Here is a 57,671-nt window from a genome sequence, read left to right on the forward strand (position 1 = left end):
CAGAGCACCGGCTTCCACTTCACCACCAATGACACCTGTGGAAGCGGCCTTGCTCGCGAATACGCAGTGTCAGAGTTCTCATTCGGGTCTGACACTCCGTATTCGCGAGCAAGCCCGCTCCCACATTCAGTCTTCACAGGGCATGACTCAGCGTTGTTTCATGCGGTCGATGACCACGGCCAACAGCAGGATTGAGCCGCGAATAACATATTGATAGAACGTGTCGATATTCTTCAGGTTCATCGCATTCTCGATGATCGCCAAAATCAACACCCCGGCAATCACATGGCGGATCATGCCGATGCCGCCACTCAACGACACCCCGCCCAGTACGCAAGCCGAAATCACCGTCAGCTCAAAGCCCTGGCCAATCATCGGCTGGCCGGAGGTCATGCGCGACGCCAGAATCACTCCAGCCAACGCCCCGATCACGCCATGCACGGCGAAAATCAGGATCTTGGTGCGGTCCACATTCACGCCCGCCAGCAACGCCGCTTCCGGGTTGCCGCCGATGGCCATGGTGTTGCGCCCGTAGGTGGTGTAGTTGAGCAGCCAGCCGAAGAACAGGAAGCACAAAATGGTGATCAGGATCGGCACCGGCACGCCAAACAACTGGCCGTTACCGAAGATAAAGAACTGATCCTGGGACACGCCCACCGCCTTGCCGTTGGCAAAGATATACGCCAGGCCACGCACGATCTGCATGGTCGCCAGCGTGGTGATCAACGCATTGACCCGCAGCTTGGCAATGACGATGCCGTTGATCAGCCCCACCACCAGGCCCATCAGCAGCGCGGCGCCAATGCCAAGCATCACGCTGTCGGTGTCGCGCATCACAATCGCCGCCACCACCCCGGCGCAGGCGATGACCGAGCCCACCGACAGGTCGAAGTGCCCCGACGCCAGGCAGAACAGCATGGTGCACGCAGCAATGCCCACGGTGGAAATCGCCAGGCCCAGCCCGCGCATGTTCAACGGTGAAAGGAAGTTGTCGATCAGCAAGGCGCACAGCAAAAAGATACTCACGGCGGCCAGCAGCATCGCCCAGTTGTCGAGCAGCGCACGCAGGTCAAGCGGCTTGCGCGCGGTGGGCAGCACGTTGTGTTGAGTGGTCATAATCGTCTCTCAGTTCGCCAGGCTGCGCGGCAAGGCCAGTTGCAGCAGGTTGGATTCAGTCGCGTGTTCGCGGGTTTGTTCGCCGCGCAGCGCGCCTTCGCACAGCACCAGGATGCGATCGCTGATGCCCATCACTTCCATGAGGTCGCTGGACACCACGATCACCGCAATGCCCTGAGCAGCGAGGTTATGGATGATCTGGTAGATCTCGGCCTTGGCGCCGATATCGATGCCACGGGTGGGTTCGTCCAACAGCAACACTTTCATCGGCATCGACAGCCACCGGCCGAGAATGGCTTTTTGCTGGTTGCCGCCAGAGAGGTACAGGATCTTTTGCGCGGCGTTGGGCGTCTTGACCTTCATGGCTTTGATCTGCTGGTCGGCGTTGCCCTTCTCCCAGCCGTCGCGCAGCAGCCAGCCAAACGTGGAATGGGCGCCCCGCGCACTGATATTGATGTTCTCGGCGACGCTGGACAGCGGAATGATGCCCTCCTTCTTGCGGTCTTCCGGGCACAACAGCACGCCGGCGGCGATAGCATCCCGTGGTGACTGCAAATGCAGCGGCTCACCACAGAGTTGCAGTTGCCCGGCGCTGGCCCGCTCCAGGCCGCTGAGCAGGCGGAACAGCTCCGTGCGCCCTGCCCCGACCAGCCCGAACAGCCCAAGAATCTCGCCCTTGCGCACGTTGAAACTGATCGGCTCACGCAGGCCAGGCCCCAACAGGCCGTCGACCTTGAGCGCCACCTCGCCGTGCTCACGCGGGCGGTAGTCGTAGATGTCCTGGATATCGCGGCCGACCATGCAGGTCACCAATTGATCATGGGTCAGCGCACTCATGTCGTCGAAGGTGCGCACATAACGGCCGTCCTTGAACACCGTCACCGCGTTGCAGATACGGAACACTTCCTCCATGCGATGCGACACGTAGAGCACCACTTTGCCCTCATCCCGCAGACGCGTGATGATCGCCATCAAGCGGTCGATTTCCCGCGCCGACAAGCTGCTGGTGGGCTCATCAAACGCAATCACATGGGCGCCACGGGACAGCGCCTTGGCGATTTCCACCAATTGGCGCTGGCCCAGGGACAGGCGCCCGAGCTTTTCGGCCGGATCGATTTCATCCGCCAACCCTTTGAGGCAAGCGAGGGCCTGCTTGCGCAGGAGCCCTCGGTTGACCACGCCAAAACGCGCCGGCAAGTGCCCGAGGAACAGGTTCTCGGCCACGCTCATTTCCGGCACCAGGTGCAGTTCCTGATGGATCACCGCCACGCCGCTGGCAATGCTGTCAGCAGCGTTTTTGAAGGCCATGACCTGCTCGCCGATCTGCAGCGTGCCGCTGTTGGGAATGTAGGCGCCGCCGAGGATCTTGAGCAGCGTCGACTTGCCCGCACCGTTCTCGCCCATCAACGCGTGCACCTGCCCAGGGTGGGCGCTGAAGCTGATGCCATCCAGCGCCTTGACCCCCGGAAAGGTTTTGCCGATGCCGTCAAATCGCAAGGCGGCAGCAGTCATTGCCACAGCCCGATCTTGGTCAGCTCGGCCTGGAAGTTTTCACGGGTGATCAGGGTCACTTCGTCCATGGCCGTGTACTTCGGCGGCTCGGTGCCTTTTGTGACCCACTCGTACATCATCAGCGCGGTGTTATAGCCCTCGATGTGCGGGCTCGGCAGCATCGAGCCGAAGAAGCCGCTGCTCGGTTTTTTCAGTTCGCCGATGGCGTCGGTGCCATTGATGCCGATGCCGATCACGTTGGCCGCCTTGAAGCCGGCGCTTTCAGTGGCGCGTACGCCGCCGAGTACGGTGTTGTCGTTCATGCCGCCGATGATCAGGTTTTTCGCGCCGCTGGGGAGTTTCACCAGGGCCGAGTTGGTGGCGTCCATGCTGCCTGGGACATCCAGGGTCTTGGCGGCCGTAAACAAGATGTGATCCTTGGGAATGCCGGCTTCTTCCAGGGATTTGACCGAGCCATCGGTGCGCTTCTTACCGGTGTCGAGCTCGTTGAAGGTGTTGATCACCGCATAGGTGTCCTTCCAGTCCCAGCCGCGTTTTTTCGCTTCGGCGGCCATGGCGGCGCCTTGCTTCTGGCCGACCTCAAAGGCCGCCATCCCCAGGTACGGCACGTCTTCCATGAAGTTGCCCTTGGCGTCGACGAAGCGGTCATCCACTGCGATGACTTTCAAGCCGTTGGCCTTGGCCTTCGCGACGATGGCCGGGCCGAGGGACACATCCGGCGGGCAGATCACAAAGCCTTTGGCACCGTTGGCGGCCAGGCTGTCGATGGCCGAGAGGGTTTTCTCACCGTCGGGCACGGCGATCTTGATCACGGTGAAGCCATGCTCCTTGCCGGCCTTCTCGGCAAAGGCCCACTCGGTCTGGAACCATGGCTCCTCGGCCTGCTTGACCAGGAAACCGATCTTCACTTCTTCAGCGGCCAGCAACAGCCCGCTCAAGCTCATGGCCGAGACCGCCACAGCGGCGCAGCACAGGGAACGCAAACCACGACGACGATTCATACGGGTGACTCCTTGTTGTTGTTTTTAAGTAGTACTGAGGTAGCAAGCTTGGTGTGGCGAGGGAGCTTGCTCCCGCTGGGGTGCGTAGCGCCCCCAAAAATCGGGACTGCTGCGCAGTCCAACGGGAGCAAGCTCCCTCGCCACAAGGAACCCACTCCCATAGGGTTTATCCGGCAAAGCGGTGACAGGGTTTTCCAGGCACATCAACCTCGATGGCCAATACCGCACCATCCAGGGGGTGATCCAAAGGACTGGCGGCACTGGTGATATAGAGGGTGGTGAGATCCGGGCCACCAAACACGCAACTGGTGGGGCGGCTGACGGGCAGTTCGATGATGCGGTCCACTTCGCCGTCGGGCGTGAGGCGCAACAGGCAACTGCCGTCCCAGCGGGCGTTCCAGAGATAGCCTTCGACGTCCATGGCCGAGCCATCCGGCCCGCCACGTTCGTGGGGGCCGAACCAGACTTGCGCGGGACCGAGTTGGCCGTCGGCTTGAATTGCATGCCGGTACAGCGTGCCGTCCAGGCTGTCGCCAAAGTGCACGTGGCGACCGTCGTCGCTCCACAGCAAGGTATTCGGAATGCCCAGGCCACTGAGCAACGGCGTGACCTGCGCATCGGCATCGATACGGAACAGGCCGCCGGAGCGTCGGGTGATGGGCAGGTCTTCGCCCTGCTCGCCGATATTGTTCTGCATGGTGCCCAGCCACAGGCGGCCCTGGGCATCGCAGCGCGCTTCATTGCCACGGTTACCCGGTTGCGGGTCCGCGACGCACAGCAGGGTCAGGGCTTCGGTGGCCAGGTCGAGGCGATACACGCCGCTGCTCAAGGTCACCAGGGCATCGCCGCTTTCACACGGGATGAAGGCCGAGACATGCTCGGGCAACTGCCACACCTGCAACTGCCCGCCCATCAGGCGCAGCGCCTGTTTGCCGGCGATATTCACCCAGTACAGCGCCTGGGTCGGCGCATCCCAGAACGGACCTTCGCCCAACTGCGCACGGTGCGGGGTAACGGCGATACACGACATGATGCCTCCTGGATTCTTGTTGTTCTCAGGTGCGCGTTACAGCGGGTCGCGAGATGGCGTGCCATCCACCAGCCGCTGGATACGCAACGGGTTGGCGTTTTTCAACGCGTCGGGCAGCAGGCTATCAGGGTAATTCTGGAAGCACACGGGGCGCAGGAAACGGTCGATGGCCAAGGTGCCGACCGACGTGCCACGGGCATCCGACGTGGCCGGGTACGGCCCGCCGTGCACCATTGAATCGCAGACCTCCACACCGGTCGGGTAACCGTTGAGCAGGATGCGGCCGACCTTCTGTTCCAGCAGCGGCGTGAGTTCGGCGAACTGTTGCAGGTCAGCCAGCTCGCCAATGATCGTGGCCGTGAGTTGGCCGTGTAGCCCCTGCAAGGCGGCGCTGAGCTGGGCCTGGTCGGCCACTTCGACAAACACCGTGGTCGGGCCGAAGACTTCTTCCTGCAGCACTTCATCGCCGTCAATCAACAGGCTCGCATCAGCCTTGAACAACTGCGGTTGCGCTTGGTTGCCGGCCTGTTGGCGGCCCGCCAGGTGCTGGATGCCCGGATGTGCCAGGAGCTTTTCCAGACCCTTGCCATAGCTGCCCAGGGTGCCGGCGTTGAGCATGGTCTGCGCCGGTTGGTCGCCGATCAATTGCGCGACGTGTTGGGTGAACGCGGTGAACTCAGGCGAAGCAATGCCGATCACCAAACCAGGGTTGGTGCAGAACTGGCCGCAGCCCTGGACCACCGAGGCGGTCAGGTCACGCGCGACGCTTTCAGCACGCGCGTTCAACGCCTGGGGCAGCACGATCACCGGGTTGATGCTCGACATTTCGGCAAACACCGGGATCGGCTGCGGGCGTGCTGCCGCCATGTCGCACAACGCACGACCGCCCTTGAGCGAACCGGTAAAGCCCACCGCCTGGATCGCTGGGTGCTTGACCAGCGCCTCACCGACGCCGCCACCGAAGATCATATTGAACACACCGGCGGGCATCTCGGTGGTTTCGGCCGCGCGGATGATTGCATCGGCAACCCGCTCGGCCGTCGCCATGTGCCCGCTGTGGGCCTTGAACACCACCGGGCAACCTGCCGCCAGCGCGGCGGCGGTGTCGCCGCCCGCCGTGGAGAACGCCAAGGGAAAGTTGCTCGCACCAAACACGGCCACCGGCCCCAGGCCGATGCGGTATTGACGCAGATCCGGACGTGGCAAGGGTTGGCGATCAGGCAGCGCTTTATCAATGCGTGCACCGTAGAAATCACCGCGACGCAATACGCTGGCGAACAGGCGCATCTGGCCGCTGGTACGCCCGCGCTCGCCCTTGATGCGCGCAGCGGGCAGCGCGGTTTCGCGGCAGACCAACTCGACAAAGTCATCCCCCAACGCGTCCAGCTCATCGGCCACTGCATCCAGGAACTGCGCACGGCGCGCCGCACTCAACGCGCGGTAGGCAGGATAAGCCTGCGCGGCAGCCTTGGCGGCGGCATCGACTTCCTGTGGCGTGGCCTGGTAGAACACCTGGGGCAAGGCTTCGCCAGTGGTGGCGTCGACGCTTTGCAAGGTGATGCTGCCGTTGGCGCTGCGTTGGCCGCCGATGTAGTTGTGGCCGAGGAACGAGGTCATAGGGTTCTCCTTTAAAGGGTGATGACGTTGCCGGGTTCGAAGGCCGCATCGCTGCTGCCGACACGGTTGACCAGCGGCGCGCCGAACTCGGCCTGGCTGATCTCGAACACATCGCCCGGCTGGGTGCGGATACCGTCAGCGAATGACAGGGTCGCGGTGCCGAAGAAGTGGACGTGCACATCGCCCGGCTTGAGGAACTGGCGGTACTTGAAGTGGTGGTATTCGAGGTTTTCCAGGCTGTGGCACATGTTGGCTTCGCCGCTGAGGAATTCGTTCTGCCAGATCACTTCGCCCTCGCGCAGAATGCGGCTGGTGCCCGCCAGGTGTTGGGGCAACTCGCCCACGCGCAACTCAGGGCCATAGCTGCAACTGCGCAACTTGGAATGGGCCAGGTACAGGTAGTTCTTGCGTTCCATGACGTGATCGGAGAACTCGTTGCCCACCGCGAAACCAACGCGATAGGGCTTGCTGTCCGGGCCGATGACGTAGAGGCCGCCGATTTCCGGTTCTTCGCCGGCATCTTCCGCGAAGGGAGGCGACGGGAAGGCCGCGCCGGGGCGCACCACAATGCTGCCGTCGCCCTTGTAGAACCACTCTGGTTGTACGCCCGCGTGGCCGGACTCTGGCTTGCCGCCCTCCACGCCCCATTTGAAGATGCGCATGGTGTCGGTCAACGCAGTGTCATCCCCGGCCTGGTGCATCTTGTCCCGCGCCGAGGCGCTGCCCAGGTGGGTCAGGCCAGTGCCGCTGATCAGCATGTGAGCCGGGTCCGGGTGGTCCAGTGGCGGCAGGATTTTCAGGTCGGCCAGCAAGGTGGCGTAGTCGTAGCTGTCGCCCAGGCCCAGGCTGTCCACCTGTTGCGCCAGGCCGACGCCGGCTTCGATAGCGGCCAGGGCTAATTCGCGCACCGTGCGGGCGCTGTTGACCTCACGCACTTTGCTGCCTTCCACCACGCCGACGCGGCGCTCACCGTTACGCAATTCGAACTGAACCAAACGCATGTCATTTCTCCTGAATCAAGTACGTGTAGCGCCACGGGCACTGGCGGCGAATTGGTCCGCAGGCAGCACGTGCTTGCGCTCCAGTTGGCGGTAGACCACACCCGTCAGCAGCAAGCCAAACACCATCACTGCGGACAAGAAGTACAAGCCCGACGCCAGGTTGCCGGTGTATTCCTTGAGCGCGCCGATCACGAACGGGCCGATATAGCCGCCGAGGTTGCCCACCGAGTTGATCAACGCGATGCCCGCCGCCGCACTGGCGCCGGCAAAGAACCGTCCCGGCAAGGTCCAGAACACCGCCGTGCAAGAAAACATCGCGAACGCCGCCAGGCACAGCGCAGCCATTTGCAGCACCGGCACGCTCAGCCAGGCGCTGCAGAACAGGCCGATGGCGCCCAGCACGTAAAGCACGGCGAGATGGCCGTAGCGGTCATTCAAACGGTCGGAACTGCGCGGGATGATCAGCAGGCCGATGATGCCGAAGATGTACGGCACGGCAGAGATGAAACCGGTGGTGAGGTCACTGCCGCCGAATTGCTTGATCAAGGTCGGCAGCCACAGGCCCAGGCCATAAATGCTCAGGGTCACCGGCAGGTAGAACAGCGCCAGCAGCAGCACGCGCTTGTCTTTCAAGGCATGCAGCGGGTTGCCGTGACGGGTTTGGCCGTAGGCTTGCAGGTCTTTGGCGAGTTCGCCGGTCAGCCAGGCTTTTTCATCCTCACTCATCCAGTTGACCTGCTTGGGGCCGTCCGGCAGGTAGCGCAGCACCGGCCAGGTCAGCAGGATCGCCGGGGTGCCGATGACGATGAACAGCCACTGCCAGCCATGCAGGCCAAGGATGCCGTCCATGCCCAGCAAACCGCCGGACACCGGGCCGGTGATCATCATCGCGATAGGTTGGGACAGGATAAACAGCCCGAGGATCTTGCCGCGATGACGCACCGGGAACCACTGCGTGATGTAGTAGAGAACGCCCGGAAAGAACCCCGCCTCCGCCGCCCCGAGAAGGAAGCGCATCACGTAAAAGCTGTGCGGCCCCTGCACGAAGGCCATGCCGATGGTGATGGCGCCCCAGGTGATCATGATCCGCGCAAACCAGCGGCGCGCGCCGAAGCGATCAAGCATCAGGTTGCTGGGGATCTCGAAGAGGAAGTAGCCAATGAAGAACAACCCTGCGCCCAAACCGTAGGCGGCGTCGCCAATGCCGACGTCGGCGCCCATGTGCAACTTGGCGAAGCCCACGGCGGAGCGGTCCACGTAGGCGATCAGGTACAGCAGGATCAGGAAGGGAATCAGTTTCAGCGTGATGCGCCGAATAAGCCGCAGTTCCTGGCTCATGGGGTCGATCTCCGATTGTTGTTTTTATAGAAGCTCGGGGGACGCCTCTCGCGAAAATCCGCCAGGGTCATACCTCAGTTGAAGCCGACTATATAGTATGACTATTTGCAAAACAACTCTTCCAAAGCTGCGTTTTTGCGCTTATGTTTAAGCACGCATAGAACATATAGTCATACAATAAGAGAATCGATCATGTCTGATAAAAAGCCCGGCCTACGCTCCGCCCAGTGGTTTGGTACTGCCGACAAGAACGGCTTTATGTACCGCAGCTGGATGAAGAATCAGGGCATTGCCGACCATCAGTTCCATGGCAAACCGATCATCGGCATTTGCAACACCTGGTCGGAGCTGACCCCGTGCAACGCGCATTTCCGCCAGATCGCCGAGCACGTCAAACGCGGCGTGATCGAGGCCGGTGGTTTCCCGGTGGAGTTTCCGGTGTTCTCCAATGGCGAATCGAACCTGCGCCCCACCGCCATGCTCACGCGCAACCTGGCGAGCATGGACGTGGAAGAAGCGATTCGCGGCAACCCGATTGACGGCGTGGTGCTGCTGACCGGCTGCGACAAGACCACCCCCGCCCTGCTGATGGGCGCCGCCAGTTGCGACGTGCCGGCCATCGTGGTCACCGGCGGGCCGATGCTCAACGGCAAGCACAAGGGCCAGGACATCGGATCGGGCACCGTGGTGTGGCAGCTCAGCGAACAGGTGAAAGCTGGCACCATTACCCTGGATGATTTCCTGGCGGCCGAAGGCGGCATGTCGCGCTCGGCGGGCACCTGCAACACCATGGGCACCGCGTCGACCATGGCCTGCATGGCCGAAGCACTGGGCACCTCGCTGCCGCACAACGCGGCGATTCCAGCGGTGGATGCACGGCGTTATGTGCTGGCGCATATGTCCGGCATGCGCGCGGTGGAGATGGTGCGCGAAGATTTGAAGCTGTCGAAGATCCTCACTAAAGAAGCGTTTGAAAACGCAATCCGCGTGAATGCCGCCATTGGTGGCTCGACCAACGCGGTGATCCATCTCAAGGCCATCGCCGGGCGTATCGGCGTCGAACTCGATCTGGACGATTGGACCCGCATGGGCCGTGGCATGCCGACCATCGTCGATTTGCAGCCGTCGGGCCGCTTTCTGATGGAAGAGTTCTACTACGCCGGCGGCCTGCCGGCCGTGTTGCGTCGCCTCGGTGAAGCCAACCTGATTCCCCATCCGAACGCCCTGACCGTGAACGGCAAGTCCCTCGGCGAGAACACGAAGGACTCGCCGATCTACGGCCAGGACGAAGTGATCCGCACCCTCGACAACCCGATCCGCGCCGACGGCGGCATCTGCGTGTTGCGCGGCAACCTGGCACCGCTCGGTGCAGTGCTCAAGCCCTCTGCTGCCAGCCCGGCACTGATGCAACACCGAGGCCGCGCCGTGGTGTTCGAAAACTTCGACATGTACAAGGCGCGCATCAACGACCCGGAACTGGATGTGGACGCCAACTCGATCCTGGTCATGAAAAACTGCGGGCCCAAGGGTTACCCAGGCATGGCCGAAGTCGGCAACATGGGCTTGCCCGCCAAGCTATTGGCCCAAGGCGTGACCGACATGGTGCGGATCTCCGACGCGCGCATGAGCGGCACGGCCTACGGCACGGTGGTGTTGCACGTGGCGCCGGAAGCGGCGGCCGGCGGTCCGTTGGCCACAGTGAAGGAAGGTGACTGGATCGAACTCGACTGCGCCAACGGCCGTCTGCACCTGGACATCCCCGACGCAGAGCTGGCGGCACGCATGGCCGACCTGGCGCCACCCGAGAAGCTGATCGTCGGTGGCTATCGCCAGCTGTACATCGACCATGTGCTACAGGCCGACCAGGGCTGCGACTTTGACTTCCTGGTGGGTTGCCGTGGGGCGGAAGTCCCAAGGCATTCCCACTAATTGGGATGCTATGATGCGGCGAATTCAAGCCAGAGCCTCCCTGTAGACATGGATCACCAGCCGTCCAAGCCGCGCAAGAGCCAGCATGCCCAGATCGTCCAGGATTTGGGCATGCACATCGTTTCCGGTCGCTTCAAGCCCGAAGAACGCTTGCCCATGGAGGCCACGCTCTGCGAGGAGTACAAGGTCAGCCGCTCGGTGTTGCGTGAAGCGACCCGCGTGCTCAGCGCCAAGGGCCTGGTGTATTCCAAGCCCCGGGTGGGCGCGGTGGTGCGGCCACGCTTGAAATGGCACCTGCTCGACCCGGACGTGCTGTCCTGGTTGATGCAATCCACGCCCCACAGCGAGTTCTTCAACACCTTGGCCGGCGTGCGGCGCATCCTCGAACCGGAAATCGCCGCCATGGCCGCGACCACCGCCACCGACGAAGACATCGCCACCATCGAGCAAGCCTACCTGGGCATGGAAACCGCGCAGACCCACGAACAGCTGTTGCAGGCTGACCTGGATTTCCACCGCGCGATTGCCGACGCCACCCGCAACGACCTGCTGGCCTATATGTGCAACATGCTGTCGCTGCCGTTGCGCGAGTCGATCAACATCACCAACCGCCGCCCGGATATCCAGGGCCTGAGCCTGCCCCGGCACAAGGCGATCCTCACTGCCATTCAGAACCGCGATGCCCTGGGCGCGCGGCATGCGTCGCTGGTGCAGCTGGATGACACGCGGGTGGCGTTGGATACGGTGATGAATGTGCTCACGCCGCTGTAGTGTGGGAGCTGGCAGCCAAGCTCTATCAGGTGTAAATCAATCCAAATGTGGGAGCGGGCTTGCTCGCGAATGCGCAGTGCCAGTCAACAGATTCAGTGACTGACACTCAGCATTCGCGAGCAAGCCCGCTCCCACAAGGGTTATGCGGTGTGCCTGCCCATCCTGCTATTGGTTTACAGGGTGTAGGCAATCCCCACCTGCACCGTGCGCGGTTCACCCGGATACGCATACACGTTGCCGAACGCGCCTTCTTCATAGTCGCGGTTGAACAGGTTCTTCACGTCCAGGTTCAGACGGATTTTATCATTGACCTTGTAGTAGCTGAGCAGGTCGACCACGGTGTAGGCGTCCATCGAGAATGCAGTGTTGGACGTCTGCCCCGCGCGCTCATCCACGTATTTGCCGCCCGCCCCCAGGCCCAGGCCCTTGAGGGCGCCGTCCTGGAATTCGTAGACGTTGAGCAGGCTGAAGCTGTTGCGCGGAATGTTCAGCAAGCGGGTGCCGGTGTGCAGGGTGTTGTCCTTGGTGACTTCGGCGTCCACGTAGGCATAGCCGCCAATCACGCGCCATTGCGGGGTGATGTTGCCGGCGACGTTGAGGTCCAAACCTCGGCTGCGCACCTGGCCGGCCGCGACACTGAAGGTTGAGTCGAGCGGGTCGGTGGTGAGCACGTTTTTCTTCTCGATCTGGTAGATCGCCGCGTCGACACTCAGTTGGCGATCCAGGGCTTCCCACTTGATGCCCATCTCATAGGACTTGCCTTTCTCCGGCTCAAAACCACCCCCCTGACGGCTGGCACCGGTGTTGGGCTTGAACGAACGGGCTGCGTCCGCGTACACCGCGACGGTGTCGGTGAGGTCGTAGATCACGCCCATGCGCGGGGTGACCGCGTTATCGCTGGCTTCCCAGCTTTTACCGCCTGGCACATAGGTGTGGTAGTCATGTTCGAAACGCTCGAAGCGGGCGCCGGCCAGCACTTTGAGGCGCTCGGTCAGGGCGACCTGGTCCTGGACGAAGGCGGCGTAGGTCTTGAGGTTTTCCTTGTCGTGGGTCGGCGTGCGTGTGAGCGCCGGGCGCGGCTGGCCGTAGACCGGGTTGAAGATATCGATGGGGTAGGCACCCACTGCGCCGCTGGAACGCTGGATGATCGACTTGTAGTCGTAGTCTTCGAACTCGACGCCGCTCAGCAGCGTGTGGTCGAAACCGCCGGTGGAGAAATGCCCGGTGAGGTTGAGTTGGGTGTCCTTGTCGGTCCACTCCAGCTTGCGGTAGTTGAAGTTGCGGCCCAGGGTGCGCCCGTCAGCGGCCAGGCCGTTGGCTTCGATGGCGTTGCCTTGCAAGGTGCCGTCGAGCCACTGAAAACCGCCGCCCAGGGTCCAGTTTTCGTTGAGCAGGTGCTCGAAACGCAATTGCGCCATGCTGTTGTCGTTGTGCAGTTTGCCGGCGTCTTTTTCACCCCAGAAGGTGTCGCGCGAAGGCGTGCCTTTTTGATTGGGGTAACGCGTCAAGCCACGGTCCAACGGGTGATTGTTGCGCATGAAGTCACCTTCGAAGATCACCTTGGTGTCATCGGTGGCCTGCCAGGTGATCACCGGGGTCACGCCGTAGCGCTCGGTTTCCACGTGATCACGGAAGGTGTCGCCGCCCTCACCCACCACGTTCAAGCGATAGGCCAGGCGACCGTCTGCATCCAACGGGCCGGACGCGTCAAGGGTGGCGCGCTGCATGCCCTGGTCATCCAGTTGGCTGCCGAGGGTCACCGTCGGCTCGGCCAGCGGTTGCTTGGAGACCACGTTGAAGGTGCCACCGGGATCGCCACGGCCGTAGAGCATGGTCGCCGGGCCGCGCAGCACCTCCAGGCGCTCGATGGTGTTGGCGTCGGGCATGTTCGGGTAGCCGCGATTGATCGGGAAACCATTGCGGTAGAACTCGCCGGTGGTAAAGCCGCGCACGGTGAAGGTGGTGAGGCCCTGCCCGCCGAAGTTGTTGGCGCGGCCGACGCCGCCGGCGTAGTCCAGCGCGTCCTGCAGGCGGGTGGCGCCGATGTCCTCGACCACCGCCCTGGACACCACGCTGATGGACTGCGGGGTTTCGTGGATCGAGGTATCAGTGCGCGTCGCACTTGCCGAGCGGGTGGCATGGTAGCCCTGCACCGGACCCTGGGCGGTTTCGTAGTCGGCCGCGCCCGTAATGCTGGTGGTCTGCAGCTCGATCGCGGCTTTTTCAAGCGGTTCGACCTCCGCCCAGCTCAACGGGGAAAACGCCTGAAGCACACACACGGAAAGCAGGGTACGACGCATGAAGGATAAACCTAGTGAAAGAGCCAGATGGGGCGGCATATCTGCCAATTATTCTGCGCGGCATGATATGTCAAATCATTACCGTTTGGCATTTATTCTCATTAACGACTTATCGAGTAACCGCTTTGTATCAACGCACGGCAAAAACCGCGCAAAAAAAAGCCACTCTCACGAGTGGCTTCTGTCACGCCCTTACCGCCTCAGCGATAACGTTCCAACCAATGCGCATAAGGTGCAGGCAAGGTCCACGACGACTTCTCGACGCCCAGCTCCTTGGCCGCAAAGTACGCCCAATGCGGGTCAGCCAAGTGCGCACGCCCCACCGAAACCAGGTCCAGATGCCCGGCTTGCAAGGCGCCTTCCGCCAGTTGCGGCGTGCCGAAGCCCCAGGCCGAGGTCACCGGAATGCCGGCTTCACGACGCACGCGCTCAGCGATCGGGCCCATGAACGCCGGACCCCATGGAATATTGGTGTCGGGAATGGTGAAGCCGACGCTGACACTCAGCAGGTCCAGGCCACCGGCCTTGAAACGACGGGCCAGTTCGATAGATTCGGTGAGGGTCTGCTCGTCGCGACCGTCGTATTCGATCACACCGAAACGCGCGGTGAGCGGCAGGTTTTCCGGCCACACTTCGCGCACGGCGGCCAGGGTTTCCAGGAGGAAACGGCTGCGGTTGTCGAAGCTGCCGCCGTAGGCGTCGGTGCGTTGGTTGGAGTGCTCGGAGAAGAAGCTCTGGCCCAGGTAGCCGTGGGCGAAGTGCAGTTCGATCCACTCGAAACCGGCGTCGCGGGCGCGGCGGGCGGCGTCGACGAAGTCCTGACGCACACGGGCGATGTCGTCCAGGGTCATGGCGCGCGGCACTTGCGGCAGGTTGGCACCGAAGGCGATGGCCGACGGTGCGATGGTTTCCCAGCGGCGCGCATCGGATGTGGCCATATGGTCGTCACCTTCCCACGGGCGGTTGGCGCTGGCCTTGCGGCCGGCATGGCCAATCTGGATGCCCGGCACCGAACCGGCAGCCTTGATGGCCTGCACCATCGGCACGAAGGCCTCGGCGTGGGCGTCGCTCCAGAGCCCGGCGCAGCCTGGGGTGATACGGCCTTCCGGCGCGACGGCGGTGGCTTCGACCACTACCAGGCCAGCCCCGCCACGGGCCATGCTGGCCAGGTGCACAAGGTGCCAATCGTTGACGATGCCATCATCGGCCATGTACTGACACATCGGCGGAATGGCAATGCGATTGCGCAGGGTGACGTCTTTGAGTGTGAACGGTTCGAACAATGCGGACATGTTGACTCCAGCCAGTGGTTGATTGATTCGATAGTTCGATGGTAATCGAACTATGGTATTCAACGATAGCCCCCTGTTATGATTCGCTTCATGCGAGCCTTCAAACACCCTCCCCTTCAAGACCTGACCCTCGAACGCGTGCTGTACGCCCTGAGCGATCCGGTGCGCCTGGAAATCGTGCGCTGCCTGGCCGGCGTGCCAGAAGCCACCTGCGGCGAGTTGGACGGCGGGCGGCCCAAATCGAGCATGTCGCATCACTTTCGCGTGTTGCGCGATGCCGGGTTGGTGCAGACCCGCAGCGTGGGCACCACTCATCTGAATGCGTTGCGTGCGGAGGATCTGGAGGGCCGCTTTCCCGGCTTGCTTGCGAGCATTCTGGCCCAGCGTTAAGAAACGATTCAGCTAACGCAATCATTGGCACCGAACCTTTCCCCCGAACCCACGTCCGAGCTTAAGCACTGTTGCTTACCGCTCGCCGCGAGGTCTTCGTTTGAAAGCTGCCATCCTCAAAAAGTACCGCCTGATCATCAAGACCATGGGCTACGTGGGCTGGGCGTTGTTCTGGCTATTGCTGTGGGACGTCGCCGTCACCGTAGACTTCATGCTGTTTCTCACCGCCAAGATCAATTTACCGCTGATGCCCCTGACCCTGCTGGGTTCGGCGCTGGTGGTGCTGATCAGTTTCCGTAACAGCAGCGCCTACAATCGGTGGTGGGAAGCCCGCACGCTATGGGGCGCGATGGTCAATAACTCGCGCAGCTTTGCGCGCCAGGTCTTGACCTTGCTGGACGACCCCGACGGCGAAGTGAACCCGGTCAAGGCCACCCTGTTGCGCCGTCATGTAGCGTACGTGAACTGCCTGGCCGCCCATCTCAAGGGCCAGCCATGCCCTGAAGAAGTCCGCGCCTTCATCCCCAGCGAAGAGTTCGCGCGCAATGGCGCCACCAACAACTTCGCCAATGACATCCTCACCGGCTCGGCCGCACTGCTCGCCAAAGAATATAAAGCCGGTCATCTGGACAGCATCCGCCTGGCGCGACTGGAGTCGACCCTGGTGGACTTGTCCAACGCCCAGGGCGGCATGGAACGGATTGCCAACACCCCGCTGCCCTACCCCTACGTGTATTTCCCGCGCCTGTTCATCTCGTTGTTCTGCCTGATCGTACCGGTGGGCCTGGTGGAATCCCTGGGTTGGTTCACCCCGCTGGCCTCGACGGTGGTGGGTTTCATGCTGCTGGCCATCGAGCGCATCGGCACCGACCTGCAAAGCCCGTTCAACTCCAGCGAACACCAGATCCAGATGGAAACCATCTGCGAAACCATCGAGAAAAACCTGCAGTCGATGCAGCGTGATGCGCTGGGTGGCGAGCGCATCGGTTAAACCCTCCTTTGGCCCTCAAGTGCGTGCTCCCGCAGTCGATACACAGGGAGTACGCATGGGCCACACCTCCCTCAAAACAACACATGCGACGCTCGACGCCACTGTTTTCTCCTTGCCAAAAATTATAAATACCCGCGGGTGAAGTCATGAATATCAAGCAAAAGCTGACCTGGGCGTTTGCCGCCATCGCGTGCGTCCCGGTTATTTTGGTCGCGGTACTGGTTGTGCTGAATCTGCGCGAGGGGGCCCAGGCCAATTTCCTCGACAGCAGCGGCCGTGAGATTCGCCAGATCGACAATGGCATGAAGCAGTTCTTCGACGGCATCAGCCAGAACGTCGACTATGTGGCCAAGGACCCGCGCGTTGTCGCGGCCAAGGACCTCAAGAGCTACGCGGGCGCCGACGCCGCACAAATCCCCCTCACCCCCACCAATAAAGAACTGCTGGAGATTTTCGACCAGTTCGCCAAGAGCCATCCGAGCACCGCTTACCTGTCCCTGGGCTTGAAAGACGGCGGCTACGCCAGTTGGCCCGACGACACCAAACTCAACAATTACGACCCGCGCGTACGCCCCTGGTACCAGGCGGCCATCGCCGCACCGGGCAAAACCGTGCGCACCGGCGCCTACTATTGGGCGCCGGACGATGTGACGCTGATCGGCACCGTGCATACCGTGGCCGACGCCAGCGGCAATATCCTTGGCGTGGTCGGCCTGGACGTGTCGCTCAAGCAACTCACCGAACTGGTGCGCAACATCAAGCTCGGTGACAGCGGCTACCTGATGCTGGTGGAAGGCAACGGCAACGTGCTGGTGGACCCCAGCGATGCCAAGCACAACTTCAAGCCCCTGGCCGACCTGGGCCCGAACTACGCCGAACTGGCCAAGCGCGGCGACGGCGTGACCCAGATCGAGATCGATGGCGTGGCCTACATGGCCAACATGGTCAGTTCCAAAGACCTGGGCTGGCGTTTTATCGGCCTGATCAAGCGCGACGAAGTCATGGCCGGCGCCACCCGCCTGACCTGGTTGATCGCCGCCATTGCCGCGGTATTGGCGTTGGTGTTCGCGGTGGTCGGCGCCAGCTTTGCCAGCGTGATCGTGCGGCCGATTCGCGGCGTGGCCGACGGCCTGCAAGAGATCGCCGAAGGTGAAGGCGACCTGACCCGTCAGCTCAAGGTGCAAGGCAAGGACGAAACCGCCAGCCTGGCCGGCTGGTTCAACCAGTTCCTGAGCATGATCGCCCAGTTGGTGCAGCGAATCGGCAACGCCTCGTCGGACCTGCAGACCGCCGCCGCCGACACCAGCCAAGTCGCCAACAACATGAACCAGGCCGCCGGCCGCCAGCGCGAAGCCGTGGAACTGGTGAGCACGGCGTTCAACGAAATGGTCGCCACCGCCAACGAAGTCGCGCGCTCCTGCAGCGCCGCCGCCACCAGTGCCGACGAAGGCTACCGTGATGTGCACGACGGCCAGCACCACATCGGCGAGGCCACCGGCAGCGTGCTCAAGCTCAGCGAAGACCTGCAGAAATCGACCCAGACCATGCAGTTGCTGGAGCAGGACAGCAAGAACATCAACACCATCCTCGACACCATCCGTTCGATTGCCGAGCAGACCAACCTGTTGGCGCTGAACGCGGCCATCGAGGCTGCCCGTGCCGGGGATCAAGGCCGAGGTTTCGCGGTGGTCGCCGACGAGGTCCGCGCCCTCGCCCGCCGCACCGCCGACTCCACCGGCGAGATCGACAGCCTGCTCGGCAACCTCGCCCGTCGCACCCAGGAAGTGACGCAACAGATGCAAGGCAGCCTGCTGGTGTCCCACACCAGCGTGGAACGTATCCAGCAGGCCCGCGACAGCTTCGACAAGATCCGTGGTTCGGTGGACTCGATCCGCGACCAGAACACCCAGATCGCCACCGCCGCCGAAGAGCAGCACCAAGTGGCCGAAGAGATCAACCGGCACATCGCGCAGATCCATGCCGACGCGCAGTTGGTCGAAGGCTTCGCCCACTCGGCGCAGACCGGGTCAGGTCGGTTGACGGATATTTCGGGTCAGCTCAAGGGGTTGGTGGGTCGGTTCAAGTTCTAGATCCGGCTTGGGGCTCTCGGCTTCGCCGTCGAGGGCCTTGCGCATTTTCACCACGTCCAATGCCCCCACCCACTTGGCAATGGCCAGGGTGCCCACGCCGTTGCCGATGGTGTTGGTGATTGCCCGCGCCTCCGACATAAAGCGGTCCACCCCCAATAACAACACCATGCCCGCCACCGGAATCGTGCCCAGCGACGACAACGTCGCCGCCAGGATAATGAAGCCAGAACCGGTCACCCCCGCCGAGCCCTTGGACGTGAACATCAATACCGCCAGCACGATCAACTGATCGGTGAGGGTCAAGGGTGTGTTGGTGGCCTGGGCGATAAAGATCGCGGCGATGGTGTAGTAGATCGCCTGCCCGTCCGGGTTGAAGGTCAGGCCGGACGGGATGATCATCCCGGCCACCGGCTTGGACACACCAGCCTTCTCCATCTTGGCGATCATCTGCGGCAGTACCGACTCCGACGAACTGGTGCCGAGCACGGTGAACAGCTCTTCCTTGATGACCTTCAGGAACTTCCACAGGCTGAACCCACTGTAGCGGCAGATCGGCCCCAGCACGAAGATCACGAACACGGCGCAGGTCAGGTAGACACAGGCCATCAGCTTGCCGAGGGAAAACAGCGAGCCAAAACCGTATTTGCCGATGGTGAAGGCAATCGCGCCAAACGCGCCGATGGGCGCCAGGCGCATCACCATGTTGACGATGCGAAACATGCCTTGCATCAGGCTGTCGAGCGTGTCGACGAAGGGTTTGCCACGTGGCCCCACCGCCGCCAGCGCGACGCCAAGCAGGATGGAAAACAGCAGGATCTGCAACACGTTGCCCTTGGCAAAGGCATCCACCAGGGTGTCGGGAATGATGTTCATGATGAAGTCCATGAACGACGCATGTTTGACCGCCGTGGTGTAGGTGGCCAGGCTCGACGTGTCGAGGGTCGCCACATCGATGTTCATGCCGGCGCCGGGCTTGAACACATCCACCACCACCAGCCCGACCACCAGGGCCAAGGTAGACACCACTTCAAAGTAGATCAACGCGCGAAAGCCCACGCGCCCCAGTTCTTTCATGTTCTCCATCTTCGCGATGCCGGTGACCACCGTGAGAAAGATCACCGGCGCCAGGAGCATTTTGATCAGCTTGATGAAGGCATCACCCAAGGGCTTGAGCGCGGCACCGGTCTCAGGGACACAGACCCCGACAATCGCGCCGAGGATCACCGCGAGCAGTACTTGTACGTAGAGTTTGCCAAAGATTCTTTTCATGACAGGGCCCTGATTCTTATTGTTGTCAGGGAGTGCCAAGGGGCTGGCGTGCAACCCCTCGGCGTGGTGCCGCCGTACTTCAGTGAATCAGCGGTTGATCAGCGCGATAACCGCATCGGTGATCTGGCGGGTGGTCGCCGTGCCACCCAGGTCCGGCGTGTGCAGGCCGCTTTCGGTGACGGCTTCGATCGCCGACATCAGTTGCCGGGCCGCGGCCGGTTCGCCCAGGTGTTCAAGCATCATCGCGGCGGTCCAGAAGGTGGCGACGGGGTTGGCGACGCCCTTGCCGGTGATGTCGAACGCCGAACCGTGGATAGGCTCGAACATCGACGGGAACTGGCGCGACGGGTTGAGGTTGGCCGTGGGCGCTATGCCCAGGCTGCCGGACAGCGCGGCGGCGAGGTCGGAGAGGATGTCGGCGTGCAGGTTGGTGGCGACAATCACGTCCAATGTCGCGGGCTTGAGCACCATGCGCGTGGTTACGGCATCCACCAGTTCCTTGTCGACCTTCACGTCGGGGAAGTCCTTGGCCACTTCATAGAAGATTTCGTCCCACAGCACCATGCCGTGGCGCTGGGCGTTGGACTTGGTGACCAGGGTCAAATGCTTGCGCGGACGGCTGCGCGCCAGTTCGAAGGCAAAGCGGTGGATGCGCTCCACACCGGCGCGGGTGAACACCGAGACTTCCGTCGCCACCTCTTCCGGCAGGCCGCGATGCACTCGGCCGCCGTTGCCGGAATATTCACCTTCGGAGTTCTCGCGCACCACCACCCAGTCAATCTGCTCGCCGTTGTGCAACGGGCTTTTCACCCCTGGCAATACCCGCGCCGGGCGCACGTTGGCGTATTGGTCGAAGCCTTGGCAGATCGGCAGGCGCAGGCCCCACAGCGAGATGTGGTCCGGCACATTCAGCGCGCCCACGGCGCCAAAGAAAATCGCATCGAAGGTTTTCAATTCGGCCAGGCCGCCTTCGGGGATGTAGTAGCCATTCTTCAGGTAATTGTCTGAGTTCCAGTCAAAATGCTTGAAGTGCAAGGCGAAACCGGCTTTTTGCGCCAGGCTTTGCAGCACTTCCACACCCGCCGCGATTACTTCCACACCAATGCCGTCACCCGGGATTGCTGCAATCTTGTATGCGCTCATCGATTACTCCACTTCGTCACGTTGTTGTTTTTGCCGTTGGACCAGGCTGTCCAAACGGGGTGTGATCGGAGTATATGTAGCGATCCAAGCCGCATGATCGACTCGAAATCACTACATAATTAACTTTGAGTTATGAATGAGCCAGACCCTGGATTTGTCGTTTTTCTACCTGCTGGCCAATAAAGGCAGCCTGGTCGCCACCGCCCGCGAATTAGGCGTGACCCCGCCGGCGGTGAGCAAACGCCTGACGGCGCTGGAGGCACGCCTGGGCATCCGGCTGGTCAACCGCACCACCCGCTCCATGAGCCTGACCACCGAGGGCGAGCTGTACTTCAGCCAGGCGGCGCGCATCCTCACCCAGATCGACGAACTGGAGCAGCAGCTCAGCAGCAGCCGCGCCACGCCCAAGGGCCTGATCCGCGTGAATGCGTCCCTGGGCTTTGGTCGCCGGCATATCGGCCCGGCCCTTGCCGCGTTTTTCACGCAGTACCCGGAAGTGGAGATCCAGCTGGAAATCAGCGACCACCCGCTGGACCTGACCACCCACGGCTTCGACCTGGGCATTCGCTTCGGCAGCCTGCCGGATGCGACCTTCCATGCACGCAAGATCGCCTCCAACCGCCGCTTGCTGTGCGCATCGCCGCTGTACCTGGACAAATACGGCACGCCGCAGAAGCTTGCCGACCTGCACCAGCACAACTGCATTTTCATCCGCCAGAACGAATCGCCCTATGGCGTGTGGTCGTTCACCCACGGCGGTCACACCGAGAACATCAAGGTGCAAGGCGCGCTGGGCTGCAACGACGGCGAAGTGGCGCTGAACTGGGCGCTGGAGGGCTACGGGATTTTGCTGCGCGCCGAATGGGACATCGCCCGCTACGTGCGCAGCGGACGCCTGCGCCTGGTGCTGGAAGACCAGACGCCGACCCGCGCCGATGTGTATGCGGTGTACCCGCAGCAATTGCACCTGTCGGCGCGGGTGCGCAGCCTGATCGACTTTCTGATCGAGCGTTTCAAGCACCTGGATAAGGTGGATGACGCGCTGATGCCTGACTGAGGTGCGTCAGCCCACGGAGGCATCCACCTTGAGTTCCGTCGAACGCCCGGTGGCCTTGAAAAACACCAGCACGGCAATCCCCAGCGCAATCCAGCACGTGCCGCCGACCTTGGCATAGCTGTCGGAGTTGACCAGCACGTAGCTGATGATCACAAAGCCGATCAGTGGCACCAGCCCGTGCACCAGCCGGCGACCGGCGCTGCGGTAGTGCCAGGCCACGGCCACATGGAGTAGCAAAAACGCGGTCAGCGCACCAAAGTTGCACATCGACGCCAGCAGGTTGATCTGCCCCACGAAGAACAGGCCGAGCACCAGGCTCAGGCCCGCAACCAGCAATGTCGCGCGCTGCGGCACGCCGGTGACCGGGTGCACCTGGCTGAGAAACTGCGGTAACTGGCGGTCCCGCGCCATGGCGAATAACAGGCGCGAGGTGGCAGCCTGGGCCACCAAAGAGTTGGCGATCGCTGCGCCGATGGCCACGGCCAGGGCAATCACCACTTGCAACCAGGGCCCGGCCACCAGGCGGCCGATTTCATAGAAGGCGTTGTTCGACGCATCGGCATCCGGGTACTGCACCAGGTTGGGCTGCAGCAGCGCGGCCAGCCAGGTCTGCACCATGAATAACGCCGCCACCAACGCCAGTGCCCACAGCGTCGCACGCCCCACCGCGCGGCTGCCGCCACGGGTTTCTTCCGACAAGGTGGAAATCGCATCGAAGCCCAGGAACGACAGCACCGCCACCGACAACGCGCTGAAGATCAGCGGCAGGGAAAACTCCTCCGGGTTGTACAGCGGCTTCATGGTCCAACTGGCGCCATTCACGCCGTTGCTGATCGCGATACTCGCCAGCACCACGAACACCACCAGCACCACCAACTGCCCGTAGAGGAACAAGCGGTTGGCGCGAGCGGTGGTCTGGATACCGCGCAGGTTGACCAGGGTGTTGAGCACCACGAAAAACACGATCCACAGCGGCTGAGGCACGGCGGGGATCACGTTGGCCATGGCGTTGGCGCCGATCACGTAGAGCAAGGTGGGCACCAGCAGGTAGTCGAGCAGGATCGCCCAGCCCGCCAGGAACCCCAACTGGCTGTTCAGCCCACGCCCGACGTAGGCATACACCGAACCCGCCACCGGGAACGCATGGGACATCTGCTGGTAACTGATGGCGGTGAAGAGCATGGCGACAAAGCCGATCAGGTAGGTCAGCGGGACCATGCCGTGGCTGGCGTCGAACACCCCACCAAAGATCGAGAACGGCGCCAGCGGCACCATGAACACCATGCCGTAGATCAGCAGGTCACCCAGGCTGAGCTGGCGCTTGAGTTGTTGGGTATATCCGAAACGCGCCAGCTGCGCGCTGTCACCGGGGGTGGAAGGATCTATCATGATGACGCTCCGCAAGGGTTGAACAGAAGCCTCACTCTAGGGCGGTACAGGCTGGCAGCTCTATCCTGAAAAATACTAGGTTTTGGCCTTGGCAGACTGTTTGCTTGAAAAACCGCGCAACCCCACGCCCGGAGGCGCCATGCACACCGACCTGATGCGATTCAGCGAGCAACTCGCCCACACCACGACGCTGGATGCGTGCCTGGCCGAGGTTCAGGCCGCCACTAACTCACTGGGTTTCAAGACGCTGATCTACGACTATGCCCCCGTGCCAGTCAGCCATGAAGGCGCGCTGATCACGCCGTCAGTGTTCAAGACGCTGAATGCCCCGACGGACATGCACGCCCTGTGGTGCGAGCGTGGCTATTACCAGATTGATCCGGTGCAGCAATACGCAGCACGCCGCACCACGCCATTTGTCTGGTCATTTGGCACGGACACGCACTGGAACGGCGCCCTCACCGAGGCCCATCGTCCAGTGGCTCACTACATTCGCGACTACGGCCTGAGCACCGGCTTGACCGTGCCGCTGCACTTGCCCGATGGCGGTTTCGCCACGCTGACGGCGATTGTCGACGGCACGCCCAACGGCGCCGAGCAGCAAGCCCAGCACAACCTTGGCGAGATGCTGGTGCTGGCCCACGCCTTCCAGGCCAGGGCCAGCGAGTTGCTGGCGCCGGCCGAGCGCTGCTGCACGCACATCCACCTCACCCGCCGCGAACGCGAGTGCCTGCAACATTCGGCCAAGGGGCTGACAGCCAAAGGCATTGCCGCCACCCTCAACCGCTCCCAGGCCACGGTCAACCTGCACCTGGTCGGCGCCGCGCGCAAACTGGGCGCGCGCAACCGTGTGGAAGCGGTCGTGCGCGGCCTGCATTACCGGCTGGTGGAAGTCTGAGAACCTAGCATTTTTGCCAGTGCCGCTGACGGCACGCATTGGCTAGCCTGTACCTCATTGATCCCCAAGGAGGTACACAGCATGCAGGTTCGCGAAGGTTATGCCGATTTCCGTGGCCACCGGACATGGTTCCGAGTCACTGGCGATCTGGACTCGGGGCGCCTGCCCCTGATCGTCGCCCATGGCGGCCCCGGCTGCACCCACGACTACGTCGACAGTTTCAAGGATTTGGCGGCCACCGGGCGGGCGGTGGTGCACTACGACCAGATCGGCAATGGCCGCTCGACTCATCTGCCGGATGCTCCCAGCGAATACTGGGCGGTCGACCTGTTCCTCGCTGAACTGAACAACCTGATCGCCCACTTGGGCATTCGCGATTACGCCCTGCTCGGCCAATCCTGGGGCGGTATCCTCGGCGCCGAGCATGCCGTCCGCCAACCGGCTGGCCTTAAAGCGTTGATCATTGCCAACTCACCCGCGTCCATGGCGTTGTGGTCAGAGGCCGCGAATGAACTGCGCCAGGCGCTGCCCGCCGAGGTGCAGGCCACGTTGCAACGGCATGAAGACGCAGGCACCACTGACAGCGCCGAATACCGCGCAGCCTCGGACGTGTTCTACGCGCGCCATGTATGCCGTGTCCAACCGATGCCCGCCGAAGTCGCGCGCACTTTCGCCGCCATCGACGCCGACCCCACGGTGTATCACGCCATGAACGGCCCCACCGAATTCCATGTGATCGGCAGCATGCGTGACTGGACGATCATCGATCGCCTGTCACGCATCCAAGTGCCGACGCTGTTGATTTCCGGCCGCTACGATGAGGCCACGCCCGCGACGGTGCAGCCGTTCGCCGACGGTATTGCGGATGTGCTATGGCAGATTTTCGAGCAATCCAGCCACATGCCCCACGTGGAAGAGCGTGACGCGTGCATGGCGTGTGTAGCGCGGTTTCTGGAACAGCGACTGAGCTAGCAGGCCGGTTCAAGCCGTGGGCCGTCGGTGCTTTCAACCGCGTCGGCGGCTGACCTGCCAACTCGCCAACTGATAAAGCCCGAGCAAACCGCCGGCCAGCAGCAGGGTCCATTGCACGCTCAGCGCCGCCGCCAATAGACCGGCGAGTAACCCGCCGATGGCTTCAAAGCCGAAACGCATGGCGATGTAGAACGCGATCACCCTACCCCGCAAGGCTTCGGGCGCGGCGCTTTGCAGCGTCATGTTGCTGCTGACATTGCTCACCGTGATACCAAAACCCAACCCGGCCAGCGCAACCAAGGTAAACCACAACGGCGGGTTGGCCGCCACCGCACACAACGACACCGCACACACCACCGCGCCCATGGCGATGATGCGGCTCAACCGCGAGGTGCTGCCCGCGAACGCAAGAAAGATCGTGGCCACAAAAGCCCCCGCGCCCGCAGCGCCCCAGAGCCAGCCCAGGGTCTGTGCATCGCCGCTGAACGTGTGCTTGGCCAGGATCGGCAGCAGCACCGTGTAGCAGGAGGCAAGCAGGTTCACCATCACCACACTGATCAGCAAGCGGCGGATAGACAATGTGCCCCACAGGTAGCGCAGGCCTTCGCGGAAGATCTCCCCGGTAGAGCCCTTGGCGCGAACTTGTGCGCGACTCTTCACCTGGCCCAGACCGATCAGCAACATGCCGAATGCGATGGCGGTGAGCAGGAAGCAACCGGCCTCGCCGCTCCAGTTGATCAGCAAGCCGGCCAGCGGCGGGCCGATAAAGCGCGCGGCGTTGATGAGCATCGCATTGAGTACGAGGGCATTGGGCAGGTCGTTGGGGTCATCGACGAAACTGGCGATCAAGGCTTGGCGTAGGGGCGTCTCCAGGGCATTGAGCAAGCCCAGCAGCAGCGCCATGGCGATGATGACCTCGCGGCCCATCCACTGCTGCCAGGTGAGCACGGCGAGCGCCACCGATTGCACCGCCAGTATCGCCTGCACCGCCATCAGCAGGCGGCGCTTGTCGTGGCGGTCGGACCAGGCGCCCGCCAGCGGCCCGACCAACAGCTGCGGCAACAGCGTCAGAAACGCAATCGCGCCCAACAGAACGGCCGAGCCGGTCAGGTGGTAGGCCAGCCACGACAACGCGACCTGTTGCACCCACTTGCCCAGGGTGGAGAGGCCCTGCCCAACAAAGTAGATCTGGAAATTACGATGGCGCAACGCGCGGATGGGCGCGGGCCATCGGGGGGTAGACGCAGGATTCAAATAAACTCGCAGCCCTTTTGTGTCAGGGATTTAAGGACCCAGGAACGGTCGTTTTCGCCCAGTGCAATCTGTTCCAGCTGCTTCTGTTCGGCGGCATGTTTGGCATAGGCGCGATCATACACCTCGCCGACCTGCTCGAACGGCACGCAGAGCAAACCGTCCTCATCCCCGATCACCAGGTCGCCCGGTTCGATCACCATGCCGGCCAGGGCAATCGGCACATTCACTTCGCCAGGGCCGTCCTTGTAAGGGCCGCGATGGGTAATACCGGCGGCGAACACCGGGAACTCCCCGGCGCCGATGCTGGCCGCGTCGCGAATCGCGCCATTGATCACAATACCCGCCACGCCCTTCTTGATCGCGTAGGCCACCATCATCTCGCCAATCAGCGCGTTGCTCAGGTCACCGCCAGCATCCACCACGATCACGTCGCCAGGCTCGGCGATGTCCAGCGCGTGATGCAGCATCAGGTTGTCCCCCGGCCGTGCCTTCACGGTCAGCGCCGGCCCGACCAATACGCCCGTACGGTGCATCGGTTGCAGGTTGGCACCGCCGGCGGTCATGCGGTGCATGGAGTCGCTGATGTTGGCGACGGGCACGGTGCGGTAACGCTCGACCCACTCGGCAGCGACCTTGCGTTGCTGCTTGAGCACTCTGAATCCGATGGACATGGGGTATTCCTCTGATGATTTTTGTTTGTTTTGAAACGTTGTTTCGAAATTAACATCACAAATTCAAATCAACAAGACTCAAACCCGAGCCATCCGCCAAATGACGAGCGGCAAAGCCTCGTATAAACGATCTAAACACTTGATAAAACAAGGCCAAACCACGAATTCCGCTCGATTTTAAGTAATCACTGAAAATTTATTTATTGCAACGGCGTTTCATTATGCTAATTTCCAGCCACTACCGCACACCGACAAAAACACCAAGGTGCACAGAAATGACCCGAACCCTCCTGCTGACCGGCCCGGAATTGACCGCCGACGCCATGGCCCACGCTGCCTCCCACGGCGTGCGCATCATCCCCACCACGCCCTACGCACCGGCCGATGAACTCATCGCGATCATTGACCGCGAACAACCGGACGCGATCATCGTGCGCCAGGGCCAACTGACCCGCGAGATGATCAACGCCTCCGCCGCACTGAAAATCATCGCCAAGCACGGCGTGGGCTACGACACCATCGACATCGCCGCCGCCGCCGAGCGCCAGATCCCGGTGACCATCGCCCTGGGCGCTAACGCGCAATCGGTGGCCGAACACGCCTTGGCATTGATGTTCAGCGTGGCGCGCCAGACCGCCCTGCTCGACGCGCGGATGCGTGATGGGCATTGGGACAAGGCCACTTCGGTGGGTATCGAACTGTCCGGCAAGACCCTGGGCCTGGTGGGCCTGGGCGCCATCGGACGGATCCTGATGGAACTGGTGGCGCCACTGCGCATGACCATCAAAGTGTTTGACCCCTACCTGGCCGACCTGCCGAACGTGGAGCGCGTTGACACCATTGATGACCTGCTGGCGAGCTGCGATATCATCAGCCTGCATTGCCCCCTGACTGAACAGAACCGCAACCTGTTTGGCGCCGCGCAGTTCAAGCGCATGCGCCCCGGCAGCATTCTGATCAACACGGCACGCGGGGAGCTGATCGATACCGAAGCCTTGGTCCACGCCCTGAGCACCGGGCAGATTGCCGGCGCCGGGCTCGACACCTTCAACCCCGAACCGCCACCTGCCGACTCGGCGCTGTGGGGCCTGCCGACCCTGGTGGCTACTCCGCATGTGGGCGCCAATACCGCCGAAGCACGGGACCGCGTGGGCCTGCTGGCCTTGCAACACATCATCGATTTCTGGGACGGCGTCGCGCCGCCGCCGCGTGCGGTGGTCAACCGCCATCTCTACGCACACTGACATCTCCCGCCGATTACGCGCGGGCTCATCACGCTTCTCCAAAAAAAACAACACGGGAGAGAGTCATGCCTATCAGTTCTACCGACATCAGCGCCCTTGAGCGCTCAACCATGCGCAAGGTGGCGTGGCGACTGCTGCCATTCCTGATCCTGTGCTACCTGCTGGCGATCATCGACCGTGGCAACATCGGCATGGCCTCGCTGCAAATGAACCAGGACCTGGGGCTGACCCCGGCAATCTTCGGCTTTGCCAGCAGCCTGTTCTTTGTCTCGTACTTCCTGGTGGAAGTGCCGAGCAACCTGGCCCTGCAGCGCTTCGGCGCACGGGTGTGGATTGCGCGGATCATGATCACCTGGGGCCTGATTTCCGCCGGCACCGCGTTTGTCACCGGCGCCAACTCGCTGTATGTGATGCGCTTCCTGTTGGGTGCGGCCGAGGCCGGCTTCTTTCCGGGCGTGCTGTTGTACCTCACCTACTGGCTGCCAGCGGCGTACCGTGGGCGCATGGTCGCTATTTTCATGGTGGCAATTCCCGGTGCCAACTTCATCGGCTCGCCGCTGTCCGGCTTGTTGTTGAGCCTGGACGGCTGGTTCGGCATGCGCGGTTGGCACTGGCTGTTCATCATCGAAGGCATTCCGGCGGTACTGCTGGGCATTGCCTGCCTGTTTGTGCTGACCGATCGCCCGGAGCAAGCCAAATGGCTGAGCCACGAGCAACGCCACTGGCTCACCAGTCGACTCGACGAAGAACGCAGCCGCAAGACCGCTATCGGGCATATCTCATTGTGGAAACTGCTGCGCCACAAACACATCTGGGTGCTGGCACTGATCTACTCCGGCGCCTCGGCGGCCGGCAGCACCATGAGCGTGTGGGCGCCGCAATTGCTTAAGACCTTTGGCTTGAACAACCTGGAAATCGGCCTGGTCAACGCGATCCCCTACGGGCTGGCATCGATCCTGATGATCATGTGGGGCCGAAGCTCGGATAAAACCGGCGAACGCCGCTGGCACACCGCGACCACCTTGTTGCTGATCACGGGCGGCCTGCTCTTGGCACTGGTCACCTCATCCCTGGTGGCGACGGTGATCATGCTGTCGATGGTGCTGATCGGTGCTTACTCCATGAAAGGACCGTTCTGGGCATTGGTCTCCACCTGGCTCTCCTCCTCCACCGCTGCTGCTGGCTTGGCGGCTGTGGGTGCAATGGCCAACCTGATTGGCGGCGGGATCATGGTTAACGTGTACGGCACGATTCATCATGCTACGGGCAGTTACGCGATTGCGCTGCTGCCATTGGCGGCGCTGTGTGCGGCAGGTGCGGTGATGGTGTTGTTGATGGGACGCAAGCAGATGAAGGAAACCGTGGAGTTCAATAAAGCCGCCAACGCCAACTGAAATCCTAATGACACCCACCTGTGGCGAGGGAGCTTGCTCCCGTTGGGTCGCGAAGCGGCCCCAGACACTGGGACTGCTACGCAGTCCAACGGGAGCAAGCTCCCTCGCCACAGGTACAGTGCTCAGTCAAGATTGCCCCCATCCGCCAATACCAGTATTTTGCAGCCTCCCCCCAACAAGGAGCACCCCATGGTAAAAACCCGCCCACGCCCCGCAGTCACCGGGGTGGCCTCGGCCGATCGGGTGCTCACCGTGCTCACTGCCTTCCGCATGGGGGATACCGCCCTGGAACTGGCCGAACTCGCCGCCCGCACCGGGCTGATCAAAAGCACCATCATGCGCTTGATGGTCTCGCTCGAAGACCACGGCCTGATCACCCGCCTGGCCGACGGTCGCTATCAGTTGGCCACCGAGATCATGCGCTTGAACACCGTGTATCAGGACGGCCTCGACCTTGAACGCCACATCACCCCACTGCTGCACCGCCTGACTCAAGAAACCGGCGAAACCGCGTCCTTCTATGTACGCCACGGTGCTTATCGGATGTGCCTGTACCGTGTGAACTCCCCCCACCACCTGCGCCTGCACCTGCAACCCGGTGACACCCGCCCCATGGACGGTGCCGCCGGGGCCGAGGCGTTGCGCACGCCCTATTCGCTGGCCGCGAAGATGATCAAGCCGATTTTCTCCCACGGCGCCACCGACCCCCACGCCTCGTCCATGGCCCTGCCCATCTTCGGCCCAGGGGAAAACCTGATCGGCGCGCTGGTACTCTCCGGCCCCGCCAGCCGCCTGACCACCGAGCAAGCACAGACGCTGCACCCGCTGTTCCAGCAAGCCGCCGTCGAACTAACCCGTAGCCTGGGTGGCGACGCACTGGCCGACACCGACGCCCCGCAGAAAAAGCTGCGCGGCAAAAAAGCCGACTAAACTCATCACGGATGCGCAGAACAGCAGGGTGCCAGACGAATCGCACCCTGAGCGACATTCCACCACATGCCATCTTCGCAGCACCTGTAATAGTCTATTGCAGGACTCTAATGTACTAACCAGTTACTTATCTTGCTAAAATCGCGTCTTTGCCCTCTCACATTCGAGTCCTGTCGACATGAAACGAGCATCGCGCGCCGCTGGCGCCTCTAGATTCTTACTGCTGGGCCTGGGCGTGATCATCGCCCTGCTCGGCCTCGCGCTGGCCATTGGCGGCGTCAAACTGGTCAGCCTGGGAGGCTCCTGGTACTTCCTGATCGGCGGCGCAGTCATGACGATTGCCGGGTTGCTGATCGCCGGCCGCAAGCCGGCCGGTGCCTGGTTGTTCGCCGCCTTTTTGATCGGCACGGCCATCTGGGCCGTTGCGGACGTGGGCCTGGTGTTCTGGCCGTTGTTCTCCCGCGTGTTCATGTTCGCAGCCATCGGCATGGTGGTGGCGCTGGTGTACCCGTTGCTCGTCAACCGGCCTGCACGTGGCGCCTATGCGGTGGCTGGCGTACTGGCGTTGGGCGTGGCAGTCGCGGCGGGCAACATGTTCGTCGCCCACCCGAGCGTGGCGCCGACCGGTGCCGGCCCAGGTATCACCCCTGTGGCTGCGGCCGACGCGCAGAAAGACTGGGCGCATTACGGCAACACCGAAGGCGGCAGCCGCTTCGCTGCGCTGGACCAGATCAACCGCGAGACGGTCAATAAGCTCAAAGTGGCCTGGACCTATCACACCGGCGACGTCGCGATCAGCGACGGCAACGGTGCCGAAGACCAGCTGACGCCCCTGCAGATCGGCAACAAGGTGTTCATCTGCACGCCGCACAACAACCTGATCGCCCTGGACGCCGACACCGGCAAAGAGCTGTGGAAGAACGAGGTCAACGCCAAATCGGCGGTGTGGCAGCGTTGCCGTGGCATGGCGTATTTCGACGCCACCGCGCCGATTGCCCAGCCGACCCAGCCGAATAGTTCACCGATCATTGCCGCCAGTGTTCCGGCCGGTGCGCAATGCCAGCGTCGCCTGCTGACCAACACCATCGACGCGCGCCTGATCGCCGTAGATGCCGACACCGGCAAATTCTGCGAAGACTTCGGCACCCACGGCCAGGTGGATTTGAAAGCCGGCCTGGGTAACGTGCCGGACAGCTACTACCAACTGTCTTCCGCACCCTTGATCGCTGGCACCACTGTGGTAGTCGGCGGCCGCGTGGCCGACAACGTGCAGACCGACATGCCCGGCGGCGTGATCCGTGGCTTCGACGTGATCAGCGGCCAGATGCGCTGGGCCTTCGACCCCGGCAACCCGGAAGACAAAAAAGCCCCGGCTGACGGCAGCACCTACGTGCGCAGTACGCCGAACAGCTGGGCGCCAATGTCCTATGACCCGCTGATGAACACGGTTTTCCTGCCGATGGGCAGCTCGTCCACCGACATCTACGGCGTGGAACGCACCCAACTCAACCACAAATACGGCGCTTCGGTGCTGGCGCTGGACGCGTCCACCGGTGCGGAAAAGTGGGTGTACCAGACCGTCCACAATGACCTGTGGGACTTCGACCTGCCGATGCAGCCAAGCCTGATCGACTTCACGCCACCGGGCGGCGACAAAGCCGTGCCTGCGGTCGTGATCGGCACCAAGGCCGGGCAGATCTACGTGCTCGACCGCACCACCGGCAAACCGCTGACCGACGTTAAGGAAGTCCCGGTCAAGGCCGCCAACATCCCCAACGAACCCTACTCCCCGACACAGCCGAAATCCGTCGGCATGCCGCAGATCGGCGCGCAAACCCTGACCGAATCGGACATGTGGGGCGCCACTCCCTACGATCAGCTGCTGTGCCGTATCGACTTCAAGGGCATGCGCTACGACGGCCTGTACACCGCGCCGGGCACCGATAAATCCCTGAGTTTCCCAGGCTCCCTGGGTGGCATGAACTGGGGCAGCATTTCCACCGATCCAGTACACGGTTTTATCTTCGTCAATGACATGCGCCTGGGCCTGTGGATCCAGATGGTGCCGTCGCAGAACAAGGCCCAGGCCGCGTCCGGTGGCGAAGCGCTGAACACCGGCATGGGCGCCGTGCCGCTCAAGGGCACGCCGTATGCCGTGAACAAGAACCGCTTCCTGTCGGTGGCCGGCATTCCGTGCCAGGCGCCGCCGTTCGGCACCCTGACCGCCATCGACATGAAGACGCAAAAGGTCGCCTGGCAAGTACCGGTAGGCACCGTGGAAGACACCGGTCCGCTGGGCATTCGCATGCACCTGCCGATCAAGATCGGCCTGCCAACCCTCGGCGGCACCCTGTCGACCCAGGGCGGGCTGATCTTTATCGCCGGCACCCAGGATTTCTACCTGCGCGCCTTCAACAGCGGCAACGGTGATGAAGTCTGGAAAGCCCGCCTGCCCGTGGGCAGCCAAGGTGGCCCGATGACTTACGTGTCGCCGAAAACCGGTAAGCAATACATCGTGATCACTGCCGGTGGCGCACGCCAGTCCACCGACCGTGGCGACTACGTGATCGCCTACGCCCTGCCATAACCCCTGTTCGCGCGGCGCCTCCCCCCGGCGCCGCGTCTTCTGCCTGGAAAAACCCGCATGACCCCCACTTCTCATATTCCCCTTGGGCGCCTGTTGCTGGGCCTCGCCCTGGGTGCCGCCCTGCCCGTGCAAGCCGGTGACACCACCCTGACCGGCGACTGGGGCGGCCTGCGCCGCGAACTCGACGCGCAAGGCATCCGCTTTACCGGCGACTATAGCGGCGAAACCGCCTACAACGCCCGCGGCGGCCAGCACCGCTCGGCGCGCTACTCGCAGAACCTCAAGCTGGGCGTGCAGTTCGACCTGGGCAAGCTCTACGGTTTCAATAATGGCGATCGCATCCAAGTCACTATTAACGACCGTCGCGGCAACAGCGCTTCCGAGGATTTGGTGGGCAACCGCCTGCCGATCCAGGAAAACTACGGTGGCCTCTACACGCGCCTGACCGAGTTGAGCTACGAGCGCACGCTGTTCACGCCGGCCCTCAACGTCAAGCTTGGCTACATGGCCATGGGCAATGACCTCGGCGGCCTGGACAGTGGCATTCTGTGCAACTTCATGAACGCCGGCTTCTGCGGGCACCCGCTGAACATGTCCGGCGGCAGCGGCTGGACCAACTACCCGAATGCGCGCCTGGGTGCGCGGGTGAAATACGACTTTGCGCCCAACTGGCAACTGCGCGTCGCCGCGCTCAACGTGGACCCAGAGAGCAACGGCAATTCCAGCCGCGCCTGGAAACTGGGACCCAAACACACCACCGGCACCGTGGTGCCGATCGAGCTGGTGTACAAACACGCGGGCAACCTGCCGGGTGAATACAAGCTGGGCTATTACTACGACAGCTCCGACGTGAAACGCATCGGCAGCAGCAAGGAAGTCAGCGGTCGCGGCGGCCACTACCTACTGATCGACCAGGCTGTTTGGGCCTCCGACTCCTCCGCCGGCCGCGTGCTGCACGCCTTCGGCCAATACTCTGCCGCCAGTGAAGCGGCCTCGCCGTTCAGCAAGTGGTATGGCGCGGGCGTGGTGCTGTACAAGCCGTTCGAAGGCCGGCCGCGCGACACCCTGGCCCTGGGTTACGGCCGCGCCGTGCCCAACCCGCGCAGCCGCGAGGTGCAGGAACTGGCAGCCTTCAACGCGGGCAACGACTACCCCAACCTGAGCAATGCCGAACAGCTGATCGAACTCAGCTACGGCTACCAGGCCACGCCCTGGCTGACCCTGCGCCCGGATGTGCAATACATCATCGAGCCGGGTGCGTTTTCCGGTGACAACATCGACAACGCCTTGGTGCTGGGCCTGCAGGTCAAGGCGGTGTTCTGAAACGGCTCAGTCGTCTGACGGCAACGCCCTGTTCGCCTGTTCGAGCGCAGTGATGCGCTCGACTTTCTTGCCGGAGCGCTCCGCTTCGAACTCCGATTCCAGAAACACTTTGACGATGCTCTTGGCCAGCTCGGGCCCGATCACCCGCGCACCGATGGACAGGATCTGCGCATCGTTGCTCTTGCGCGCACGCTCGGCCGAATACGTGTCGTGAGCCTGTGCAGCCCGCACGCCTTTGATCTTATTGGCAGAGATCGCCATGCCAATACCCGTGCCGCAAATCAACACGCCCAGGCGCTGCTCACCCGCGCCCACCGCCATGGCCACCGCCGCCGCGATATCGGGATACAGCACCGGGCTGGACGAATGACAGCCAAAATCCTCGACCCCATAGCCCAGGCCTTCGATAAAGCGCTTGAGCAATTCCTTGAGCTCGAAGCCCGCCTCGTCGCATCCGATGGCCACCGAAAACGTCGTTTGTGCACCCATTACTGTTTCTCCATCAGACCGATCAAATGATCACTCACTGAAATTATGCACAATCATTAGCGGGCGATGAGCAGGTCGCTGTCAAGGCTTATTTAAAGACCCAAACACTAAATAACGCTAAAACCTCGGCGAGAGCCGTGGGCAAAGGATTGACAAAACCGCCTTAAGCAGTTTAAACATATGATCACTATCCGATCATATGATCAGGCTGTTGGTTAAGCCTACCTAATAAGAAAATCAGCAAGAGGACACACCGATGGCCACGCCATTACTGCTCCAGGCTGAACAAGTTTCCAAGGCCTACGCCGGGGTCCCCGCCCTGCGCGACGGGCGTCTCTCCCTGCGGGCCGGCAGCGTGCACGCACTGTGCGGCGGCAATGGCGCCGGCAAATCGACCTTCCTCAGTATCCTCATGGGCATCACCCAACGTGACGCCGGCACCATCCTGCTCAACGGCCAACCGGTGCAGTTCGACCGCCCCAGTGCGGCGCTCGCCGCCGGGGTGGCGATGATCACCCAGGAGCTGGAACCCATTCCCTATATGACCGTGGCCGAGAACATCTGGCTGGGTCGCGAGCCGCGCCGCGCTGGCTGCATCGTCGACAGCAAGGAACTGAACCGGCGGACTCGCGAATTGCTGCACAGCCTGGAATTCGACGTTGACGCCACCAGCCCCATGCATCGCCTGAGCGTGGCGCAGATTCAGCTGGTGGAGATCGCCAAGGCGTTCAGCCATGACTGCCAGGTGATGATCATGGACGAGCCCACTTCAGCCATCGGCGAGCGCGAAGCCGAAACCCTGTTCAAGGCGATCCGCCGCCTGACGGCACGGGGTGCCGGCATCATCTACGTGTCCCACCGCCTCAGCGAACTGGCGCAGATCGCCGACGACTACAGCATCTTTCGCGACGGCGCCTTTGTGGAAAGCGGGCGCATGGCGGATATCGACCGCGCCCACCTGGTGCGCGGCATCGTCGGCCAGGAGCTGCAACGCATCGACCACAAGGTCGGCCGCGAATGCGCCGCCAACACCTGCCTGGACGTCAGCGGCCTGAGCCGCGATGGCGAGTTCCAGGACATCAGCCTGCAACTGCGCCAGGGTGAAATCCTCGGCATCTATGGCCTGATGGGCTCGGGGCGCAGCGAATTCCTCAACTGCCTGTACGGCCTGACCCTGCCAGACGCCGGCAGCGCTACCCTGCAAGGCCAGCCGTTGCCGACCGGCACGCCAGCCGCGACGATTCGTGCCGGTATGTCCCTGGTTACCGAAGACCGCAAAGACAGCGGCCTGGTGCTCAGCGGCAGCATCCTCGCCAACATTGCGTTGTCGGCCTACAAGCAGCTGTCGAGTTGGTCGGTGATCAATGCGCGCAAGGAAAACGCCCTGGCCCAGAGCATGGTCAAGCGCCTGCAGATCAAGGTTTCGTCCCTGGACCTGCCGGTGGAGTCCATGAGCGGCGGCAACCAACAGAAAGTGGTGCTCGCCAAATGCCTGTCGACGCAGCCGATCTGCCTGCTCTGCGACGAACCCACGCGCGGCATCGACGAAGGCGCCAAGCAGGAGATCTATCACCTGCTGGACGAATTCGTGCGCGCCGGTGGCGCGGCCATCGTGGTTTCGTCCGAAGCCCCGGAACTGCTGCACCTGAGTGATCGCATCGCCGTGTTCAAGGGCGGCCGGCTGGTGACCGTCAGCACCGACACCGCCCTTTCCCAGGAAGCCTTGTTGAGTCTTGCCTCATGAATAGCAAAGTCCTCGCCGCCCCCATTACCGCCGCGCCGCGCAACCGCCTGCGCCTGTCCCTCGACCGTTTTGGCCTGCCGCTGGTGTTTATCCTGCTGTGCCTGGTAATGGCGTTTTCCAGCGAATACTTCATGACCTGGCGCAATTGGATGGACATCCTGCGCCAGACCTCCATCAACGGCATTCTCGCCGTGGGCATGACCTACGTGATCCTGACCAAGGGCATCGACCTGTCGGTGGGGTCGATCCTGGCGTTTGCCGGTTTGTGCAGCGCCTTGGTCGCGACCCAGGGCTACGGCCTGCTCGCGGCGGTGAGTGCCGGCATGTTTGCCGGGGCCATGCTGGGCGTGGTCAACGGTTTCATGGTCGCCAACCTGAGTATTCCGCCGTTTGTCGCCACCCTCGGCATGCTCAGCGTGGCGCGGGGCATGACCTTTATCCTCAACGATGGCAGCCCGGTCACCGACCTGCCGGACAGTTTCCTGGCCATGGGCATCGGCAAGCTCGGCCCCATCGGCGTGCCGATCATTATCTTTGCAGTGGTCGCGCTGATCTTCTGGATGGTGCTGCGCTACACCACTTACGGGCGCTACGTGTACGCCGTGGGCGGCAATGAAAAAAGCGCGCGTACGTCCGGCATTGGCGTGCGCAAGGTGACGTTTTCGGTGTATGTGATTTCGGGCCTGCTGGCGGGACTCGCGGGCGTGGTGCTGGCGGCGCGGACCACCTCGGCCCTGCCCCAGGCCGGCGTGTCGTATGAGCTGGACGCGATTGCCGCCGTGGTGATCGGCGGCACCAGCCTGTCCGGCGGCACCGGCAGCATCGTCGGCACCTTGTTTGGCGCGCTGCTGATCGGTGTGATCAACAACGGCTTGAACCTGCTCGGGGTGTCGTCGTATTACCAACAAGTGGCCAAGGGGTTGATCATCGTACTTGCGGTGCTGATCGACGTCTGGCGCAAGAAAAAACGCTAAGTGGAGTGTGTGCAATGTCCAATTTCTGGAACCAGGCGTTCGACCTCACCGGCCGTTGCGCCGTGATCACCGGGGGCGCCGCCGGGATCGGCCTGGCCTGCGCGAGTTTGTTGGTGGAGCGCGGTGCCAGGGTGGCCCTGCTGGATCGTGACCCCGCAGTGGTCGAAGTGGCCGCCAGCCTCGGCACGGGGCATTTGGGCCTGGTGGCTGATTTGCGCCAGCTCGATTCGGTACAGGCTGCGATTGATGAGGCCCTCGCCGGACTCGGGCGCATTGATTACCTGGTCAACAGCGCGGGGGTCGCGCTGTTGGACAAGGCCCTGGACGTCAGCGAAAACGCCTGGGACACCACCCTGGACATCAACCTCAAAGCCAGCTTCTTCGTGGCCCAGGCCTGTGCCCGGCATATGATCGAACAAGGCGGCGGGCGCATCGTCAACCTGGCCTCCCAAGCGGCGGTGATTGGCCTTGATCGCCATGTGGCCTACTGCGCGAGCAAGGCAGCAGTGGTCGGCATGACCAAAGTGCTGGCCATGGAGTGGGCACCCCACGGCATCAACGTCAACGCCGTTTCGCCGACCATTGTCGAGACCGCCCTGGGTAAGAAGGCGTGGGCCGGCGAACTGGGCGAGAAGGCCAAATTGCAGATCCCGGTGGGGCGCTTCGCCCAGCCGGAAGAGATCGCCGGGCTGGTGCTTTATCTGGTCAGCGATGCGGCCAAGATGATCACCGGCGAAAACGTGGTGATCGACGGCGGCTACAGCATTCAGTAATCCGATTCCAGACAGATAAGAACAAGGAAACACCCTATGAATCGAGTCATCAACGATCCGGACCTGGTGGTCGAGGACATGCTCGCGGGCATCCTCCTGGCGCACCCGGAACTGGCGCAGTACGAGAGCAATCCACGGGTCATCGGTAAGCGTAAGACTTCCCCAGCCGGCCAGGTGGGCATTGTCACGGGTGGCGGTTCGGGGCATGAGCCGGCGTTTCTGGGTTATGTCGGGCCAGGGCTGGTGGATGCGGTGGCCGTCGGCGAGATTTTCTCCTCGCCCACCGCCAAGAGTTTCTTTGATGCGTTCCGCGCCGCTGACCAGGGCGCGGGCGTGGCGTGCCTGTACGGCAATTACGCCGGCGACAACATGAACGTAAAGCTGGCGATGAAAATGGCCGCCAGCAAAGACATGAACATTCGCACCGTGGTCGCCAATGACGACGTAGCCTCTGCCCCACCTGCCGACATCGCCAAGCGTCGCGGCGTGGCCGGTGAGATTTTCATGTGGAAAATCGGCGGGGCCGCCGCCGCCCAGGGCTACGACCTCGACGGCGTGATCCGTGTGGCGCAGAAAGCCGTGGATCATTGCCGTTCCATCGGCGTGGGCCTCACGCCCTGCACCATCCCGGCAGTGGGCAAGCCGAACTTCCAGATTGCCGATGGCCTGATGGAACTGGGCATCGGCCATCACGGCGAGCCCGGTATTGAAGTGGTGCCGGTGGAGTCCGCCGCCGCAATGGCCGAACGCATGCTCGCGCCGATCCTGGCCGACCGCGACTTCACCCAAGATGAGAGCGTGGTGGTGCTGGTCTCCGGCCTGGGCGCTACGCCGGTGATGGAACTGTATATTTTCTACGCCGAGGTCGAGCGCCACTTGCGCGCCAAGGGCCTGCGCATTCACCGCTGCTATGTGGGCAACTATTTCACGTCGCTGGAAATGATGGGCGTGACCCTCACCCTGCTCGGCCTCGACGCCGAACTGAGCAGCCTGATCGACCAACCCTGCCGCTCCATCGGCATGACCCAGTCGGAGTAGAGCATGAGCGAGCATTTCCCCAGCAACACCGGTAGCGCCATCGTCACCAACCTGGTGTCGATCATCGTCGCCAACCGCGAATACCTCAGCGAAGTGGACGGCGCCATCGGCGACGGCGACCACGGCATCAACATGGCCAAGGGGTTCTCACGCTGCGGCAAGACCCTCGAAGGCCGCGAGCTGTCTTTGGCCGAGGCACTGGACGAACTGACCCTGGCGCTGATGGAAGGCATCGGCGGCTCGATGGGCCCACTCTACGGCAGCCTGTTCATCGGCATGGCCGACGAAGTGCGCGGCCGCGACAGCATCGACGCGGCGACTTTCGCCAAGCTGCTGCGCGGTGGTCTCACGTCCTTGCAGGACATCAGCGATGCCGGTGTGGGCGACAAATGCCTGATGGACACGCTGATCCCGGCGGTGGAAGCCTTTGAACAGGCCCAGGCAAGCGGCGCATCGTTCAGTGAGGCCTTGCGCCAGATGAAAAGCGCGGCCTCCCAGGGCCGTGATTCCACCCGCGACCTGGTGGCAAAAATCGGCCGCGCCAGCCGCCTCGGGGAACGTTCCCTCGGCGTACTGGATGCCGGCGCGGTGTCGTGCTGCCTGATCCTCACCGACCTCGCCGAATCGGTGGAGGCGCGGTTGGTTGCTTAGTTGGCAGCAGACTTCCCGTGGTGAGCGGGCTTTCCACAATAGCCCTGCCCACCACAAGAATGTGGTCGTCGTTAGCGGCGCGTCGCATCATCCAGGGCAAGGATCGTGTAGGCATTCGACACGGTCGTCGCCAGGGTGTTGATCACCCCGGAGCGCAACGCGCCGAGGGTGGCCGCTGCCTTGGTGTTCTCGCTGGCAATCGCCACCACATCGGGAATGCGCACCAGCTCCTGCACCGTCAAGCCGATCACCCTGCCCTGCATGGCGTTGACCGCCGGCTGGCCGTGGATGTCGATGAAGTCGTAGCCCATCATGTCGCCCACCGTACCGGACACACGGGCCTGGGCGATTTCCTGGGGTGAAAACCAGCCCATGCGCACCATGTTGCTGTTCTCGCTCATGTCGCCGATGCCGATCAAGGCAATATCGGCGCGGCGTGCGCGATCGAGGGTGGAGCGCACGGTGTCGTTGTTGATCAACACGCTGCGCAGTTCCGGATTGGCCACCAGGGCCGGGGCGTACAGGGTTTCGCTCTCGGCGCCGAAACGCAGGGCCAGGCGTCGGCAGATATGGTCGGGGTTCATGTATTCGCCAGCCTTGAGCGAGCCGCCAATCGCACACACAAACGTGCAGTTGCGCGTCACCGGCAGGAACACATTCTCGGCCACCGCGCCGACGTTGCGGCCCATGCCGACGGCGATGATCATGCCGTCGCTGAGGGTCTTGTTCAGGTAGTTGGCGACCAGGCTGGCCACGGCCGAGCGCTGGGTATCAGGGTCGCCATGGTCCACCGCGATCAACGCGCGGTCCAGCTGGAAACGCTCGACCAGCGCCTGCTCCAGCTCCGTGTTCAACGCCGGATGCTGCAACACCCGCACCTCTACCACCCCTTCATCACGGGCGCGCTTGAGCAGCCGGCTGACCTTGACCCGCGACAGGTCGAAGCGCTTGGCGATGGCTTCCTGGGTGATGTTGTCGAGGTAATAAAGCATGGCCACTTCGGTCATCAGGTCGATGTCGCTGGCGGCACGCTGGGCACTGTCGGTCATGGGAGCTTCCATTTACGCCACAAAAAACCATTCTCCCTAGTCTGTGCGGTGCAAGTCCAGCGGCGAATGGGCCAAGCCTGCAAAGTTTCTAATGGCTCTGCTGGTATTCCCGTGGCGTGCAGCCGAACTCGCGACGGAACACCGTGTGCAGGTACTGCGCGGACTTGAAGCCGCATTGCTGGGCGATATCGGCAATCGCCAGGTGATCATCCTCCAGCCCCTTGGCGGCGCTGGCGAGTTTGAAGCGCAGGATCTCGTCATGCACGCTGCACCCGCGCACCTTGCGAAAATGCGCCTCCAGGGACGAACGGGACACGCCAACATAGGCCGCCACCTGGGCGGTCTTGATGCCCTGGCAGGCGTACTGGCGGATAAACAGCAGCGCCTGCATCACATAAGGATGGCCCAAAGGTTGATGCAAGCTGGACGCCTGCACGTTGATCGCATCCGGCGGCACCAGCACCTGCGTGCCCGCGCAGGGCTTGCCGTGCAACATCTGATGCAACAGCGCAGCGGCGGTGCGGCCCATGGTTTCGGTGCCCTGGATCACCGAACTCAATGGCACTCGCGTGAGGGTACGGGTCAGCGGGTCGTTGTCGATGCCGATCAGCGCCACTTCTTCCGGCACAGCAATGCCGGCAGTGAGACAGGCTTGCAGCAATTGCCGGGCGCGAGCGTCGGTGACGGCGATAATGCCGATGGGTTTGGGCAGGCTTTGCAGCCAGGCAATCTGTTGTTCGACGGCGCTGTCCCACAGCGGCGCGCTGGTGCCGAGGCCACGATAGATCTGCACGGGCAAGCCATCGCGTTGCAGCAAGCGTTTGAACGCCTTTTCACGCTCCTGGGCCCAGCGATTGGCCTGGGCTTCGGGCAGGCTGAAACAGGCAAACTGCGTCAGGCCGGCTTCGATCAAATGCTCATAGGCCAACTTGATCAAGGCGTAGTTGTCCGTGGCCACGTAGGGAATGCCCTTGGGATAGGCCCGCACATCCTCATAGGAACCGCCCACCGCCACGACCGGCACCTTGCTCCCGGCCAGCGCCTCGCCAATCAGCGGGTCGTCGAAGTCGGCAATGATGCCGTCGCCCTGCCAGCGTTCGATGCCTTTGAGGCGGCACAGGAAGTCCTCTTCGAGGAACAAGTCCCAGGACGCGCGGGTGCTGCTCAGGTAATTGCCGATGCCGGCGATGATGCCACGGTCATAGATTTTGCTGCCGTTGAACAGCAAGGCAATGCGGTGCACGGGCGGTAGGGTTTTCATTGTTTTTATCCTGGGACCGGTCGAAACAGACTAGCCCCTGCTACGCAAAATCGCACTCTCCCTTGATGATTTTCATAATCGGCAGGCCCAACGCCGTTGCTAGTATCGAGCCACCGCCAAGAACAATAAGGAAAACGCCATGCCGTACTTCCCCGGTGTCGAGAAGGTTCGCTTCGAAGGCCCCCACAGCGATGCTCCCCTCGCCTTCCGCCACTACGACGCCAACAAGCTCATCCTCGGCAAACCCATGCGCGAACACCTGCGCATGGCCGCCTGTTATTGGCACACCTTCGTCTGGCCGGGGGCGGATATGTTTGGAGTGGGCACCTTCAAGCGGCCGTGGCAGCGCAGTGGCGACCCGATGGAACTGGCCATCGGCAAGGCGGACGCCGCCTTCGAGTTTTTCTCCAAGCTGGGCATCGATTACTACAGCTTTCATGACACGGATGTCGCCCCCGAAGGCAGCTCGCTCAAGGAGTACCGCCACCACTTCGCGCAGATGGTCGATCATCTGGAGCGGCATCAGGAACAGACCGGGATCAAGCTGCTGTGGGGCACCGCCAACTGCTTCAGCAACCCACGCTTTGCCGCCGGCGCCGCCAGCAACCCGGACCCGGAAGTGTTTGCCTACGCCGCCGCCCAGGTGTTCAGCGCGATGAACGCCACCCTGCGCCTCAAAGGCTCCAACTATGTGCTGTGGGGTGGCCGCGAGGGCTATGAAACCCTGCTCAACACCGACCTCAAGCGCGAGCGCGAACAGCTGGGGCGTTTCATGCGCATGGTGGTGGAGCACAAGCACAAGATCGGCTTCAAGGGCGACCTGCTGATCGAGCCCAAGCCCCAGGAGCCGACCAAGCACCAATACGATTACGACAGTGCCACGGTGTTCGGTTTCCTGCATGAGTACGGGCTGGAACAGGAGATCAAGGTGAACATCGAGGCCAACCACGCGACCCTGGCCGGGCACAGCTTTCATCATGAGATTGCCACCGCCGTGTCCCTGGGGATCTTCGGCAGTATCGACGCCAACCGGGGCGACCCGCAGAACGGCTGGGACACCGACCAGTTCCCCAACAGCGTGGAGGAAATGACGCTCGCCACCTATGAAATCCTCAAAGCTGGCGGGTTCAAGAATGGCGGCTATAACTTCGACTCCAAGGTGCGTCGCCAGAGCCTGGATGATGTGGACCTGTTCCACGGTCATGTGGCGGCCATGGATGTGCTTGCCCTGGCACTGGAGCGCGCGGCGGCAATGGTCGAGAACGACCGGCTGCAGCAATTCAAGGACCAGCGTTATGCCGGCTGGCGACAGCCGCTGGGCCACGCGGTGCTGGCGGGGGAATTCAGCCTGGAATCGCTGGCCGAGCATGCCTTCGCTCATGAGTTGAACCCGCAGGCGGTGAGTGGTCGGCAGGAGATGCTGGAAGGCATTGTGAATCGCTTTATCTACCGGTGACATTTGCGCGACAAATCTCTGCACGGAGCGTCGAGAGACGCTCTACAGTCTTACCCGCATCACGCTGTGTCTTTCCAAAAACAATAAAAGGACGCACCACCATGAAGTCATTCAAACGCACCCTCATCGCCACTGCCCTGGCCCTGCTCGCCCTGCCCGTCATGGCCGACTCAGCGCACCCGAAAATCGGTTTTTCCATCGACGACCTGCGCCTGGAACGTTGGTCCCGCGACCGTGACTACTTCGTGGCCGCCGCAGAAAAACTCGACGCCAAGGTCTTCGTGCAATCGGCCGATGCCAACGAGCAGAAGCAGATTTCCCAAATCGAAAACCTGATCTCCCGTGGCGTCGACGTGATCGTCATCGTGCCGTTCAACGCCACCGTCCTCACCAACGCCGTCGCCGAAGCCAAGAAGGCCGGGATCAAGGTGGTGTCCTACGACCGCCTGATTCTGAACGCGGACATCGACGCCTACATCTCCTTCGATAACGAAAAAGTCGGTGAGATGCAGGCCAGCGGCGTGTTGCAAGCGGCGCCCAAGGGCAACTATTTCCTGCTCGGCGGCGCGCCCACCGACAACAATGCCAAGGTGCTGCGCGAAGGCCAGATGAAGGTGTTGCAACCTTCCATCGACAAAGGCGACATCAAGATCGTCGGTCAGCAGTGGGTCAAGGAATGGAACCCCACCGAAGCGCTAAGCATCGTCGAAAACGCCCTGACCCGGAACAACAACAAGATCGACGCCATCGTCGCCTCCAACGACGCCACTGCCGGCGGCGCGATCCAGGCCCTGGCCGCGCAGAAACTGGCGGGCAAGGTGCCGATTTCCGGACAGGACGCCGACCTCGCCGCGATCAAACGTGTGATCGACGGCACCCAGACCATGACCGTGTACAAACCGCTCAAACTGATCGCCACCGAAGCCGCCAAGCTCTCGGTGCAACTGGCGCGCAATGAGAAGCCCACCTACAGCTCGCAGTACGACAACGGCAGTAAAAAGGTCGACACCATCCTGCTGACCCCGACGCCATTGACCAAGGCGAACATCGACCTGTTGGAGAAGGACGGGTTCTATACCAAAGAGCAGATTGCCGGGCAGTGACCGTCATGGCCGACTACCTGTTGCAAATGAACGGCATCGTCAAACGCTTTGGCGGTGTCAACGCGCTGAACGGCATCGATATCCAGGTGCGGCCGGGGGAATGCGTCGGCCTGTGTGGCGAGAACGGCGCGGGCAAGTCCACCTTGATGAAGGTGCTGTCGGCGGTCTATCCCCACGGCACCTGGGAGGGCGAAATCCTCTGGGACGGCCAGCCACTCAAGGCCCACTCCATCAGCGAAACCGAGGCCGCCGGCATCGTAATCATCCACCAGGAACTGACCCTGGTGCCCGACCTGTCGGTGGCTGAAAACATCTTCATGGGTCACGAACTGACCTTGCCCGGCGGGCGCATGAACTACCCGGCCATGTTCCACCGCGCCGAAGCGCTGATGCGTGAACTCATGGTGCCGGACATGAACGTGGCGCTGCCGGTATCGCAGTATGGCGGCGGCTACCAACAACTGGTGGAAATCGCCAAGGCCCTGAACAAGCAGGCGCGGCTGCTGATTCTCGACGAGCCCTCCTCGGCCCTGACCCGCTCGGAAATCGAAGTGCTGCTGGACATCATCCGTGGCCTCAAGGCCAAGGGCGTGGCCTGCGTGTACATCTCGCACAAGCTCGATGAAGTGGCGGCAGTGTGCGACACCATTGCGGTGATCCGCGACGGCAAGCACATCGCGACCACCGCCATGGCCGACATGGACATCGCAAAGATCATCACCCAGATGGTCGGCCGCGAAATGAGCAACCTCTACCCCACCGAACCCCATGCGGTCGGCGAGGTGATGTTCGAAGCGCGCAACGTCACCTGTTATGACGTGGACAACCCCAAGCGCAAGCGCGTGGACGATGTGTCCTTTGTGCTCAAGCGCGGGGAAATCCTCGGCATTGCCGGGCTGGTCGGCGCCGGGCGTACGGAACTGGTGTCGGCGCTGTTCGGCGCCTACCCCGGCCGCTACAGCTGCGAAGTGTGGCTGGACGGCCAGGTGATCGACACGCGCACACCGCTCAAGTCGATCCGCGCCGGGCTGTGCATGGTGCCCGAGGATCGCAAGCGCCAGGGCATCATCCCCGACCTCGGCGTGGGCCAGAACATCACCCTGGCGGTGCTCGACACTTACGCCCACATGACCCGCATCGATGCCGAGGCCGAACTGGGCAGCATCGACCAGCAGATCGCGCGCATGCACCTCAAGACCGCCAGCCCGTTCCTGCCGATCACCAGCCTGTCCGGCGGCAACCAGCAAAAAGCCGTGCTGGCGAAAATGCTGATGGCCAAACCCAAGGTGCTGATCCTCGACGAACCCACACGCGGCGTCGACGTGGGCGCCAAATACGAGATCTACAAGCTGATGGGCGCGCTGGCGGCCGAAGGTGTGGCGATCATCATGGTCTCCTCGGAGCTGGCCGAAGTGCTCGGCGTGTCCGACCGCGTGCTGGTGATCGGCGATGGCCAGTTGCGCGGTGACTTTATCAACCAGGGGCTCACCCAGGAACAGGTGCTCGCCGCCGCGCTCAGCCAACACAACAATAATGATCGGAAGACCGCGTAGATGAATCAGGTCAAACACCTTTTCACCCGCTACAAAATGCTCGCCCTGGTCATCGCCGTGGCGGTGATCTGGGTGTTTTTCAGCTGGCAGACCGAGGGTGGGTTTCTCACGCCGCGCAACCTGTCCAACCTGCTGCGGCAAATGTCGATCACCGGGATTCTGGCGTGCGGCATGGTGCTGGTGATCATCAGCGGCGAGATCGACTTGTCGGTGGGGTCATTGCTCGGCTTGCTTGGCGGGTTGGCGGCAATCCTGGATGTCGTGTATCACATTCCATTGCTCGCCAACCTGAGTCTGGTGGCGCTGTGCGGGTTGATGATCGGGCTGGCCAACGGCTACATGACGGCCTATCTGCGCATTCCGTCGTTTATTGTCGGCCTGGGTGGAATGCTGGCGTTTCGCGGGATTCTGCTGGGGATTACCGGCGGCACCACCATTGCGCCGGTGTCGCCATCGTTGGTGTATGTGGGCCAGGGGTATTTGCCGCATTCGGTGGGTATCGGGCTGGGCGTGCTGTTGTTTGCGCTGACGGTTTTTTTGACCTGGAAACAGCGGCGCAACCGGGCGTTGCATGGTCTGGCGGCGCATTCCCGGGTGCGTGATCTGGTGCGCGTGGCGGTGATCGGTGCCGTGCTGGCCGGGTTCGTCACGACCCTCAACAGCTACGATGGGATTCCCGTCCCCGTCTTGCTGCTGTTGGTGTTATTGGGCGTGTTCAGCTACGTCACCAGCCAGACCGTATTTGGACGTCGCGTGTACGCGGTGGGCAGCAATATGGAAGCCACGCGCCTGTCGGGCATCAATGTGCAGGCGGTGAAGTTGTGGATCTTCGGCATCATGGGCGTGATGTGTGCACTCGCCGGTTTGGTCAACACGGCTCGTCTGGCGGCCGGCTCGCCGTCGGCGGGGAGCATGGGTGAGCTGGACGCCATCGCTGCGTGTTTTATTGGCGGCACCTCCATGCGTGGCGGCTCGGGCACGGTGTATGGCGCGTTGCTCGGGGCGTTGGTGATCACCAGTCTGGACAATGGGATGTCGATGCTGGATGTGGACAGTTACTGGCAGATGATTGTGAAAGGCAGCATCCTGGTGCTGGCGGTTTGGGTGGATGTGAGTACGCGCACGGGCAGACGCTGACTGCCTCACTTGCCCAGCAACACCGCCCCTTCCCCGACCTGCCCCAACCGATCTCCCGGATTGCGCAGCGGGCAGTCATCCAGGGACAGGCACCCGCAGCCAATGCACCCGTCGAGTTGGTCGCGCAGTTGCGTGAGGCTGTTGATTCGCTCATTCAACATGTCTCGCCAACGCGTGGAAAGCCGCGTCCAGTCCTTGGCCGTCAGCGGTCGCCCCGACGGCAGTTCCTCCAGTGCAGCCTTGATGGTTGCCAATGGAATCCCCGCGCGCTGCGCCACCTTGATCACCGCAATGCGGCGCAGGACATCACGGTGGTAGCGCCGCTGATTACCTGGGCTGCGTTGGCCATGAATCAAACCCTTGGCTTCGTAAAAATGCACAGTCGCCACGGTCACCCCGCTACGCCGCGCCAACTCGCCTACCCCGAGGGGGATGTGCACATCGATTTTCGGTTCCATCGGCGGCTTGACCTCATCTATACATGAGGTCTTATAAAGAGTGTCGGCCTGCCCTGGCAAGCCTTCATTCCTTTGACATGGAGTCTCCATGAACACAACGCAACCCTCCCCCTCCAACTGGGCCGCCTTGCTGTCCGGTGCAAATGGCGTACGGTCACTGGCCCTGGCAGGCGGCGTAGTGCTGCATGCGATCAACGTCTACATCGCCACCACGATTCTGCCGTCAGTGGTCAAGGATATCGGCGGCATCGACTACTACGCATGGAATACCACGCTGTTTGTCGCCGCCTCGATCCTCGGTTCAGCGTTGTCCGCGCGTTTGCTTGGCCGCCTGGGGCCGCGTGGTGCTTATCTGGTTGCCAGCCTGGTGTTCGCTGGCGGAGCCTTAGCGTGCGCGTTTGCGCCTTCCATGCCGGTGATGCTGGTCGGACGGCTGGTACAGGGCCTGGGCGGAGGGTTCCTGTTTGCGCTGTCCTACGCGATGATTCGCCTGGTATTCGACGAACCCTTGTGGCCACGCGCAATGGCGTTGGTCTCGGGGATGTGGGGCGTTGCGACGCTGGTCGGGCCAGCAGTGGGCGGCGTGTTTGCCGAACTGGGCATCTGGCGGGCGGCGTTCTGGTCGTTGATTCCGGTGGCCGGGTTGTTCGCCGTGCTGGCCGCGACCGTACTGCCTAGGCGCAGCACAGAGAGCGTTGAACCCACACCGTTGCCGCTCACTCAGTTGTGGCTGCTGACGGCAGCGGTACTGGCGGTGTCGGCCGGCAGTGTCTCTTCCACCCTGCCCCTGAACCTGTTGGGGCTCGCAGCGGCAGCAATGTTCACGGCGCTGCTGATCTTCACAGAAAGCCGAGCCCGCCATCGACTGCTGCCCGCTGGAGCCTTTCAACTCACCACCGCGCTTGGCGCGCTGTACGCCACGATGTCGTTGTTGGCGGTCGCTGTGACCAGTGGCGAAATCTTTGTACCGCTGTTTCTTCAAGTCCTGCACCACCAGTCACCGCTGGTGGCCGGTTATCTGGCAGCACTGATGGCGGCCGGCTGGACGCTGGGGTCAATCGCCAGCGCGGGAATGACAGGCGCGAATATTCGTCGCGCGATCCTGGCCGGGCCGATCCTGGGTGTTGTCGGCATGCTGGCGCTGGCTCTTTTAATGCCTCACGAAAGCAATGGCGGTGCGCAGACGCTTACGCCGATTTGCCTGGCCCTTACCCTGATCGGCCTGGGGGTGGGCCTGGCCTGGCCGCACTTGTTGACCCGGGTATTCCAGGTCGCACCCGACGGCGAACAGGACCTGGCCTCTGCGTCGATTACCACGGTGCAACTGTTCGCCACCGCGTTTGGCGCAGCACTGGCGGGCATGGTAGCGAACATCGCGGGCCTGACTGAACCCGGCGGCATTGAAGGCACAGCAAGCGCTGCGGTGTGGTTGTTCGGGGTGTTTGCGCTGGCGCCGGTGATGGGTATTCTGATTGCCAGGCGGGTCGTTCAACCGATCGGTTAGCGGCCGCTGATGCTTGACAGCCGACTAAAAAATGTAACAGCTGCTACGGTCTTCATTCTCATAGCGCCACGACTGGATAATACCTTCGCCCGAGACGAGCACGGAGTATCGACAGTCGCGGATCCAGGTCACGAAGTAGCGCTGGCTGTCGCCCTCCTTCACAACCTGGTCATAGACCTTTTTCTTGTTGACCGGGGACCAATAGGAATCGCCACAGCCACGGCTGCAATCGTCATAGAGGTGGGCATCGAAGCGTGTGCCGACAAACGCGTTCCTGACGCCCGTCCATGCCGAGTGAGACGGCGCACAGCCCGCCAGCAACGTGGCCAACAAGGCGACACCCATGATTGTTTTCAAAGCGTTCTCAACCGAGCATTTCCCTATTGATTGACTTGACTGTGTTCGCTCGCTGGGTGAGCGTGCCAAGTTCCTCTAAGTAGAGCAAGCGAAGTCAAGACGTGTGCCTGTTCCTGACGCCAATGTGGGAGCTGGCTCGCCTGCGATTGCGGTGTATCAGAACCCAAAAGGTTGACTGACACTCCGCTATCGCGGGCAAGCCCGCTCCCACAGTTGACCGCGTACTGGCTTGAGTTATTTGGAGACTGGCATGGCGAATTCGGCACCTTGCTCGATGCTCTCCGACCAGCGCTGCATGATCGACTTCTGCTTGGTGTAGAAGCGCACGCCTTCGGTGCCATACGCGTGCATGTCGCCAAACAGGCTCTTCTTCCAGCCACCGAAGCCATGCCAGGCCATCGGCACCGGGATTGGCACGTTGATGCCGACCATGCCCACCTCAATACGTCGCGCAAATTCACGGGCGATGTTGCCGTCGCGGGTGAAGCAGCTCACGCCGTTACCGAACTCGTGATCGTTGACCAGCTTGATCGCCTCGGCAAAGTCATTCACACGCACACAGGCCAGCACCGGGCCGAAGATTTCTTCGCGGTAGATGCTCATTTCTTGGGTCACATGGTCGAACAGCGTCGCGCCCAGCCAGAAGCCGTTTTCCAGGCCCGCTTCAGTGGGCACGTAGTCACGCCCATCCAGCAGCAATTGCGCACCGGCCTGTACGCCTTGCTCGATGTAGCCGCTGATACGCTCCAACGCTGCGCGGGACACAATCGGGCCCATCTCGGCTTTCAAATCACGGCCGTCGGTGATGCGCAGTTGCTTGGCGCGTTCGGTCAGGGCGGCGATGACTTTATCGCCCACATCGCCTACCAGCACGGCAACGGAAATCGCCATGCAGCGCTCGCCAGCACTGCCGTAGGCGGCGCCCATCAGGGCGTCGACGGTTTTTTCGATATCGGCGTCGGGCATCACCACCATGTGGTTTTTTGCGCCGCCCAGGCCTTGCACGCGCTTGCCGTTGCGGGCGCCGGTTTCGTAGATGTACTGGGCAATCGGCGTGGAGCCGACAAAGCTCACGGCCTTGACGTCCGGGTGTTCGATCAGCGCATCCACCGACTCCTTGTCGCCCTGCACCACGTTGAACACGCCTTTGGGCAGGCCGGCTTCACGCAGTAGTTCGGCCATGAACAGCGAGGCGCTTGGGTCGGTCGGGCTTGGCTTGAGGATGAAGGTGTTGCCCGCCGCGATGGCGATCGGGTACATCCACATCGGCACCATCACCGGGAAGTTGAATGGCGTGACACCGGCCACAACGCCCAAGGGCTGGCGCATTGTCCAGTTGTCCATGCCACGGGAAACCTGGTCGGAATGCTCACCCTTGAGCAGGTTGGGAATGCCACAGGCGAACTCGAGAATGTCGATGCCCCGGTCGACTTCGCCCTGCGCGTCGGTGAAAACCTTGCCGTGCTCAGCGACGATAATGCGCGCCAGGTCGTCCTTGCGTTCGCGCAGCAGGTGCAGGTATTCGAACAGCACGCGGGCGCGGCGGATCGGCGGGGTATCCGCCCAACCGGCAAACGCGGCTTGGGCGGCGGCAACGGCTTCGGACACGGTCTGGCGGCTGGCCAGGGCGACGCGGCCGGTCTTTTCGCCGGTGGCGGGGTTGAAGACGTCCTGATAGCGATCATCGCGGGACACGCGTTGGTCGTTGATGTAATGCTCGATTGTCGTTGTCATGGCAGTAGATCCCAGGTGGGTAGCGTTGGGGATCACGATAGACTTTCGCTTTGTTCCAAACCAGAGCAGAATCCAGAACTTATTGTCCACATACGCGAACAATCTACTCATGGAAAAGGCTGAAATCGAAGGGCTTTGGACTCACATCCACTGGCTGTCAGTGCTGGAAGAACAAGGCACCTACACCGCCGCCGCCGCACGCCTGGGCGTGAGCAAGTCCGCCGTGAGCCAGCGTATTTCCGACCTGGAAAAGGCCACCGGCACGCGCCTGGTGACGCGCACCACGCGCAGTGTGCGGCTGACCGATGCGGGGCTGTCGTTGACCCGTGAAGTGCGCAGCGCTTATGAACAGATCGCCCGCAGTTTTTCGTCGGTGCGCGATTCGGTCGGGGAGATTCGCGGGCTGGTGCGGCTGACAGCGCCTGTCGCGTTTGCCCGTCAGCAACTGGTGCCGCATCTGTCGGAATTTTTGCAGCAGTACCCACAAGTGCGTATCCAACTGGACGTATCGGACGCCCTGAGTTCACTGGCCGCCGAAGGCTACGACCTGGCTGTACGCCACGGCTTCCAGGTGCCGGAAACCCATGTGGCCTGGAAGCTGTGTGACACCGGCTCGGTACTGGTCGCCACCCAGGATTACCTGCAACGCCACGGCGAGCCGCGCGAACCTGGCGACTTGTCCGCGCACAACTGCCTGTTCTACCCACGCGGCACCGACCAGCCCGCCTGGACCTTCGAGCGCGGCACAAAAAACGTCGAACGCCTCACCGTGCCCATCGCCGGCAGCTTCGCCACCAACAACAGCGAAGCCCTGCGTGACTCGGCGCTCAATCATCTGGGCATCGCCCTGCTTCCGGACTTCAGCGCCCATGCCGCGCTATCCAGCGGCAAGCTGGTGCAGGTGCTCAAGGGCTGGACACTCAAGGGCGCGTTTGCCGATGAGATCTACCTGATCCGACCGTATTCGCCGCATGTGCCGAAGGCGGTGAGTGTGTTGGTCAGTTATTTGAAGGGCAAACTGTCCGGCGGGTTTCGATACACAGCCCATTAATGGCCCGACCAAAATAGCACTAAGTGGATCTTTTTGAGGAACCAATTGGGCCGTAGCATTCTCTTGCGGCCACAACACTCCAGGCCGTGGCAGCGTCATCTCAAGGGCTCCCCCGTGGGGAGTGTTGATCATCATGAACTGGAACATCGTCCCCTCCACCGCCTTTCAAACCACCGCTGCGGTGATGTCCGCCATTGCCCTGCTCGGCTGCCAACCGCCCACACGGGCTGACTTCATCAAGTACCCGTCGTTACAGCAACGCTGGTCGATGATCTGCGACCCGCGCAGCAACATTGCGGAGGCAAACGTGGAAGGCTGCGAGAATTTCCATGCGTGGCAAACAGCAAGCCAAGGGCCGGTACTGGGTAATCTGATGAATCAGAACCTGGGCAAGTGAGGCGCCAGCTTTTTTCTCGAAGGATATTGCTCAGCAGAACTAAAAGTCCATAATGGACAAATTAGTTTATATGCGGAGACACCGATGTCCAGCACACCTCATGTGATCCATCACGCCCAGGCCCGCGAGCTGCTCAGCCAGATCGATGTACCGCAGATCCTGCGCAAGCTGTTCCGCGACCTGGCGAACGAGCAAGCGGTGCAGCCAGCGCAGCAACGGGTGGAGTTCCCGCAAGCCGCAGGCGACTTCATCAACTACCTGGGTGTATTGGCCGAAGATGGGGTGTACGGGGTCAAGACCTCGCCCTATATCGTGCGTGAGCAAGGCCCTCTGGTGACGGCATGGACCTTGCTGATGTCGATGCAGACCGGCCAGCCCCTGTTGCTATGCGATGCAGCCGAACTGACCACGGCACGCACGGCCGCGACCACGGCCCTGGCAGTGGACGCATTGGCGCCGTTATCCGCGCGACGCCTGGCGATCATCGGCAGTGGCAAGGTGGCCCAGGCGCACCTGCAGTATGTGAAAGGTTTCAGGGATTGGCAGAGCATCAACGTGTATTCGCCCAGCCTGGCCAATGCATCCGCCGAGGCCATCGCGCAGCTCAAGGACCTGGACCCACGTGTGGTCATCGCCAACAGTTGCGAGGCGGCAGTGGAAGGCGCCGACGTGATCCTACTGTGCACGTCGTCAGCCGGGCCGGTGCTCGACCCGACGCACTTGAGCAAACCGGCGCTGATCACCTCGATCAGCACCAACGCCCCGCGCGCCCATGAAGTGCCGCCACACAGCCTCAACACGATGCAGGTATTCTGCGACTATCGCCGCACCACCCCTGGCGCGGCCGGTGAAATGCTGATCGCCGCCGAACAGCACGGTTGGGACCCGCGCACCGTGGCCGGTGACCTACCCGAGTTACTCAGCGAACAGGTACAGCGCCCGACCTACGACCGCCACGTGTTCTTCCGCTCCATCGGCCTGGGCCTGGAAGACATCGCCCTGGCCAATGCCCTCTGGAGACAGCTATGAACCCTGCAGACTTCATCATCATCGGCGGCGGCATTGCCGGCGCGTCCACGGGTTTCTGGTTGTCGCAGCACGGCAAGGTGTTGGTGCTGGAGCGCGAAAGCCACCCGGCCTATCACTCCACCGGGCGTTCAGCGGCGCTGTATACCGCCGCGTATGGCACCCCGCAGGTGCGTGCGCTGACCCTGGCCAGTCGTGAGTTTTTCGACCACCCGCCCAGCGGTTTCTGCGAACACCCACTGCTGACGCCACGCGGCGAGTTGACGGTGGATTTCATCGGCGATGCGGCCGAGCTGAACGCCCAGTACCTGAGCGCCAAGGCCACTGTGGCGCAGGTGCAATTGCTCAGCGCCGACGAAGCCTGTGGGAAGTTGCCGATCTTGCGCCGCGAAAAAGTCCACGGTGCGCTGTATGACCCCACCGCCAGCGACATCGACACCGACGCCCTGCATCAGGGCTACCTGCGTGGCATCCGTCGCAACGGCGGCGAAGTGCGCACCGACAGTCATGTGCTCGGCTTGAGCCGCGATGATGACGGCATCTGGCACGTGCAAACCCAGGATTCAACCTGCACCGCACCCGTTATCATCAACGCCGCCGGCGCCTGGGCCGACCACATCGGCGGGCTCGCCGGCGCCGCGTCCATCGGCTTGCAGCCCAAGCGGCGCTCGGCGTTCATCTTCGCCGGCCCCGAAGGCGTCGACAGCCACCATTGGCCAATGCTGGTGGCGCTGGACGAATCCTTCTATATGAAGCCCGACGCCGGCATGTTCCTCGGCTCACCGGCCAACGCCGACCCGGTCGAACCCCAGGATATCCAGCCCGAAGAACTGGACATCGCCATGGGCATCTACCAGATCGAAGAAGCCACCACCCTGACCATCCGCCGCCCGACCCGCACTTGGGCCGGCCTGCGCAGTTTTGTACACGACGGTGATTTGCTCTCGGGGTTTGACCCGCAGGTAGCGGGGTTTTTCTGGGTGGCAGCACAAGGCGGCTACGGCATCCAGACCTCGCCGGCCATGGGCCAGGCCAGCGCGGCCTTGGTGCGTGGCGCGCCGCTGCCGGAGGCACTGACGCGGTTCGGCCTCGACGCTGGTATGCTCTCCCCTGCCCGCCTGGAGCCCCATTGATGAACACCGCTGAACAAGACAAGGTCATGCAGAACTTCCGTGCGATGGCCGACGCCATCGCCACACTGTTCTTCCCCCACGCCGAAGCGGTGCTGCACGACCTGCGCTCGCAAAAAGTCGATTACATCGCCAACAACCTGTCCAAGCGCAGCATCGGCGATGACTCGGCGCTGGAGGACATGCTCGACGCTGACGTCAGCGAAGTGAACATCGGCCCGTACGAAAAGCTCAACTGGGACGGCCAGAAAATCCGCAGCCTGAGCACCGTGCTGCATGACCACAAAGGTCGTCGCCTGGCGGTGCTGTGCATCAACCTGAATATTTCATTGTTCGAAAACGCCAAGGCGGCGCTGGACCTGTTCCTGTCTCCGAGCAAGCTGATCCCGCAACCGGACTCGCTGTTTCGCGATGACTGGCAGGAGCGCATCAATACCTTCCTGCACGCGTGGATGCGCGAGCGTCAGTTGAGCCTGAACCTGCTGACCCGTGACCACAAGCGCGAGCTGGTGCTGGCGCTGCATGCCGAAGGGGCGTTCAAGGGCAAGAGCGCGTCGAACTATGTGGCCAACGTGTTGGGCATGGGGCGGGCGACGGTCTACAAGCATTTGAAGGAACTGAAGGGCTAATGTGTGCGGGCGACTGCATTTTGTGGCGAGCGGGCTTGCCCCGCGTTGGACTGCGTAGCAGGCCCATTTTAGGGTCGCTTCGCAACCCAACGCGGGGCAAGCCCGCTCACCACAAGGGTGCGAATAGGCTGTGCGACAGCGCTAGTCGCCGTAGATGTCGGACTTGAAGTACTGCTGCGAAATCTTCTGATACTCACCACTGGCGCGAATGCCATCGATGGCCGCATTCAACTCGCCCACCAACGCCGTATTGCCCTTGCGCACCGCAATCCCGGCGCCCTCCCCCACGTATTTCGGGTCCTTGAGTTCCGGGCCGACAAACGCATAGCCCTCGCCGCGGGGCATCTGCAGGAAGTCGTTCAGGGGAATAGTGTCGGCAAAGATCGCATCCAGGCGGCCGGCCGCCAGGTCCATGTAGATCTCTTCGTTGTTGCTGTAGCGCTTGACGTTGATGCCCTTGGGTTCGAACACCTCGGTGGCATACCGGTCGGTGGTGGTGGCGCGCTGCACGCCGATGGTCTTGCCCTTGAGGCTGGCGTATTGGTCATCCACCACGGCGCCGTCCTTCATCACCAAACGCGATGAGGTGAAGTAGTACTTGTGGGTGAAATCCACCGATTTCTTGCGGTCTTCGTTGATGGTCATGGACGACAGGGCCATGTCGATTTTCTTCACTTTGAGGGAAGGAATCAGACCGTCGAACTCACCTTCGACCCACACACACTTGACCTTCATCTGCGCGCACAGCGCATTGCCGATGTCGTAGTCGAAGCCGACGATCTTGCCCTCTTGTGTCTTGGACGCAAATGGCGGGTAAGCCGCCTCGATGCCGATGCGCAGGGTTTTCTCGGCGGCCACCAAGTGGCTGGACGCAAGCAGGCCAAAGGCCAGGGCGGTAATGAGGGCGCGTTTCTTCATGAGGATGTTCTCGCAAGTTGTTGTTGGTTTTGGCAAGCCTGAAGAAAGAGAGGGAAGCGGTGATTTTGTACTTATAATTCCATATTGGACTTTTACGTCTTGATCGTCAATCGCACCGTTTGACGGTTCAACACCCATGACTTTTTTGCACAACGCACCGGTGTTTTTGAGCGTTCTGCTCTGATTTCTGCGTGCCTATACTCGGTCCAGCCTCTCGATCCAACCTCTCGGTTCAGCCGAGGGAACGTCCCACAACAATAATTAAGGACAGCCACCATGACCCAGCCCTTCCTGGCCGCTCGGGATTTTCTGCTCGCTCACCGCACCGACTACGCCACCGCCGTACGGGATTTCCGCTGGCCGCAACTGGGCGAATTCAACTGGGCCCTGGACTATTTCGACGCCATGGCCGAGGGCAATACGGCGGATGCGCTGTGGATCGTCGAGGAAGACGGCAGCGAGCAACGCTACAGCTTCCAGCAACTGGCGACGCGCTCCAACCAGGTGGCCAATCACCTGCGCGCCCTCGGCGTGCGCCGGGGTGATCGTGTGTTGTTGATGCTCGGCAATGACGTGGCGTTGTGGGACACCATGCTCGCCGCGTTCAAGCTCGGCGCCGTGGTCATACCCGCCACAGCGTTGCTGAACCCCGATGACCTGCGCGACCGCATCGAGCGCGGGCAGGTTCGTCACCTCGTGGTGGGTGAAGCGCACGTGCACAAGTTTGTCG

The 57,671-nt window shown here is 62.3% G+C and carries 49 protein-coding genes and 2 pseudogenes (1 of these 51 running past the window's edge); 30 read left to right on the forward strand and 21 right to left on the reverse strand.

Annotated elements, in window-relative coordinates:
• Positions 1-147: 147 nt before the first annotated feature.
• From araH to HX812_RS07195, 7 genes are all read right to left on the reverse strand, one after another.
• The gene (gene araH / locus HX812_RS07165) at positions 148-1,116 is read right to left on the reverse strand and encodes an L-arabinose ABC transporter permease AraH (protein ID WP_038847701.1); all 969 of its coding nucleotides are present in this window, start codon (positions 1,114-1,116) and stop codon (positions 148-150) included.
• A gap of 9 nt (positions 1,117-1,125) precedes the next feature.
• Positions 1,126-2,628 (reverse strand): L-arabinose ABC transporter ATP-binding protein AraG, encoded by a 1,503-nt coding sequence (gene araG / locus HX812_RS07170; RefSeq protein WP_038847702.1) that lies wholly within the window; start codon positions 2,626-2,628, stop codon positions 1,126-1,128.
• The gene (locus HX812_RS07175) at positions 2,625-3,629 is read right to left on the reverse strand and encodes a substrate-binding domain-containing protein (protein ID WP_016976497.1); all 1,005 of its coding nucleotides are present in this window, start codon (positions 3,627-3,629) and stop codon (positions 2,625-2,627) included. Before HX812_RS07175 ends, araG begins: the two co-directional genes overlap by 4 nt.
• Positions 3,630-3,795: 166 nt before the next feature.
• Positions 3,796-4,659 (reverse strand): SMP-30/gluconolactonase/LRE family protein, encoded by an 864-nt coding sequence (locus tag HX812_RS07180; protein WP_038847704.1) that lies wholly within the window; start codon positions 4,657-4,659, stop codon positions 3,796-3,798.
• A 36-nt stretch (positions 4,660-4,695) separates the two neighbouring features.
• A complete protein-coding gene (locus HX812_RS07185) occupies positions 4,696-6,276 on the reverse strand; it encodes an aldehyde dehydrogenase (NADP(+)) (protein ID WP_038847706.1) in 1,581 nt (526 codons plus the stop codon).
• 11 nt (positions 6,277-6,287) lie between these two features.
• The gene (gene araD1 / locus HX812_RS07190) at positions 6,288-7,277 is read right to left on the reverse strand and encodes an AraD1 family protein (protein WP_038847707.1); all 990 of its coding nucleotides are present in this window, start codon (positions 7,275-7,277) and stop codon (positions 6,288-6,290) included.
• 15 nt (positions 7,278-7,292) lie between these two features.
• Complete coding sequence (locus HX812_RS07195; protein WP_038847708.1) at positions 7,293-8,615, reverse strand: MFS transporter; 1,323 nt, start codon at positions 8,613-8,615, stop codon at positions 7,293-7,295.
• 192 nt (positions 8,616-8,807) lie between these two features.
• Between HX812_RS07195 and HX812_RS07200 the strand changes: the two genes are divergently transcribed.
• Positions 8,808-10,544, forward strand: a complete 1,737-nt coding sequence (locus tag HX812_RS07200; protein WP_038847710.1) for an IlvD/Edd family dehydratase — start codon at positions 8,808-8,810, stop codon at positions 10,542-10,544.
• 48 nt (positions 10,545-10,592) lie between these two features.
• Positions 10,593-11,315, forward strand: coding sequence for a FadR/GntR family transcriptional regulator (locus HX812_RS07205; protein WP_010211221.1), 723 nt, complete (start codon positions 10,593-10,595; stop codon positions 11,313-11,315).
• 173 nt (positions 11,316-11,488) lie between these two features.
• Here HX812_RS07205 and HX812_RS07210 read toward each other — a convergent pair whose 3' ends face one another.
• Both HX812_RS07210 and HX812_RS07215 read right to left on the reverse strand, forming a co-directional pair.
• The gene (locus tag HX812_RS07210) at positions 11,489-13,615 is read right to left on the reverse strand and encodes a TonB-dependent siderophore receptor (protein WP_038847091.1); all 2,127 of its coding nucleotides are present in this window, start codon (positions 13,613-13,615) and stop codon (positions 11,489-11,491) included.
• A gap of 200 nt (positions 13,616-13,815) precedes the next feature.
• The gene (locus tag HX812_RS07215) at positions 13,816-14,907 is read right to left on the reverse strand and encodes an NADH:flavin oxidoreductase/NADH oxidase (protein WP_038847089.1); all 1,092 of its coding nucleotides are present in this window, start codon (positions 14,905-14,907) and stop codon (positions 13,816-13,818) included.
• A gap of 90 nt (positions 14,908-14,997) precedes the next feature.
• Here HX812_RS07215 and HX812_RS07220 point away from each other — a divergent pair, with 90 nt between their 5' ends.
• The 4 genes and pseudogenes from HX812_RS07220 to HX812_RS32350 all read left to right on the forward strand — a co-directional run.
• Positions 14,998-15,297 (forward strand): helix-turn-helix transcriptional regulator, encoded by a 300-nt coding sequence (locus HX812_RS07220; RefSeq protein WP_025999930.1) that lies wholly within the window; start codon positions 14,998-15,000, stop codon positions 15,295-15,297.
• A 100-nt stretch (positions 15,298-15,397) separates the two neighbouring features.
• Positions 15,398-16,288, forward strand: a complete 891-nt coding sequence (locus HX812_RS07225) for a bestrophin family protein (RefSeq protein ID WP_016978827.1) — start codon at positions 15,398-15,400, stop codon at positions 16,286-16,288.
• Positions 16,289-16,434: 146 nt separating this feature from the next.
• Positions 16,435-17,514, forward strand: a pseudogene (locus tag HX812_RS32345) (cache domain-containing protein); the annotation flags it as partial.
• A gap of 327 nt (positions 17,515-17,841) precedes the next feature.
• Positions 17,842-18,378, forward strand: a pseudogene (locus HX812_RS32350) (methyl-accepting chemotaxis protein); the annotation flags it as partial.
• Here HX812_RS32350 and HX812_RS07235 read toward each other — a convergent pair.
• Together HX812_RS07235 and HX812_RS07240 are read right to left on the reverse strand one after the other, a co-directional pair.
• Entirely contained in the window at positions 18,316-19,647 is a 1,332-nt protein-coding gene (locus tag HX812_RS07235) for a dicarboxylate/amino acid:cation symporter (RefSeq protein WP_038846519.1), read from the reverse strand. The pseudogene HX812_RS32350 and the gene HX812_RS07235 overlap by 63 nt on opposite strands.
• 87 nt (positions 19,648-19,734) lie before the next feature.
• Positions 19,735-20,790: a tartrate dehydrogenase gene (locus HX812_RS07240; protein ID WP_038846516.1), complete on the reverse strand. Its 1,056-nt coding sequence runs from the start codon at positions 20,788-20,790 to the stop codon at positions 19,735-19,737.
• A 136-nt stretch (positions 20,791-20,926) separates the two neighbouring features.
• Between HX812_RS07240 and HX812_RS07245 the strand changes: the two genes are divergently transcribed.
• A complete protein-coding gene (locus HX812_RS07245) occupies positions 20,927-21,847 on the forward strand; it encodes a LysR family transcriptional regulator (protein WP_038846513.1) in 921 nt (306 codons plus the stop codon).
• Between the two features lie 6 nt (positions 21,848-21,853).
• On the opposite strand, the gene HX812_RS07250 is transcribed toward HX812_RS07245, so the two are convergent.
• A complete protein-coding gene (locus HX812_RS07250; RefSeq protein ID WP_038846511.1) occupies positions 21,854-23,236 on the reverse strand; it encodes an APC family permease in 1,383 nt (460 codons plus the stop codon).
• Positions 23,237-23,375: 139 nt separating this feature from the next.
• On the opposite strand from HX812_RS07250, the gene HX812_RS07255 reads away from it, so the two are divergent.
• On the forward strand, positions 23,376-24,134 hold the full coding sequence (locus tag HX812_RS07255) for an autoinducer binding domain-containing protein (protein WP_050572434.1): 759 nt from the start codon (positions 23,376-23,378) through the stop codon (positions 24,132-24,134).
• 81 nt (positions 24,135-24,215) lie between these two features.
• Positions 24,216-25,106, forward strand: coding sequence for a proline iminopeptidase-family hydrolase (locus HX812_RS07260; RefSeq protein ID WP_038846510.1), 891 nt, complete (start codon positions 24,216-24,218; stop codon positions 25,104-25,106).
• A gap of 33 nt (positions 25,107-25,139) precedes the next feature.
• On the opposite strand, the gene HX812_RS07265 is transcribed toward HX812_RS07260, so the two are convergent.
• Complete coding sequence (locus tag HX812_RS07265; protein ID WP_235165443.1) at positions 25,140-26,324, reverse strand: MFS transporter; 1,185 nt, start codon at positions 26,322-26,324, stop codon at positions 25,140-25,142.
• A 32-nt stretch (positions 26,325-26,356) separates the two neighbouring features.
• Positions 26,357-27,031, reverse strand: a complete 675-nt coding sequence (locus tag HX812_RS07270) for an RraA family protein (protein ID WP_038846504.1) — start codon at positions 27,029-27,031, stop codon at positions 26,357-26,359.
• Between the two features lie 275 nt (positions 27,032-27,306).
• On the opposite strand from HX812_RS07270, the gene HX812_RS07275 reads away from it, so the two are divergent.
• The 5 genes from HX812_RS07275 (at position 27,307) to HX812_RS07295 (ending at position 34,509) form a co-directional block, all read left to right on the forward strand.
• Positions 27,307-28,275: a hydroxyacid dehydrogenase gene (locus HX812_RS07275; RefSeq protein WP_038846502.1), complete on the forward strand. Its 969-nt coding sequence runs from the start codon at positions 27,307-27,309 to the stop codon at positions 28,273-28,275.
• 65 nt (positions 28,276-28,340) lie between these two features.
• The gene (locus tag HX812_RS07280; RefSeq protein WP_038846498.1) at positions 28,341-29,669 is read left to right on the forward strand and encodes an MFS transporter; all 1,329 of its coding nucleotides are present in this window, start codon (positions 28,341-28,343) and stop codon (positions 29,667-29,669) included.
• A gap of 189 nt (positions 29,670-29,858) precedes the next feature.
• Entirely contained in the window at positions 29,859-30,599 is a 741-nt protein-coding gene (locus HX812_RS07285) for an IclR family transcriptional regulator (RefSeq protein ID WP_038844187.1), read from the forward strand.
• Between the two features lie 178 nt (positions 30,600-30,777).
• Positions 30,778-33,186 carry a glucose/quinate/shikimate family membrane-bound PQQ-dependent dehydrogenase gene (locus HX812_RS07290; protein WP_038844189.1) on the forward strand — a complete coding sequence of 803 codons (2,409 nt, stop codon included), beginning with the start codon at positions 30,778-30,780 and terminating at the stop codon, positions 33,184-33,186.
• Positions 33,187-33,243: 57 nt separating this feature from the next.
• Positions 33,244-34,509, forward strand: a complete 1,266-nt coding sequence (locus HX812_RS07295) for a carbohydrate porin (protein WP_038844191.1) — start codon at positions 33,244-33,246, stop codon at positions 34,507-34,509.
• Between the two features lie 6 nt (positions 34,510-34,515).
• Here HX812_RS07295 and rpiB read toward each other — a convergent pair whose 3' ends face one another.
• Positions 34,516-34,998, reverse strand: coding sequence for a ribose 5-phosphate isomerase B (gene rpiB, locus HX812_RS07300; protein ID WP_038844192.1), 483 nt, complete (start codon positions 34,996-34,998; stop codon positions 34,516-34,518).
• A gap of 256 nt (positions 34,999-35,254) precedes the next feature.
• Here rpiB and HX812_RS07305 point away from each other — a divergent pair, with 256 nt between their 5' ends.
• From HX812_RS07305 to dhaL, 5 genes are read left to right on the forward strand one after another with little or no spacing between them, the layout of a single operon-like run.
• The gene (locus tag HX812_RS07305; protein ID WP_038844193.1) at positions 35,255-36,742 is read left to right on the forward strand and encodes a sugar ABC transporter ATP-binding protein; all 1,488 of its coding nucleotides are present in this window, start codon (positions 35,255-35,257) and stop codon (positions 36,740-36,742) included.
• The gene (locus HX812_RS07310) at positions 36,739-37,716 is read left to right on the forward strand and encodes an ABC transporter permease (RefSeq protein ID WP_038844194.1); all 978 of its coding nucleotides are present in this window, start codon (positions 36,739-36,741) and stop codon (positions 37,714-37,716) included. The genes HX812_RS07305 and HX812_RS07310 overlap by 4 nt, the downstream gene beginning before the upstream one ends.
• Before the next feature lie 14 nt (positions 37,717-37,730).
• On the forward strand, positions 37,731-38,489 hold the full coding sequence (locus tag HX812_RS07315; protein ID WP_038844196.1) for an SDR family oxidoreductase: 759 nt from the start codon (positions 37,731-37,733) through the stop codon (positions 38,487-38,489).
• A 36-nt stretch (positions 38,490-38,525) separates the two neighbouring features.
• Entirely contained in the window at positions 38,526-39,527 is a 1,002-nt protein-coding gene (locus HX812_RS07320) for a dihydroxyacetone kinase subunit DhaK (RefSeq protein ID WP_038844198.1), read from the forward strand.
• Between the two features lie 3 nt (positions 39,528-39,530).
• Positions 39,531-40,178, forward strand: coding sequence for a dihydroxyacetone kinase subunit DhaL (dhaL, locus tag HX812_RS07325; RefSeq protein WP_033903114.1), 648 nt, complete (start codon positions 39,531-39,533; stop codon positions 40,176-40,178).
• Positions 40,179-40,249: 71 nt separating this feature from the next.
• Here the strand turns inward: dhaL and HX812_RS07330 are convergent, their stop codons facing one another.
• Both HX812_RS07330 and HX812_RS07335 read right to left on the reverse strand, forming a co-directional pair.
• Positions 40,250-41,227 (reverse strand): sugar-binding transcriptional regulator, encoded by a 978-nt coding sequence (locus HX812_RS07330; RefSeq protein ID WP_033903113.1) that lies wholly within the window; start codon positions 41,225-41,227, stop codon positions 40,250-40,252.
• Positions 41,228-41,315: 88 nt separating this feature from the next.
• Entirely contained in the window at positions 41,316-42,488 is a 1,173-nt protein-coding gene (locus HX812_RS07335; protein ID WP_038844200.1) for a XylR family transcriptional regulator, read from the reverse strand.
• Positions 42,489-42,627: 139 nt separating this feature from the next.
• Here HX812_RS07335 and xylA point away from each other — a divergent pair, with 139 nt between their 5' ends.
• The 4 genes from xylA (at position 42,628) to HX812_RS07355 (ending at position 47,737) form a co-directional block, all read left to right on the forward strand.
• The gene (gene xylA / locus HX812_RS07340; RefSeq protein WP_038844202.1) at positions 42,628-43,944 is read left to right on the forward strand and encodes a xylose isomerase; all 1,317 of its coding nucleotides are present in this window, start codon (positions 42,628-42,630) and stop codon (positions 43,942-43,944) included.
• Positions 43,945-44,045: 101 nt separating this feature from the next.
• Positions 44,046-45,047: a D-xylose ABC transporter substrate-binding protein gene (gene xylF / locus HX812_RS07345; RefSeq protein ID WP_038844204.1), complete on the forward strand. Its 1,002-nt coding sequence runs from the start codon at positions 44,046-44,048 to the stop codon at positions 45,045-45,047.
• Positions 45,048-45,052: 5 nt separating this feature from the next.
• Complete coding sequence (gene xylG / locus HX812_RS07350; RefSeq protein ID WP_177128290.1) at positions 45,053-46,600, forward strand: D-xylose ABC transporter ATP-binding protein; 1,548 nt, start codon at positions 45,053-45,055, stop codon at positions 46,598-46,600.
• Positions 46,601-47,737 (forward strand): sugar ABC transporter permease, encoded by a 1,137-nt coding sequence (locus tag HX812_RS07355; protein WP_038844208.1) that lies wholly within the window; start codon positions 46,601-46,603, stop codon positions 47,735-47,737.
• Between the two features lie 5 nt (positions 47,738-47,742).
• Here HX812_RS07355 and soxR read toward each other — a convergent pair whose 3' ends face one another.
• Complete coding sequence (soxR, locus tag HX812_RS07360) at positions 47,743-48,195, reverse strand: redox-sensitive transcriptional activator SoxR (protein ID WP_038844210.1); 453 nt, start codon at positions 48,193-48,195, stop codon at positions 47,743-47,745.
• A gap of 88 nt (positions 48,196-48,283) precedes the next feature.
• Between soxR and HX812_RS07365 the strand changes: the two genes are divergently transcribed.
• Positions 48,284-49,699: an MFS transporter gene (locus HX812_RS07365; RefSeq protein WP_038844212.1), complete on the forward strand. Its 1,416-nt coding sequence runs from the start codon at positions 48,284-48,286 to the stop codon at positions 49,697-49,699.
• A gap of 24 nt (positions 49,700-49,723) precedes the next feature.
• Here the strand turns inward: HX812_RS07365 and HX812_RS07370 are convergent, their stop codons facing one another.
• Both HX812_RS07370 and HX812_RS07375 read right to left on the reverse strand, forming a co-directional pair.
• A complete protein-coding gene (locus HX812_RS07370; RefSeq protein WP_050572397.1) occupies positions 49,724-50,044 on the reverse strand; it encodes a hypothetical protein in 321 nt (106 codons plus the stop codon).
• A 246-nt stretch (positions 50,045-50,290) separates the two neighbouring features.
• Positions 50,291-51,790, reverse strand: a complete 1,500-nt coding sequence (locus tag HX812_RS07375) for a CoA-acylating methylmalonate-semialdehyde dehydrogenase (protein ID WP_038844213.1) — start codon at positions 51,788-51,790, stop codon at positions 50,291-50,293.
• 109 nt (positions 51,791-51,899) lie between these two features.
• On the opposite strand from HX812_RS07375, the gene HX812_RS07380 reads away from it, so the two are divergent.
• From HX812_RS07380 to HX812_RS07400, 5 genes are all read left to right on the forward strand, one after another.
• Positions 51,900-52,841: a LysR family transcriptional regulator gene (locus tag HX812_RS07380; RefSeq protein WP_038844215.1), complete on the forward strand. Its 942-nt coding sequence runs from the start codon at positions 51,900-51,902 to the stop codon at positions 52,839-52,841.
• A 133-nt stretch (positions 52,842-52,974) separates the two neighbouring features.
• Entirely contained in the window at positions 52,975-53,238 is a 264-nt protein-coding gene (locus HX812_RS07385; RefSeq protein WP_218174485.1) for a hypothetical protein, read from the forward strand.
• A gap of 84 nt (positions 53,239-53,322) precedes the next feature.
• Entirely contained in the window at positions 53,323-54,267 is a 945-nt protein-coding gene (locus HX812_RS07390) for an ornithine cyclodeaminase family protein (protein ID WP_038844217.1), read from the forward strand.
• Positions 54,264-55,397 carry an FAD-binding oxidoreductase gene (locus tag HX812_RS07395; RefSeq protein ID WP_038844219.1) on the forward strand — a complete coding sequence of 378 codons (1,134 nt, stop codon included), beginning with the start codon at positions 54,264-54,266 and terminating at the stop codon, positions 55,395-55,397. The genes HX812_RS07390 and HX812_RS07395 overlap by 4 nt, the downstream gene beginning before the upstream one ends.
• Entirely contained in the window at positions 55,397-56,023 is a 627-nt protein-coding gene (locus tag HX812_RS07400; protein ID WP_016978348.1) for a transcriptional regulator, read from the forward strand. Before HX812_RS07395 ends, HX812_RS07400 begins: the two co-directional genes overlap by 1 nt.
• Before the next feature lie 141 nt (positions 56,024-56,164).
• Here the strand turns inward: HX812_RS07400 and HX812_RS07405 are convergent, their stop codons facing one another.
• The gene (locus HX812_RS07405; protein WP_038851449.1) at positions 56,165-56,941 is read right to left on the reverse strand and encodes an ABC transporter substrate-binding protein; all 777 of its coding nucleotides are present in this window, start codon (positions 56,939-56,941) and stop codon (positions 56,165-56,167) included.
• Positions 56,942-57,217: 276 nt separating this feature from the next.
• On the opposite strand from HX812_RS07405, the gene HX812_RS07410 reads away from it, so the two are divergent.
• A protein-coding gene (locus HX812_RS07410) for an AMP-binding protein (protein ID WP_038851448.1) crosses the window boundary here: on the forward strand, positions 57,218-57,671 show its 5' portion. Its footprint extends 1,229 nt past the window's final position; the window shows 454 of its 1,683 coding nt (coding positions 1-454); its start codon is at positions 57,218-57,220; the stop codon falls past the right edge of the window.

It is taken from the genome of Pseudomonas sp. IPO3749 (assembly GCF_013386605.1).
GTDB lineage: Bacteria > Pseudomonadota > Gammaproteobacteria > Pseudomonadales > Pseudomonadaceae > Aquipseudomonas > Aquipseudomonas azotoformans_A.

Excerpts from the sequence above, each read along its gene's own strand:
- araH (WP_038847701.1), bottom strand. The coding sequence starts at position 1,116 with ATGACCACTCAACACAACGTGCTGCCCACCGCGCGCAAGCCGCTTGAC.
- araG (WP_038847702.1), bottom strand. The coding sequence starts at position 2,628 with ATGACTGCTGCCGCCTTGCGATTTGACGGCATCGGCAAAACCTTTCCG.
- HX812_RS07175 (WP_016976497.1), bottom strand. The coding sequence starts at position 3,629 with ATGAATCGTCGTCGTGGTTTGCGTTCCCTGTGCTGCGCCGCTGTGGCG.
- HX812_RS07180 (WP_038847704.1), bottom strand. The coding sequence starts at position 4,659 with ATGTCGTGTATCGCCGTTACCCCGCACCGTGCGCAGTTGGGCGAAGGT.
- HX812_RS07185 (WP_038847706.1), bottom strand. The coding sequence starts at position 6,276 with ATGACCTCGTTCCTCGGCCACAACTACATCGGCGGCCAACGCAGCGCC.
- araD1 (WP_038847707.1), bottom strand. The coding sequence starts at position 7,277 with ATGCGTTTGGTTCAGTTCGAATTGCGTAACGGTGAGCGCCGCGTCGGC.
- HX812_RS07195 (WP_038847708.1), bottom strand. The coding sequence starts at position 8,615 with ATGAGCCAGGAACTGCGGCTTATTCGGCGCATCACGCTGAAACTGATT.
- HX812_RS07200 (WP_038847710.1), top strand. The coding sequence starts at position 8,808 with ATGTCTGATAAAAAGCCCGGCCTACGCTCCGCCCAGTGGTTTGGTACT.
- HX812_RS07205 (WP_010211221.1), top strand. The coding sequence starts at position 10,593 with ATGGATCACCAGCCGTCCAAGCCGCGCAAGAGCCAGCATGCCCAGATC.
- HX812_RS07210 (WP_038847091.1), bottom strand. The coding sequence starts at position 13,615 with ATGCGTCGTACCCTGCTTTCCGTGTGTGTGCTTCAGGCGTTTTCCCCG.
- HX812_RS07215 (WP_038847089.1), bottom strand. The coding sequence starts at position 14,907 with ATGTCCGCATTGTTCGAACCGTTCACACTCAAAGACGTCACCCTGCGC.
- HX812_RS07220 (WP_025999930.1), top strand. The coding sequence starts at position 14,998 with ATGCGAGCCTTCAAACACCCTCCCCTTCAAGACCTGACCCTCGAACGC.
- HX812_RS07235 (WP_038846519.1), bottom strand. The coding sequence starts at position 19,647 with ATGAAAAGAATCTTTGGCAAACTCTACGTACAAGTACTGCTCGCGGTG.
- HX812_RS07240 (WP_038846516.1), bottom strand. The coding sequence starts at position 20,790 with ATGAGCGCATACAAGATTGCAGCAATCCCGGGTGACGGCATTGGTGTG.
- HX812_RS07245 (WP_038846513.1), top strand. The coding sequence starts at position 20,927 with ATGAGCCAGACCCTGGATTTGTCGTTTTTCTACCTGCTGGCCAATAAA.
- HX812_RS07250 (WP_038846511.1), bottom strand. The coding sequence starts at position 23,236 with ATGATAGATCCTTCCACCCCCGGTGACAGCGCGCAGCTGGCGCGTTTC.
- HX812_RS07255 (WP_050572434.1), top strand. The coding sequence starts at position 23,376 with ATGCACACCGACCTGATGCGATTCAGCGAGCAACTCGCCCACACCACG.
- HX812_RS07260 (WP_038846510.1), top strand. The coding sequence starts at position 24,216 with ATGCAGGTTCGCGAAGGTTATGCCGATTTCCGTGGCCACCGGACATGG.
- HX812_RS07270 (WP_038846504.1), bottom strand. The coding sequence starts at position 27,031 with ATGTCCATCGGATTCAGAGTGCTCAAGCAGCAACGCAAGGTCGCTGCC.
- HX812_RS07275 (WP_038846502.1), top strand. The coding sequence starts at position 27,307 with ATGACCCGAACCCTCCTGCTGACCGGCCCGGAATTGACCGCCGACGCC.
- HX812_RS07280 (WP_038846498.1), top strand. The coding sequence starts at position 28,341 with ATGCCTATCAGTTCTACCGACATCAGCGCCCTTGAGCGCTCAACCATG.
- HX812_RS07285 (WP_038844187.1), top strand. The coding sequence starts at position 29,859 with ATGGTAAAAACCCGCCCACGCCCCGCAGTCACCGGGGTGGCCTCGGCC.
- HX812_RS07290 (WP_038844189.1), top strand. The coding sequence starts at position 30,778 with ATGAAACGAGCATCGCGCGCCGCTGGCGCCTCTAGATTCTTACTGCTG.
- HX812_RS07295 (WP_038844191.1), top strand. The coding sequence starts at position 33,244 with ATGACCCCCACTTCTCATATTCCCCTTGGGCGCCTGTTGCTGGGCCTC.
- rpiB (WP_038844192.1), bottom strand. The coding sequence starts at position 34,998 with ATGGGTGCACAAACGACGTTTTCGGTGGCCATCGGATGCGACGAGGCG.
- HX812_RS07305 (WP_038844193.1), top strand. The coding sequence starts at position 35,255 with ATGGCCACGCCATTACTGCTCCAGGCTGAACAAGTTTCCAAGGCCTAC.
- HX812_RS07310 (WP_038844194.1), top strand. The coding sequence starts at position 36,739 with ATGAATAGCAAAGTCCTCGCCGCCCCCATTACCGCCGCGCCGCGCAAC.
- HX812_RS07315 (WP_038844196.1), top strand. The coding sequence starts at position 37,731 with ATGTCCAATTTCTGGAACCAGGCGTTCGACCTCACCGGCCGTTGCGCC.
- HX812_RS07320 (WP_038844198.1), top strand. The coding sequence starts at position 38,526 with ATGAATCGAGTCATCAACGATCCGGACCTGGTGGTCGAGGACATGCTC.
- dhaL (WP_033903114.1), top strand. The coding sequence starts at position 39,531 with ATGAGCGAGCATTTCCCCAGCAACACCGGTAGCGCCATCGTCACCAAC.
- HX812_RS07330 (WP_033903113.1), bottom strand. The coding sequence starts at position 41,227 with ATGACCGACAGTGCCCAGCGTGCCGCCAGCGACATCGACCTGATGACC.
- HX812_RS07335 (WP_038844200.1), bottom strand. The coding sequence starts at position 42,488 with ATGAAAACCCTACCGCCCGTGCACCGCATTGCCTTGCTGTTCAACGGC.
- xylA (WP_038844202.1), top strand. The coding sequence starts at position 42,628 with ATGCCGTACTTCCCCGGTGTCGAGAAGGTTCGCTTCGAAGGCCCCCAC.
- xylF (WP_038844204.1), top strand. The coding sequence starts at position 44,046 with ATGAAGTCATTCAAACGCACCCTCATCGCCACTGCCCTGGCCCTGCTC.
- xylG (WP_177128290.1), top strand. The coding sequence starts at position 45,053 with ATGGCCGACTACCTGTTGCAAATGAACGGCATCGTCAAACGCTTTGGC.
- HX812_RS07355 (WP_038844208.1), top strand. The coding sequence starts at position 46,601 with ATGAATCAGGTCAAACACCTTTTCACCCGCTACAAAATGCTCGCCCTG.
- soxR (WP_038844210.1), bottom strand. The coding sequence starts at position 48,195 with ATGGAACCGAAAATCGATGTGCACATCCCCCTCGGGGTAGGCGAGTTG.
- HX812_RS07365 (WP_038844212.1), top strand. The coding sequence starts at position 48,284 with ATGAACACAACGCAACCCTCCCCCTCCAACTGGGCCGCCTTGCTGTCC.
- HX812_RS07370 (WP_050572397.1), bottom strand. The coding sequence starts at position 50,044 with ATGGGTGTCGCCTTGTTGGCCACGTTGCTGGCGGGCTGTGCGCCGTCT.
- HX812_RS07375 (WP_038844213.1), bottom strand. The coding sequence starts at position 51,790 with ATGACAACGACAATCGAGCATTACATCAACGACCAACGCGTGTCCCGC.
- HX812_RS07380 (WP_038844215.1), top strand. The coding sequence starts at position 51,900 with ATGGAAAAGGCTGAAATCGAAGGGCTTTGGACTCACATCCACTGGCTG.
- HX812_RS07385 (WP_218174485.1), top strand. The coding sequence starts at position 52,975 with ATGAACTGGAACATCGTCCCCTCCACCGCCTTTCAAACCACCGCTGCG.
- HX812_RS07390 (WP_038844217.1), top strand. The coding sequence starts at position 53,323 with ATGTCCAGCACACCTCATGTGATCCATCACGCCCAGGCCCGCGAGCTG.
- HX812_RS07395 (WP_038844219.1), top strand. The coding sequence starts at position 54,264 with ATGAACCCTGCAGACTTCATCATCATCGGCGGCGGCATTGCCGGCGCG.
- HX812_RS07400 (WP_016978348.1), top strand. The coding sequence starts at position 55,397 with ATGAACACCGCTGAACAAGACAAGGTCATGCAGAACTTCCGTGCGATG.
- HX812_RS07405 (WP_038851449.1), bottom strand. The coding sequence starts at position 56,941 with ATGAAGAAACGCGCCCTCATTACCGCCCTGGCCTTTGGCCTGCTTGCG.